General features: G+C 70.8%; 46 protein-coding genes, 1 tRNA gene, 1 rRNA gene and 4 pseudogenes (1 of these 52 running past the window's edge). 35 read left to right on the forward strand and 17 right to left on the reverse strand.

The genetic code is table 11. The features are described 5' to 3' along the window. Window positions 1–178: 178 nt before the first annotated feature. The 3 genes from rrf (at window position 179) to ABTX62_RS09480 (ending at window position 1221) form a co-directional block, all read left to right on the forward strand. A 5S ribosomal RNA gene (rrf, locus tag ABTX62_RS09470) occupies window positions 179–295 on the forward strand. Window positions 296–409: 114 nt separating this feature from the next. Beyond that, window positions 410–1072, forward strand: a complete 663-nt coding sequence (locus tag ABTX62_RS09475; protein ID WP_352115767.1) for a DegT/DnrJ/EryC1/StrS family aminotransferase — start codon at window positions 410–412, stop codon at window positions 1070–1072. Window positions 1073–1145: 73 nt separating this feature from the next. Next, window positions 1146–1221: transfer RNA gene (locus ABTX62_RS09480), tRNA-Thr, on the forward strand. A gap of 128 nt (window positions 1222–1349) precedes the next feature. Here ABTX62_RS09480 and ABTX62_RS09485 read toward each other — a convergent pair. After that, window positions 1350–4100, reverse strand: coding sequence for a SpoIIE family protein phosphatase (locus ABTX62_RS09485; protein ID WP_352115613.1), 2751 nt, complete (start codon window positions 4098–4100; stop codon window positions 1350–1352). Window positions 4101–4478: 378 nt separating this feature from the next. Here ABTX62_RS09485 and ABTX62_RS09490 point away from each other — a divergent pair, with 378 nt between their 5' ends. The 10 genes from ABTX62_RS09490 to ABTX62_RS09535 all read left to right on the forward strand — a co-directional run bounded on the left by ABTX62_RS09490 (window position 4479) and on the right by ABTX62_RS09535 (window position 19573). After that, on the forward strand, window positions 4479–9941 hold the full coding sequence (locus tag ABTX62_RS09490) for a HAMP domain-containing protein (protein WP_352115614.1): 5463 nt from the start codon (window positions 4479–4481) through the stop codon (window positions 9939–9941). 307 nt (window positions 9942–10248) lie between these two features. After that, the gene (locus ABTX62_RS09495; RefSeq protein WP_352115615.1) at window positions 10249–10929 is read left to right on the forward strand and encodes a response regulator; all 681 of its coding nucleotides are present in this window, start codon (window positions 10249–10251) and stop codon (window positions 10927–10929) included. 126 nt (window positions 10930–11055) lie between these two features. Then, complete coding sequence (locus ABTX62_RS09500; RefSeq protein WP_352115616.1) at window positions 11056–13794, forward strand: DNA translocase FtsK; 2739 nt, start codon at window positions 11056–11058, stop codon at window positions 13792–13794. Between the two features lie 261 nt (window positions 13795–14055). Next, window positions 14056–14907, forward strand: coding sequence for a helix-turn-helix domain-containing protein (locus tag ABTX62_RS09505; RefSeq protein WP_352115617.1), 852 nt, complete (start codon window positions 14056–14058; stop codon window positions 14905–14907). A gap of 93 nt (window positions 14908–15000) precedes the next feature. Then, window positions 15001–16491: a 30S ribosomal protein S12 methylthiotransferase RimO gene (gene rimO / locus ABTX62_RS09510; RefSeq protein WP_352115618.1), complete on the forward strand. Its 1491-nt coding sequence runs from the start codon at window positions 15001–15003 to the stop codon at window positions 16489–16491. Beyond that, the gene (gene pgsA, locus ABTX62_RS09515; RefSeq protein WP_352115619.1) at window positions 16488–17393 is read left to right on the forward strand and encodes a CDP-diacylglycerol--glycerol-3-phosphate 3-phosphatidyltransferase; all 906 of its coding nucleotides are present in this window, start codon (window positions 16488–16490) and stop codon (window positions 17391–17393) included. The genes rimO and pgsA overlap by 4 nt, the downstream gene beginning before the upstream one ends. Beyond that, entirely contained in the window at window positions 17390–17935 is a 546-nt protein-coding gene (locus ABTX62_RS09520) for a CinA family protein (RefSeq protein WP_352115620.1), read from the forward strand. Before pgsA ends, ABTX62_RS09520 begins: the two co-directional genes overlap by 4 nt. A gap of 109 nt (window positions 17936–18044) precedes the next feature. Next, window positions 18045–18425: a helix-turn-helix domain-containing protein gene (locus ABTX62_RS09525; RefSeq protein ID WP_003993396.1), complete on the forward strand. Its 381-nt coding sequence runs from the start codon at window positions 18045–18047 to the stop codon at window positions 18423–18425. Between the two features lie 208 nt (window positions 18426–18633). Beyond that, the gene (locus ABTX62_RS09530; RefSeq protein ID WP_283972770.1) at window positions 18634–19104 is read left to right on the forward strand and encodes a Dps family protein; all 471 of its coding nucleotides are present in this window, start codon (window positions 18634–18636) and stop codon (window positions 19102–19104) included. 187 nt (window positions 19105–19291) lie between these two features. Next, window positions 19292–19573 carry a hypothetical protein gene (locus ABTX62_RS09535; RefSeq protein WP_502997927.1) on the forward strand — a complete coding sequence of 94 codons (282 nt, stop codon included), beginning with the start codon at window positions 19292–19294 and terminating at the stop codon, window positions 19571–19573. A gap of 348 nt (window positions 19574–19921) precedes the next feature. On the opposite strand, the gene ABTX62_RS09540 is transcribed toward ABTX62_RS09535, so the two are convergent. Genes ABTX62_RS09540 through ABTX62_RS09550 form a run of 3 tightly spaced genes read right to left on the reverse strand, consistent with a single transcriptional unit; the run spans window position 19922 to window position 26513 of the window. Further along, complete coding sequence (locus ABTX62_RS09540) at window positions 19922–20686, reverse strand: SDR family NAD(P)-dependent oxidoreductase (protein WP_352115621.1); 765 nt, start codon at window positions 20684–20686, stop codon at window positions 19922–19924. A 32-nt stretch (window positions 20687–20718) separates the two neighbouring features. Beyond that, window positions 20719–21549, reverse strand: coding sequence for an Fpg/Nei family DNA glycosylase (locus tag ABTX62_RS09545; protein ID WP_352115622.1), 831 nt, complete (start codon window positions 21547–21549; stop codon window positions 20719–20721). Window positions 21550–21608: 59 nt separating this feature from the next. Beyond that, on the reverse strand, window positions 21609–26513 hold the full coding sequence (locus ABTX62_RS09550; RefSeq protein WP_352115623.1) for an ATP-dependent helicase: 4905 nt from the start codon (window positions 26511–26513) through the stop codon (window positions 21609–21611). A gap of 120 nt (window positions 26514–26633) precedes the next feature. Here ABTX62_RS09550 and ABTX62_RS09555 point away from each other — a divergent pair, with 120 nt between their 5' ends. The 3 genes from ABTX62_RS09555 to ABTX62_RS09565 are packed head-to-tail and all read left to right on the forward strand — an operon-like array spanning window position 26634 to window position 28530. After that, window positions 26634–27464 (forward strand): AraC family transcriptional regulator, encoded by an 831-nt coding sequence (locus ABTX62_RS09555; RefSeq protein ID WP_502997928.1) that lies wholly within the window; start codon window positions 26634–26636, stop codon window positions 27462–27464. 23 nt (window positions 27465–27487) lie between these two features. After that, the gene (locus ABTX62_RS09560) at window positions 27488–28222 is read left to right on the forward strand and encodes an AzlC family ABC transporter permease (RefSeq protein WP_352115624.1); all 735 of its coding nucleotides are present in this window, start codon (window positions 27488–27490) and stop codon (window positions 28220–28222) included. Further along, window positions 28219–28530 (forward strand): AzlD domain-containing protein, encoded by a 312-nt coding sequence (locus ABTX62_RS09565; RefSeq protein ID WP_352115625.1) that lies wholly within the window; start codon window positions 28219–28221, stop codon window positions 28528–28530. Before ABTX62_RS09560 ends, ABTX62_RS09565 begins: the two co-directional genes overlap by 4 nt. An 11-nt stretch (window positions 28531–28541) precedes the next feature. On the opposite strand, the gene ABTX62_RS09570 is transcribed toward ABTX62_RS09565, so the two are convergent. Beyond that, entirely contained in the window at window positions 28542–29486 is a 945-nt protein-coding gene (locus tag ABTX62_RS09570) for a prenyltransferase/squalene oxidase repeat-containing protein (RefSeq protein WP_352115626.1), read from the reverse strand. A gap of 80 nt (window positions 29487–29566) precedes the next feature. Between ABTX62_RS09570 and ABTX62_RS09575 the strand changes: the two genes are divergently transcribed. The 6 genes from ABTX62_RS09575 to ABTX62_RS09600 all read left to right on the forward strand — a co-directional run bounded on the left by ABTX62_RS09575 (window position 29567) and on the right by ABTX62_RS09600 (window position 34127). Further along, on the forward strand, window positions 29567–29761 hold the full coding sequence (locus tag ABTX62_RS09575; protein ID WP_283972776.1) for a DUF3046 domain-containing protein: 195 nt from the start codon (window positions 29567–29569) through the stop codon (window positions 29759–29761). Between the two features lie 147 nt (window positions 29762–29908). Next, entirely contained in the window at window positions 29909–31174 is a 1266-nt protein-coding gene (locus ABTX62_RS09580; RefSeq protein WP_352115627.1) for an AI-2E family transporter, read from the forward strand. 540 nt (window positions 31175–31714) lie between these two features. After that, on the forward strand, window positions 31715–32839 hold the full coding sequence (gene recA / locus ABTX62_RS09585; protein ID WP_352115628.1) for a recombinase RecA: 1125 nt from the start codon (window positions 31715–31717) through the stop codon (window positions 32837–32839). A 3-nt stretch (window positions 32840–32842) separates the two neighbouring features. Further along, window positions 32843–33655, forward strand: a complete 813-nt coding sequence (gene recX / locus ABTX62_RS09590; RefSeq protein WP_352115629.1) for a recombination regulator RecX — start codon at window positions 32843–32845, stop codon at window positions 33653–33655. Window positions 33656–33686: 31 nt separating this feature from the next. Next, a complete protein-coding gene (locus ABTX62_RS09595; RefSeq protein WP_352115630.1) occupies window positions 33687–33824 on the forward strand; it encodes a hypothetical protein in 138 nt (45 codons plus the stop codon). 63 nt (window positions 33825–33887) lie between these two features. Then, window positions 33888–34127: a GNAT family N-acetyltransferase gene (locus tag ABTX62_RS09600; protein WP_352115769.1), complete on the forward strand. Its 240-nt coding sequence runs from the start codon at window positions 33888–33890 to the stop codon at window positions 34125–34127. 99 nt (window positions 34128–34226) lie between these two features. Here the strand turns inward: ABTX62_RS09600 and ABTX62_RS09605 are convergent. The 7 genes and pseudogenes from ABTX62_RS09605 to ABTX62_RS09635 form a co-directional block, all read right to left on the reverse strand. Further along, window positions 34227–34631: pseudogene (locus ABTX62_RS09605) on the reverse strand (rhodanese-like domain-containing protein); the annotation flags it as partial. Further along, window positions 34628–34711 (reverse strand): annotated as a pseudogene (locus tag ABTX62_RS09610) (cysteine dioxygenase); the annotation flags it as partial. The pseudogenes ABTX62_RS09610 and ABTX62_RS09605, both read right to left, overlap by 4 nt. 80 nt (window positions 34712–34791) lie before the next feature. Continuing rightward, window positions 34792–36399 carry an FAD-dependent monooxygenase gene (locus ABTX62_RS09615; protein ID WP_352115770.1) on the reverse strand — a complete coding sequence of 536 codons (1608 nt, stop codon included), beginning with the start codon at window positions 36397–36399 and terminating at the stop codon, window positions 34792–34794. Window positions 36400–36679: 280 nt separating this feature from the next. Continuing rightward, on the reverse strand, window positions 36680–37588 hold the full coding sequence (locus tag ABTX62_RS09620; protein ID WP_352115631.1) for an amino acid ABC transporter permease: 909 nt from the start codon (window positions 37586–37588) through the stop codon (window positions 36680–36682). Next, entirely contained in the window at window positions 37585–38262 is a 678-nt protein-coding gene (locus ABTX62_RS09625) for an amino acid ABC transporter permease (RefSeq protein WP_352115632.1), read from the reverse strand. The genes ABTX62_RS09620 and ABTX62_RS09625 overlap by 4 nt, the downstream gene beginning before the upstream one ends. Window positions 38263–38394: 132 nt before the next feature. After that, complete coding sequence (locus ABTX62_RS09630) at window positions 38395–39240, reverse strand: glutamate ABC transporter substrate-binding protein (RefSeq protein WP_352115633.1); 846 nt, start codon at window positions 39238–39240, stop codon at window positions 38395–38397. Window positions 39241–39315: 75 nt separating this feature from the next. Continuing rightward, a complete protein-coding gene (locus tag ABTX62_RS09635) occupies window positions 39316–40092 on the reverse strand; it encodes an amino acid ABC transporter ATP-binding protein (RefSeq protein ID WP_352115634.1) in 777 nt (258 codons plus the stop codon). 286 nt (window positions 40093–40378) lie between these two features. On the opposite strand from ABTX62_RS09635, the gene ABTX62_RS09640 reads away from it, so the two are divergent. Next, window positions 40379–41065 carry a response regulator transcription factor gene (locus ABTX62_RS09640; protein ID WP_352115635.1) on the forward strand — a complete coding sequence of 229 codons (687 nt, stop codon included), beginning with the start codon at window positions 40379–40381 and terminating at the stop codon, window positions 41063–41065. A gap of 9 nt (window positions 41066–41074) precedes the next feature. After that, window positions 41075–42481, forward strand: a complete 1407-nt coding sequence (locus ABTX62_RS09645; RefSeq protein ID WP_352115636.1) for a sensor histidine kinase — start codon at window positions 41075–41077, stop codon at window positions 42479–42481. Window positions 42482–42511: 30 nt separating this feature from the next. On the opposite strand, the gene ABTX62_RS09650 is transcribed toward ABTX62_RS09645, so the two are convergent. After that, window positions 42512–43513 (reverse strand): TAXI family TRAP transporter solute-binding subunit, encoded by a 1002-nt coding sequence (locus tag ABTX62_RS09650; RefSeq protein ID WP_352115637.1) that lies wholly within the window; start codon window positions 43511–43513, stop codon window positions 42512–42514. Window positions 43514–43610: 97 nt separating this feature from the next. Here ABTX62_RS09650 and ABTX62_RS09655 point away from each other — a divergent pair, with 97 nt between their 5' ends. Then, window positions 43611–44018: a pyrophosphohydrolase domain-containing protein gene (locus ABTX62_RS09655; RefSeq protein ID WP_352115638.1), complete on the forward strand. Its 408-nt coding sequence runs from the start codon at window positions 43611–43613 to the stop codon at window positions 44016–44018. A 58-nt stretch (window positions 44019–44076) separates the two neighbouring features. Here the strand turns inward: ABTX62_RS09655 and ABTX62_RS09660 are convergent, their stop codons facing one another. After that, window positions 44077–45294 carry a cation:proton antiporter gene (locus tag ABTX62_RS09660; protein ID WP_352115639.1) on the reverse strand — a complete coding sequence of 406 codons (1218 nt, stop codon included), beginning with the start codon at window positions 45292–45294 and terminating at the stop codon, window positions 44077–44079. Window positions 45295–45298: 4 nt separating this feature from the next. Beyond that, window positions 45299–45784 (reverse strand): cation:proton antiporter regulatory subunit, encoded by a 486-nt coding sequence (locus ABTX62_RS09665; RefSeq protein ID WP_352115640.1) that lies wholly within the window; start codon window positions 45782–45784, stop codon window positions 45299–45301. Window positions 45785–45951: 167 nt separating this feature from the next. Between ABTX62_RS09665 and ABTX62_RS09670 the strand changes: the two are divergent. The 4 genes and pseudogenes from ABTX62_RS09670 to ABTX62_RS09685 all read left to right on the forward strand — a co-directional run. Beyond that, window positions 45952–46137 (forward strand): annotated as a pseudogene (locus ABTX62_RS09670) (sensor histidine kinase); the annotation flags it as partial. After that, a pseudogene (locus ABTX62_RS09675) lies at window positions 46137–46268 on the forward strand (LuxR C-terminal-related transcriptional regulator); the annotation flags it as partial. The pseudogenes ABTX62_RS09670 and ABTX62_RS09675, both read left to right, overlap by 1 nt. Window positions 46269–46331: 63 nt before the next feature. Further along, window positions 46332–47846 carry a tRNA (N6-isopentenyl adenosine(37)-C2)-methylthiotransferase MiaB gene (gene miaB / locus ABTX62_RS09680; RefSeq protein ID WP_352115641.1) on the forward strand — a complete coding sequence of 505 codons (1515 nt, stop codon included), beginning with the start codon at window positions 46332–46334 and terminating at the stop codon, window positions 47844–47846. A 58-nt stretch (window positions 47847–47904) separates the two neighbouring features. Beyond that, window positions 47905–48621 carry a class III extradiol dioxygenase subunit B-like domain-containing protein gene (locus ABTX62_RS09685; protein ID WP_352115642.1) on the forward strand — a complete coding sequence of 239 codons (717 nt, stop codon included), beginning with the start codon at window positions 47905–47907 and terminating at the stop codon, window positions 48619–48621. A 287-nt stretch (window positions 48622–48908) separates the two neighbouring features. Here ABTX62_RS09685 and ABTX62_RS09690 read toward each other — a convergent pair whose 3' ends face one another. Continuing rightward, entirely contained in the window at window positions 48909–49229 is a 321-nt protein-coding gene (locus tag ABTX62_RS09690; protein WP_352115643.1) for an antitoxin, read from the reverse strand. Between the two features lie 26 nt (window positions 49230–49255). Next, complete coding sequence (locus ABTX62_RS09695) at window positions 49256–49522, reverse strand: hypothetical protein (protein WP_352115644.1); 267 nt, start codon at window positions 49520–49522, stop codon at window positions 49256–49258. Between the two features lie 182 nt (window positions 49523–49704). Between ABTX62_RS09695 and miaA the strand changes: the two genes are divergently transcribed. The 6 genes from miaA to hflX form a co-directional block, all read left to right on the forward strand. Continuing rightward, window positions 49705–50643 (forward strand): tRNA (adenosine(37)-N6)-dimethylallyltransferase MiaA, encoded by a 939-nt coding sequence (miaA, locus tag ABTX62_RS09700; protein ID WP_352115645.1) that lies wholly within the window; start codon window positions 49705–49707, stop codon window positions 50641–50643. A 108-nt stretch (window positions 50644–50751) separates the two neighbouring features. Continuing rightward, the gene (locus tag ABTX62_RS09705) at window positions 50752–51264 is read left to right on the forward strand and encodes a hypothetical protein (RefSeq protein WP_352115771.1); all 513 of its coding nucleotides are present in this window, start codon (window positions 50752–50754) and stop codon (window positions 51262–51264) included. A 112-nt stretch (window positions 51265–51376) separates the two neighbouring features. Continuing rightward, on the forward strand, window positions 51377–52249 hold the full coding sequence (dapF, locus tag ABTX62_RS09710; RefSeq protein WP_352115646.1) for a diaminopimelate epimerase: 873 nt from the start codon (window positions 51377–51379) through the stop codon (window positions 52247–52249). A gap of 297 nt (window positions 52250–52546) precedes the next feature. After that, window positions 52547–54727 carry a RelA/SpoT family protein gene (locus ABTX62_RS09715; RefSeq protein WP_352115647.1) on the forward strand — a complete coding sequence of 727 codons (2181 nt, stop codon included), beginning with the start codon at window positions 52547–52549 and terminating at the stop codon, window positions 54725–54727. A gap of 282 nt (window positions 54728–55009) precedes the next feature. Then, the gene (locus tag ABTX62_RS09720) at window positions 55010–56536 is read left to right on the forward strand and encodes a M1 family metallopeptidase (protein WP_352115648.1); all 1527 of its coding nucleotides are present in this window, start codon (window positions 55010–55012) and stop codon (window positions 56534–56536) included. A gap of 164 nt (window positions 56537–56700) precedes the next feature. Next, window positions 56701–57671: the 5' portion of a GTPase HflX gene (gene hflX / locus ABTX62_RS09725; protein WP_352115649.1), read on the forward strand. It continues 523 nt past the right edge of the window; 971 of the gene's 1494 nt are visible here — the first part of the coding sequence; the start codon lies at window positions 56701–56703; the stop codon falls past the right edge of the window.

Below are 57671 nucleotides of genomic sequence, written 5' to 3' on the forward strand. Positions count from 1 at the left end.
GTTGATAGGCCGGATATGGAAGCACGGTAACGTGTGGAGTTGACCGGTACTAATAGGCCGAGGGCTTGTCCTCAGTTGCTCGCGTCCACTGTGTTAGTTCTGAGGCAACGAACAGTTGTCGGCTTTGAGCTGAACACACAATTGAAGAGTGTGCTTGTTCGCTCGAAACCATTAGGGTTTCGGTGGTTATAGCGTAGGGGAAACGCCCGGTTACATTCCGAACCCGGAAGCTAAGCCTTACAGCGCCGATGGTACTGCAGGGGGGACCCTGTGGGAGAGTAGGACGCCGCCGAACAATCATTGAAAGGGTTGGACCTGGAACTTCGGTTTCGGGTCCAACCCTTTTTTGTTGCCCGTCACTTGAAGTTCACGTTGCGCTACCAGCATGCACAGCATGGGTACTGCTGCACTGCTCAGGGCCGCCGGCGTCGGACTCGGTGACGAGGTCGTCGTGCCGGCCTTCGGGAACGTCGAAGTGGCCGAGGCCGTGACCATGGCCGGGGCGCTCCCGGTGTTCGCCGACATCGACCCCGCCACCTACTGCCTCGACGCCACCTCCGTGGAAGCGGTCGTCACCTCGCGCACCGCCGCCGTGGTGGCCGTCCACCGCTTCGGTCGGCTCGCCGACATCGCGCGGCTGCACGCCGTGGGTCAGCGACATGGACTGTTGGTGCTGGAACAAGGGGAGTCCGAGGCGCCGTACGACGAGATAGCCCAGCGCAGGGAGCGGGCGGCCTGTCTCGATGCCAAGTTGCGGGGTGTGCGGACCCCCGACGACGGTGACGGGCACACCTATCAGCAGTACGTCGTGCGGATTCCGGGCAACGGACGGCCGGACCGGGACGCCTTCGCACGGGCCTTGCGCGCCAAGGGAATTGCCTGCCGGGTGCCGGTGAAGACGCCCGTGCACCGGCTGCCCGAATTCCGCCGGTGTGTTTCCCTTCCGGAGACCGAGCGGGCCTCCGACGAGACGCTCGCGCTGCCCGTGGACGCGTCACTGACGAAGCGGGACATGCAGCGGATCGCGTCCGCCTGTAATGCCCTCGGAGGGCTTCTCCAGCCGGCCTTCTGACGCGGTTGGGAGCACGGGCCTGTTCAGGGTATGATCTATTCCGTTGCCGCGGGGGAGACCTCACAGGCAACTGGCCCCTATAGCTCAGTCGGTAGAGCGTCTCCATGGTAAGGAGAAGGTCAACGGTTCGATTCCGTTTGGGGGCTCCACCAGAAAAGGCCTCACTCCCACGGGTGGGGCCTTTCGCGTTCCGTTGGGGCCCCGCGTCCGGATCAGGCCACAGCCGCGGGATGGAGAAGCCCCGCCCATTCCCTGCAACCTGATCCGAACGATAGGACTAGTCCTGGTGGAGGCCCGGGACACGCATCGCCAGGATCGCCATGTCGTCCGAAGGCGCGTCCGACGCGAAGCGTTCCACCGCGCGCATGATGCGAGCCGCGACCGCGCCGGCCGTCAGGCCCGTGCAGGTCGTGAGGACGTCGGCCAGGCCGTCGTCGCCCAGCATGCGGGCGCCCTCTCGGCGTTCGGTGACGCCGTCCGTGACGCACAGGAGGACATCGCCCGGGTCGAGGGTGACGGTCTGCTCGTAGAGCTCCAGGTCCTCGATGACGCCGAGCAGCGGCTGGGGTTCCGCGGCCGGTTCGACCGTGCCGTCCTGGCGCAGGCGCAGCGGGAGCGGGTGGCCGGCGCAGACCACCTTCAACTCCGCGCTGCCGTCCTCCTGCGGACGCATCTCCCCGTACAGGAGGGTGAGGAAGCGGCTGCGGGCGCCTTCGTCGAGGATCGCGGAGTTGAGACGCTCCAGGACCATCGGGCCGCTGAGGCCCTCGCGGGCCAGGAGGCGCAGGGCGTGGCGGGCCAGGCCGGTGACGGCCGCCGCGTTCGGGCCTGTGCCGCACACGTCGCCGATGGCGAAGCCGTAGGCGCCGTCGCGGATGGGGAAGAGGTCGTAGAAGTCTCCGCCGACCTCGTTGCCCTCGCCGGCCGCGCGGTAGATGACCTCCACCTCGACGCCGTCGATCAGCGGCAGCTCCGGGGGCAGGAGGCTGCGCTGCAGGGACTGGCTGATCGCCGTGCGCTCCGAGTAGAGGCGGGCGTTGTCCAGGGCCAGGGCGGCCCGGCGGGAGAGGTCCTCGGCGAGTTCCAGGATCTCCTGGCGGAAGTGCTCGTCGGTCGGCTTGCCCAGGGTGAGCATGCCGATGACGCGGTTGCGGGCGACCAGCGGGAGGACCACGGTCTCGCCGCCGACGGCCGAGGCGGTGGCGAGGGTCGGGCCGATGCCGGGGGTGACCTGGCGGTTCGGCCCACCGCTGAGGCCGAGGCTGCGCATGGAACTGCGCAGGGCCGCCTGATGGGCCATCGCGGCGGGGGCCGTCCAGACGCGGGCGCCGGGGGTGGGGACCGGGTCGGGTGGGGGAACCTTCGACAGCAGGTACTTGATGCCGTCGATGAGTTCCTCGTCCTCGTGCAGGACGTAGGAGAGGTAGGGCTCGGAGGCCTGGTCGGCGATGGTGTAGACGGCGCACCAGGTGGCGAGTGTCGGGACCGTCATCTGGGCCATCAGGGCCAGGGTCTGGTCGCGGTCCAGGGTGCCGGCCAGCAGGTCGGAGGCCTCGACGAGGAAGCTGAGGGAGCCGCGGCGCAGGCGTTCCAGTTCGCCCAGGCGGGCCGATTCGACGGCGAGGGCGATGCGGTCGGCGGCGAACTGGAGGCGCAGGGCCTCTTCGTTGGTGTATCTGGCGGGGGCTTCGGCGGCGACGCCGAGGGAGCCGGTAAGGCGGCCCTCGACCTTCAGCGGGACCGTGACGACCGAGCGCATGCCCGTGCCGTTCAGCAGTGGCACGGCGCCGGGGACGGCGGCCAGGTCGTCGTGGACGGCGGGCATCCGGGCCGAGCCGTAGCGGCCGGGGCCGGCTTCCACAGGGACCCGGGCGAAGCGCTGGCGGGCGGAGGGGAGGCCGGTCGAGGCGCGGACCTCCAGTTCCGTCTCGTCGTCGGTGGCGAGAAGGAGGAACGCGGAGTCGCCGTCGAGCATGTCGCGGGCGCGTTCCACCGTGCGCTGGAGGAGGCCGTCGAGGTCGTCCGGGGCGGGCGAGCCGATGAAGACCTCGAAGGGATCGGTGCTCTGGCCCTCGGAGCCGGTCGTGCTGTCGGCGGGCACCCGCTGGGGAGTCTGCAGAACTGCCCGTTCGTGGTCCCGTACCAGGAGGCACACGGTTGACGGTTCGCCGCCGGTGTCGCGGACGCGCAGGTGGGAGGCGTACACCGGGGTGACGCGGCCGGTGGCCGCGCGGATGCCGTAGCTGCCTTCCCAGCGGGACAGGCGGAGGGCTTCCACGATGCCGGTGCTGGTGCCCGGGGTATGCGGCCAGGCGGCGAGGTCGGTCAGGGGCTTGCCGGTGACCTGCTCGGCCGGATAGCCGAAGAGTTCCTCGGCGTCCTCGTTCCAGGCGGTGATGGCGCCGGTGCGGTCGATCTGGATGACGGCCACCCGGACCCGGCCGTCGGCGAGGGGGAGGAGGTCGACGGGGAGGGCCGGGCCGGCCGTGCGGGTGCCCACCGCGCGTGCGGGAAGATCCAGCTGGAACCAGACGGTCTTGTGGGTGGGGGTGTATTCGACGCCCCAGCGGCCGGCGAGGGCCGCGCACAGCTGCAGGCCGCGGCCGCCCTCGCGGTCCGGGCTGCCCATGTTGACGGCCGCTCCCTGGAGGGGGATCTCGCGTTCGGGGTAGTGGTCGGCCACCTCGATGCGTGCGCCGTCGTCGCTGCGCAGGCAGAGCACGTCGGCCGAGGTGCCGGCGTGGACCACGGCGTTGGTGACGAGTTCGCTGGTGAGAACGACGGCGTCGTCGACGATGTCGGCGAAGCCCCAGCCCTGGAGGGTGTCGCGAACGAAGGAGCGGGCGCTCGCGACAGATCGCCCGACGGGCTCGAAACTGGCGGCCGCGCGCGCGGTGATCACAGAACTCCTCGACCGGTTCTCGACGTGCTGGGCTGCGGGGCCGACCGGCTCGCGCCGCTGTTGCGGCAGGCTGCCCGTCGGCCGGGGGTCCGGGGGCTGTCCCCCCGGGATCAGTCCGGTGGTCATGTGTGCGGCCGCCCCTCCGATGCCCGCTCGTCTTCGTGCCACCGCCCAGGCCGGACGGACCGGCGCGGCTGGACAGCCGGATGCAAGGTTACTTACCTTCGCGGTCCATGCGGATGCCGGTCTGCAGTGTTTCCATCCGGAGGGTGTGCGGACGGTGTGCGAAGCTGCCGAACTGTTATGGCCTGGTTCGGCCGGGGTGAAACACTGGGCAAGCTTGTGGTGAAGGTCAGGGCAGGCTGTGTGCCCGATGCCGCCCGTGGGCAGCAGCCCCCTGGAAACGGGCTGGTATGCAGGGCGGAGAATACGCAGTAGTAACCGGTACGCCGAGCGTGGTACCGGAACACAGCAGTGACGGTCGACCCCTGCGGGAGGGACACAGTGGAGTCTGGCGCAGCGACGCGTGGCAAGAAGGCGCGCGCGAAAGGCGGACAGTCCCCGATCAATCAGGGCAGGGTGCGCAGCGGTACGACCGAGGTGGACACAGCGTCCCTGAACCGCCTGATGGCGGCCCTGGTGTCGATGCGGGACGGGAACTTCCGCAAGCGGCTCACGGTGTCCGGGGACGGCGTGATGGCCGAGATCGCGGCGGTGTTCAACGAGGTGGCCGACCGCAATCTGCATCTGACGGGTGAGCTGTCGCGGGTGCGGCGGATGGTGGGCCGCGAGGGCAAGCTCACCGAGCGGCTGGAGACGGGTGCCTGCGAGGGCTCCTGGGCGACGGCGATCGACAACTCGAACGCCCTGGTGGACGACCTGGTGCGGCCGGTGTCCGAGGTCGGCCGGGTGCTGTCCGCGGTGGCGGAGGGTGATCTGTCGCCGCGGATGGAGCTGCGGACGCAGGTGCCGGACGGGAACAGCCAGCCGCTGCGCGGCGAGTTCCTGAAGGTCGGGCGGACCGTCAACAACCTGGTCGACCAGCTGTCGACGTTCACCGACGAGGTCACGCGAGTGGCCAGCGAGGTGGGCACCGAGGGCAAGCTGGGCGGTCAGGCCCGCGTGCGGGGCATGTCGGGTTCCTGGCGGGACCTGACGGACTCCGTCAACACGATGGCGTACCGGCTGACGGCCCAGGTGAGGGACATCGCGCTGGTGACGACGGCGGTCGCCAAGGGTGATCTGTCGCGCAAGGTCACGGTGCAGGTGGCCGGCGAGATGCTGGAGCTGAAGAACACCGTCAACACGATGGTGGACCAGCTCTCGGCGTTCTCGTCCGAGGTGACCCGGGTGGCCCGTGAGGTGGGCACCGAGGGTGCGCTGGGCGGTCAGGCGCAGGTGCCCGGGGTCGACGGGGTGTGGAAGGAACTCACCGATTCGGTGAACACCATGGCCGGGAACCTCACGGCCCAGGTGCGCGGGATCGCGGAGGTGACGACCGCGGTCGCCAACGGTGATCTGTCGCGCAAGGTGACCGTGCCGGCGCGGGGTGAGGTCGCGCAGCTCGCGGACACGATCAACCAGATGACCGAGACGCTGCGGATCTTCGCGGACGAGGTCACGCGGGTGGCCAACGAGGTCGGTGCCGAGGGGCGGCTGGGCGGTCAGGCGAATGTGCCGGGTGCGGCGGGGACGTGGAAGGACCTCACCGATTCGGTGAACACGGTCTTCCGTAACCTGACCACTCAGGTGAGGGACATCGCCGCGGTCACGACGGCGGTGGCCAACGGCGATCTGTCGCAGAAGGTCACGGTCGACGTGGCCGGCGAGATGCTGGAGCTGAAGAACACCGTCAACACGATGGTGGATCAACTGTCCGCGTTCGGTGCCGAAGTGACGCGTGTGGCGCGGGAGATCGGTGTCGAGGGCGAGCTGGGCGGCCAGGCGCAGGTGCCGGGTGCGGCGGGGACGTGGAAGGACCTGACGGACTCCGTCAATACGGCGTTCCGCAACCTCACCGGTCAGGTGAGGAACATCGCCCAGGTGACGACGGCGGTGGCCAACGGCGACCTCTCGCAGAAGGTCACCGTCGATGTCTCCGGCGAGATGCTCAAGCTGAAGAACACCGTGAACACGATGGTGGACCAGCTGTCGAGCTTCGCCGACCAGGTGACGCGGATGGCCCGGGACGTGGGCACGGAGGGCCGCCTCGGCGGTCAGGCGCGTGTCGACGGCGTGTCGGGCACCTGGAAGGAGCTCACCGACTCCGTCAACTCGATGGCCGGGAACCTCACTTCCCAGGTACGCAACATCGCGCAGGTCACGACGGCGGTGGCCCGGGGCGACCTGTCGCAGAAGATCGACGTGGACGCGCGCGGCGAGATCCTGGAGCTGAAGAACACCATCAACACGATGGTCGACCAGCTCTCGGCCTTCGCCGACCAGGTGACCCGGGTCGCGCGCGAGGTGGGCACGGACGGCCGGCTGGGCGGTCAGGCGCAGGTGCCGGGCGTGGCCGGCGTGTGGCGTGACCTGACGGACTCCGTCAACGGCATGGCGTCCAACCTGACCGGCCAGGTGCGCAACATCGCCCAGGTGGCCACCGCCGTGGCCCGGGGTGACCTGTCCCAGAAGATCACCGTGGACGCGCGCGGGGAGATCCTGGAGCTGAAGAACACGCTGAACACGATGGTGGACCAGCTGTCGTCGTTCGCCGAAGAGGTCACGCGTGTGGCCCGTGAGGTGGGTACGGAGGGCATCCTCGGCGGCCAGGCCGAGGTGCAGGGCGTCTCCGGCACCTGGAAGGACCTCACCCAGTCCGTGAACGGCATGGCGAACAACCTGACCATCCAGGTGCGCAACATCGCCGAGGTCACGACGGCGGTGGCCCGGGGTGATCTGTCGAAGAAGATCACCGTGGACGCCAAGGGCGAGATCCTCGAACTGGTCACGACCGTCAACACGATGGTGGACCAGCTGTCCTCCTTCGCCGAGCAGGTGACCCGGGTGGCCCGTGAGGTGGGCACCGAGGGCATCCTGGGCGGCCAGGCGCACGTGCCGGGTGTCACGGGCATCTGGAAGGACCTGAGCGACAACGTCAACCTGATGGCGAAGAACCTCACCACTCAGGTGCGGAACATCTCCCAGGTCTCGGCGGCGGTCGCCAACGGTGACCTGACGCGGCAGGTCACCATCGAGGCGCGCGGTGAGGTCGCGCAGCTCGCCGACACCATCAACACGATGGTGAAGACGCTGAGTTCGTTCGCCGAGCAGGTCACCAAGGTGGCCCGTGAGGTGGGCACGGACGGCATTCTCGGCGGGCAGGCGCACGTGCCGGGTGTGGCCGGTACGTGGAAGGACCTCACCGAGTCGGTGAACCAGATGGCGTCGAACCTGACCGGTCAGGTGCGCAACATCGCCATGGTGACCACGGCCATCGCCAAGGGTGACCTGACGAAGAAGATCGACATCGACGCGCGCGGCGAGATCCTGGAGCTGAAGACGACCATCAACACGATGGTCGACCAGCTGTCGTCCTTCGCGGAGGAGGTCACCCGGGTCGCCCGTGAGGTGGGCACGGAAGGGCAGCTCGGCGGCCAGGCACGCGTGCGTGACGTGGACGGCACCTGGCGTGACCTGACCGAGTCGGTGAACGAGATGGCCGGGAACCTGACCCGGCAGGTGCGTGCCATCGCGCGCGTGGCGACCGCGGTGACCCGCGGCGATCTGAACCTGAAGATCGACGTGGACGCGTCCGGGGAGATCCAGGAGCTCCAGGACTACATCAACAAGATGATCGCCAACCTGCGCGACACCACGATCGCCAACAAGGAGCAGGACTGGCTCAAGGGCAATCTGGCGAGGATCTCGGCGCTGATGCAGGGCCGCCGGGACCTGGAGGACGTGGCCTCGCTGATCATGAGCGAGCTGACGCCGGTCGTCTCCGCGCAGCACGGCGCTTTCTTCCTGGCCATGCCGCTCGTCGACGGTGACGACGTGAACGCCGCGGACGACGACCAGTACGAGCTGCGCATGCTCGGCAGTTACGGCTACTCGATGGGTTCGATGCCGACGTCGTTCGAGCCCGGTGAGGCGCTGATCGGGACGGCCGCCACGGAGAAGCGCACCATCCTGGTGGAGAACGCGCCCAGCGGCTATCTGAAGATCTCCTCGGGGCTCGGTGAGGCGCCGCCCGCGCAGGTGATCGTGCTGCCGGTGCTGTTCGAGGGGAAGGTGCTCGGCGTGATCGAGCTGGCGTCCTTCACGCCGTTCACGCAGATCCAGAAGGACTTCCTGAACCAGATCGCCGAGATGATCGCGACGAGCGTCAACACCATCTCCGTCAACACCAAGACCGAGCTGCTGCTGGCGCAGTCGCAGGAGCTGACCGAGCAACTGCGGGAGCGCTCGGCCGAGTTGGAGCAGCGGCAGAAGGCGCTTCAGGCGTCCAACGCGGAACTGGAGGAGAAGGCCGAGCTGCTGGCCCGGCAGAACCGCGACATCGAGGTGAAGAACACCGAGATCGAGGAGGCGCGGCAGGTCCTGGAGGAGCGCGCCGAGCAGCTCGCGGTGTCGATGCGCTACAAGAGCGAGTTCCTGGCGAACATGTCGCACGAGCTGCGTACGCCGCTCAACTCGCTGCTGATCCTGGCCAAGCTGCTCGCCGACAACGCCGAGGGGAACCTCTCGCCGAAGCAGGTCGAGTTCGCCGAGACGATCCACGGGGCCGGTTCGGACCTGCTCCAGCTCATCAACGACATCCTCGACCTGTCGAAGGTCGAGGCGGGCAAGATGGACGTCTCCCCGACGCGGATCGCGCTGGTCCAGCTCGTGGACTACGTGGAGGCGACCTTCCGGCCGCTGACCGCGGAGAAGGGCCTGGACCTGTCGGTGCGGGTCTCGCCGGAGCTGCCCGCGACGCTGCACACCGACGAGCAGCGGTTGCTGCAGGTGCTGCGCAATCTGTTGTCGAACGCCGTGAAGTTCACCGACTCCGGGTCGGTGGAGCTGGTCATCAGGCCGGCGCGGGACGACGTCCCCCAGAAGATCCGGGAGCAACTGCTGGAGACCGGGTCGCTGACCGATCCGGAGGCCGAGCTGATCGCGTTCTCTGTGACCGACACCGGGATCGGCATCGCGTCCAGCAAGATGCGGGTGATCTTCGAGGCGTTCAAGCAGGCCGACGGCACCACCAGCCGCAAGTACGGCGGTACGGGCCTGGGGTTGTCCATCTCGCGGGAGATCGCGCAGTTGCTCGGTGGTGAGATTCACGCGCAGAGCGAGCCCGGACGTGGCTCGACGTTCACGCTGTATCTGCCGCTGCACCCCAGCGAACTGCCGCCGCAGGGCTACCAGCAGCAGCTGCCCGCCCTGGAGGCCGGTGACCTGGTGGCGTCGTCCGAGCGGTCGGACGCGGAGGCCGAGAGGCCGGCCGAGGTGACCTCGTACCGGGAGACGCAGAACGGGCCGGCCGCCTTGTTCCGGCGGCGCCGCAGGATGCCGGAGCTGCCGCCGCGCCCCGCGCAGCTGGAGCAGTGGACGCCGCCCGAGCAGGAGAGCCCGGCGCCGAAGCCGAACCGCGGCATCCGGTTCGGTGGCCAGAAGGTCCTGATCGTCGATGACGACATCCGCAACGTCTTCGCCCTGACCAGTGTCCTGGAGCAGCACGGCCTGTCCGTGCTGTACGCGGAGAACGGGCGTGAGGGCATCGAGGTCCTGGAGCAGCACGAGGACGTGGCGGTCGTGCTGATGGACATCATGATGCCGGAGATGGACGGGTACGCGACGACCACGGCGATCCGCAGGATGCCGCAGTTCGCCGGGCTGCCGATCATCGCGCTGACCGCGAAGGCGATGAAGGGCGACCGGGAGAAGGCGATCGAGTCGGGCGCTTCCGACTACGTGACGAAGCCGGTCGACCCCGATCACCTGCTGGCGGTGATGGATCAGTGGATGCGAGGGGAATGAGGGGGACGTCGGGCTGTTGCGCGACCATGACGGGAAGGTTCCGTGTTCACGCGGAGTTGCGGACCCGGTGTGCGCATAGTCGTGTAGAAGCACAAGATCTGGGGAACCCTCTGGTCTCGCGCCGCGTTTCTGCTACGTGCACAGTGACATCACGGTGACAGGGTGTGGTGACGGGCGGGGTGCGGCTACGATGACCGGCACAAGGACGGGCGGCGCAAGGGAGTCGTCCCCTGGGGCGGCACCCACCGGTGCTTCCACAGGTCCTGCGGACAGGGGAGGCCCCACGCCGGGGCGAGGAGGGCGGGCCATGGTGCAGAAGGCCAAGATCCTCCTGGTCGATGACCGGCCGGAGAATCTGCTGGCGCTGGAGGCGATCCTCTCCGCGCTCGATCAGACGCTGGTGCGGGCATCGTCCGGGGAGGAAGCGCTCAAAGCGCTGCTCACGGACGACTTCGCGGTCATCCTGCTGGACGTCCAGATGCCGGGCATGGACGGCTTCGAGACGGCGGCGCACATCAAGCGCCGCGAGCGGACCCGGGACATCCCGATCATCTTCCTCACGGCGATCAACCACGGCCCACACCACACCTTCCGGGGTTACGCGGCGGGTGCGGTGGACTACATCTCCAAGCCGTTCGACCCGTGGGTGCTGCGCGCGAAGGTCTCCGTCTTCGTCGAGCTGTACATGAAGAACTGTCAGCTGCGGGAGCAGGCGTCCCTGCTGCGACTGCAGTTGGAGGGCAACGGCAAGGACACGGGCGGCGAGGCCAAGGAGTCGGCCGGGCTGCTCGCGGAGCTCTCCGCGCGGCTGGCCGCCGTCGAGGAGCAGGCCGAAGCACTGACCAAGCAGCTCAACGACGAGTCGACGGACGCCGCCGCGGTGGCCACGGCGGCTCATCTGGAGCGCAAGCTCACGGGGTTGCGGCGGGCGCTGGACGCCCTGGAGCCGGGCACCGGAAGCGCTTCCCCGATGTCCTCGCAGAACTGACGCGCGCGCGGACGGGATTGTTCCCCGTGACCGCGCGTCAGTTTCGTGCCTCTTCCGAAGCGACACGAACGGGTGAAGCCGTGGACACGCGTGTCCCCTGTCGTCTCCCCCGGTAACCTCACACCCATGGCCTCACGTCCCTCCGCAGCCAAGAAGCCGCCGCCCGCGAAGAAGGCGGCCGCGAAGGCTCCGGCGAAGAAGGCCGCTGCCAAGAAGGCTCCCGCGAAGAAGGCGCCCGCCAGGAAGGCCGCGGCCAAGAAGGTCGCGCCCCGACCGGCACCCAGCCCCACGGGCGGCATCTACCGGCTGGTGCGCGCCGTCTGGCTCGGCGTGGCGCACGCTGTCGGCGCCGTGTTCCGCGGCATAGGGCAGGGCGCCAAGAACCTCGACCCGGCCCATCGCAAGGACGGTGTCGCCCTGCTGCTGCTCGGTATCGCGCTCATCGTCGCCGCGGGCACCTGGGCCGACCTCAGGGGCCCCGTGGGCGACCTGGTGGAGATCCTCGTCACCGGTGCCTTCGGCCGCCTCGACCTGCTCGTGCCGATACTCCTCGCCGTCATCGCCGTGCGGTTCATCCGCCACCCGGAGAAGCCCGAGGCCAACGGGCGCATCGTCATCGGCCTGTCCGCGCTCGTCATCGGCGTGCTCGGACAGGTCCACATCGCGTGCGGCTCACCCGCGCGCGGCGACGGCATGCAGGCCATAAGGGACGCCGGCGGCCTCATCGGCTGGGCCATGGCGACGCCGCTGTCGTACGCCATGGGCGACGTGCTCGCGGTGCCGCTGCTGGTGCTGTTGACCGTCTTCGGGCTGCTGGTCGTCACCGCCACCCCGGTCAACGCCATTCCGCAGCGCCTGCGGCTGCTCGGGGTGCGTCTCGGGATCGTCCGCGACCCGGCCGAGGACGAGTTCGTCTTCGCCGAGGACGACGAGCGCTATGAGGAGCAGTGGCGCGAGGCGCTGCCCGCGCGCCCGCGCGGCCGGCGGGCGCAGGCACCCGCGGCGTACGACCCGGACAGTGCCGAGCAGGAGGCGCTCACCCGGCGCCGGGGCCGCCCCCGGCGCTCCGCCGTGCCGCAGCCCGACATGGACCGGCCCAGGGACGCCGTGGACATCGCAGCGGCGGCCGCCGCTGCGCTCGACGGCGCCGTGCTGCACGGCATGCCGCCCTCACCGGTCGTCGCCGACCTCACCCAGGGCGTACGGGCGGGGGACCAGGAGGCGACCACGCCGACCCCCGTCCCGGCCGCCCGCCCCCGGCAGGACGAGCCGCGGCAGTCCGAGCCCGAACCGCAGAAGCCGAAGGCCGGCGTCCGCGACCTGACCAAGGCGCCGCCGGCCGAGCCCCGCGATCTGCCCCCGCGCGCGGAGCAGCTCCAGCTGTCCGGCGACATCACCTACGCCCTGCCGTCGCTCGACCTGCTGGAGCGCGGCGGTCCGGGCAAGGCCCGCAGCGCCGCCAACGACGCCATAGTGGCCGCGCTGACCACGGTCTTCACCGAGTTCAAGGTCGACGCCCGGGTCACCGGCTTCACCCGCGGGCCGACGGTCACGCGCTACGAGGTCGAGCTCGGCCCCGCCGTGAAGGTCGAGCGGATCACCGCGCTGGCGAAGAACATCGCCTACGCCGTCGCCTCCCCGGATGTGCGGATCATCAGCCCGATTCCCGGCAAGTCCGCGGTGGGCATCGAGATCCCGAACACCGACCGGGAGATGGTCAACCTCGGCGACGTACTCCGTCTGGCGGAGTCCGCGGAGGACGACGACCCGATGCTGGTGGCCTTCGGCAAGGACGTCGAGGGCGGCTACGTCATGCACTCGCTGGCGAAGATGCCGCACATGCTGGTCGCCGGCGCCACCGGCTCCGGCAAGTCGTCCTGCATCAACTGCCTGATCACCTCGGTCATGATGCGGGCGACCCCCGAGGACGTCCGGATGATCCTCGTCGACCCCAAGCGGGTCGAGCTGACCGCGTACGAGGGCATCCCGCACCTGATCACGCCGATCATCACCAACCCCAAGCGGGCCGCCGAGGCCCTCCAGTGGGTCGTGCGCGAGATGGACCTGCGCTACGACGACCTGGCCGCCTACGGCTACCGGCACATCGACGACTTCAACAAGGCCGTGCGCGAGGGCAAGGTCAAGCCGCCCGAGGGCAGTGAGCGCGAGCTCCAGCCCTACCCGTACCTGCTGGTCATCGTCGACGAGCTCGCCGACCTGATGATGGTCGCACCGCGGGACGTCGAGGACGCCATCGTGCGCATCACGCAGCTCGCCCGCGCGGCCGGCATCCACCTGGTGCTCGCCACGCAGCGCCCGTCGGTCGACGTCGTCACGGGTCTCATCAAGGCGAACGTGCCCTCGCGGCTGGCCTTCGCCACCTCCTCGCTGGCCGACTCGCGGGTCATCCTCGACCAGCCGGGCGCCGAGAAGCTCATCGGCAAGGGCGACGGGCTGTTCCTGCCCATGGGGGCCAACAAGCCCACCCGCATGCAGGGCGCCTTCGTCACCGAGGAGGAGATCGCGGGCGTCGTGCGGCACTGCAAGGACCAGATGACGCCCGTCTTCCGGGACGACGTCGTCGTGGGCACCAAACAGAAGAAGGAGATCGACGAGGACATCGGCGACGACCTCGACCTGCTGTGCCAGGCGGCCGAGCTGGTCGTCTCCACGCAGTTCGGGTCGACGTCCATGCTCCAGCGCAAGCTGCGCGTCGGCTTCGCCAAGGCCGGCCGGCTGATGGACCTCATGGAGTCCCGGAACATCGTCGGACCGAGCGAGGGTTCGAAGGCTCGTGACGTTCTTGTGAAGCCTGACGAGCTGGATGGAGTGCTCGCCCTGATCCGGGGGGAGTCTGAAGGGTAGGGAAACGGGACACGGTGGTCGCGTCGCGAGGTTACGGCAATTGGGTGTCCTGATCGTGACCCACCCGTAGGGGATCATTGAGCAACCGTTTCCCTTCGGCGTACGTCAAGTTGAGGGAAGCGACAAGCAGCGAGCCCACCATCGGAATGTCGGGCCATTCCGATGGCGTACAAAGTGCCACCGCCCGGTTGCCCCACCCTTTTGCACCCCCCCTAGACTGAACCTCCAGCACAGGCGGCTACACGCTCGAAAGGCGCCCCCGTGTCCATCGGCAACTCCCCTGAAGACGAGCGTCCGTTCGAAGACGAGCGCGTCGAAGCAGACCGCGAGGAAGCCCGCCCCTCCATCGGCCGTGTCCTGCAGCAGGCTCGTATCGCCGCCGGACTGACCGTCGACGACGTCAGTAGCGCCACCCGGGTCCGCATGAACATCGTGCACGCGATCGAGGCGGACGACTTCACCCCCTGCGGTGGAGACGTCTACGCCCGTGGGCACATCAGGGCCCTGGCCAAAGCCGTCCACCTCGATCCCGAACCGCTGCTCGACCAGTACGGCGACGAGCACGGCGGGCGTCCGGCACCGACTCCGGCAGCTCCCCTCTTCGAAGCGGAACGCATTCGTCCGGAGCGGCGGGGCCCCAACTGGACCGCGGCCATGGTCGCCGCGATCGTCGCCGTCATCGGTTTTGTCGGGTTCACGATGTTCCAGGGCGGCGACGACAGCGGCAACAACGAGGCGAACGTGGCCGAGGGCTCGGCGCCCGGCGACTCCGCCTCCCCGACCACCAAGACCAAGAAGCCCGCCGACCCCAAGCCCGAGCCGTCCGACAGCGCCATCGCGGCCGCGCCGCGGGACAAGGTGACGGTCCGGGTGGTCGCCGCCGACGACCGCAGCTGGATCGCCGCCAAGGACCACAACGGCCGGATGATCTTCGACGGCGTTCTCAAGAAGGGCGACACCAAGACCTTCCAGGACAGCTCGATGGTCCAGCTCGTCCTCGGAGACGCCGGCGCGATCGACCTCTTCGTCAACGGCAAGAAGATCGAGGAGAACTTCCAGCGAGGGTCCGTCGAACGCCTGACCTACACAAAGGGCGACCCCGCGGCCGGGTGACCGGCCCGAAAAGTCCAGTTGATGCGGGGTTGGCCGGGAAGCGGCCAACCCCGTCGACGTAGGGCGTCAGCGGGACGAAGTAGTCTTGAGCCCATGCCTGAACGCCGTACCGTCGCACTCGTCACCCTTGGCTGCGCCCGTAACGAGGTGGACTCGGAGGAGCTCGCAGGCCGTTTGGAGGCGGACGGCTGGCAGCTCGTGGAGGACGCCGAGCAAGCGGACGTCGCCGTCGTGAACACCTGCGGCTTCGTCGAGGCCGCCAAGAAGGACTCCGTCGACGCCCTCCTGGAGGCCAACGACCTCAAGGGGCACGGCAGAACCCAGGCCGTCGTGGCGGTGGGCTGCATGGCCGAGCGGTACGGCAAGGAACTCGCCGAGGCCCTCCCCGAGGCCGACGGCGTGCTCGGCTTCGACGACTACTCGGACATCTCGGACCGCCTCCAGACCATCCTCAACGGCGGCATCCACGCCTCGCACACCCCGCGCGACCGGCGCAAGCTGCTGCCGATCAGCCCGGCGGAACGCCAGGAGTCGGCCTCCGACGTCGCGCTGCCCGGGCACGCCCCGGCCGACCTTCCTGAGGGCCTCGCCCCGGCCTCCGGCCCGCGCGCTCCCCTGCGCCGCCGCCTGGACGGTTCCCCGGTCGCCTCTGTGAAGCTCGCCTCCGGTTGCGACCGGCGCTGCTCCTTCTGCGCCATCCCGTCCTTCCGCGGCTCCTTCATCTCCCGCCGCCCCAGCGACGTGCTGAACGAGACCCGCTGGCTGGCCGAGCAGGGCGTGAAGGAGATCATGCTGGTCTCCGAGAACAACACGTCCTACGGCAAGGACCTGGGCGACATCCGCCTGCTGGAGTCGCTGCTCCCCGAGCTCGCCGAGGTCGACGGCATCGAGCGCATCCGCGTCAGCTACCTCCAGCCGGCCGAGATGCGGCCCGGCCTCATCGACGTGCTGACCTCGACCCCGAAGGTCGCGCCCTACTTCGACCTGTCCTTCCAGCACTCCGCGCCCGGCGTGCTGCGCGCGATGCGCCGCTTCGGCGACACCGACCGGTTCCTGGAGCTGCTCGACACCATCCGCGGCAAGGCCCCCGAGGCCGGTGTGCGCTCCAACTTCATCGTCGGCTTCCCCGGCGAGAGCGAGGGCGACCTCGCCGAACTGGAGCGATTCCTGAACGGCGCCCGGCTGGACGCCATCGGCGTCTTCGGCTACTCCGACGAGGAGGGCACCGAGGCGGCGACCTACGACAACAAGCTCGACGAGGATGTCGTAGCCGAGCGGCTGGCCCACATCTCGAGGCTGGCCGAGGAACTCGTCTCGCAGCGTGCCGAGGAGCGCGTCGGCCAGACGGTCCGGGTCCTCGTCGAGTCCGTCGACGGCGAGGACGGCGAGGACGGCGTGTACGGCCGTGCGGAGCACCAGGCGCCCGAGACGGACGGCCAGGTGCTGCTCACGAGCGGCGCGGGGCTGAGCAGCGGCCGTATGGTCGAGGCGAAGGTGGTCGGCACGGAAGGTGTCGACCTGGTGGCCGAGCCGCTGCAGGGCTCGTTCACGTCGCCTGCGTGGAGTGAGGAGGCGGGCAGATGACCGGTGTCCCGGCATCCGCGGCGGGAGGCGCCTCCGGCGCGAGGAGGGCAGCGGCCGGAGCGGGCGCTGCGGCCTCCGCGTCGTCCGTGGCCCCCGTGACCCCCGGGGCGGCGGCCGGGCATTCGGCCGCGCGCTCGGCCGATGGCGGGACGCCCGGTGCGGGGCCCGGTGCCTCGTCCGACGTGGGTCACGGCGAGGCTGCCGCGGCGGCGCCGGGTGCCGATGAAGCGGTTTCCGGTGAAGACGCCGACTTCGACGCCCAGGGGGAAGGGAAGACCCCCCGGGGCGGGAAGATCGCCGCCGCGGCCGTCAACCAGGCCAGCGTCTGGAACATCGCCAACCTCCTGACCATGCTCCGGCTGGTCCTCGTTCCGGCCTTCGTCGCGCTGATGCTCACCGACGGCGGTTACGACCCGGCGTGGCGGTCCCTCGCCTGGGCGGCCTTCGCCGTCGCCATGATCACCGACCTGTTCGACGGTCATCTGGCACGCACGTACAACCTGGTCACGGACTTCGGGAAGATCGCCGACCCCATCGCCGACAAGGCCATCATGGGGGCGGCGCTGATCTGTCTGTCCGCGCTCGGCGATCTGCCCTGGTGGGTGACCGGTGTCATCCTCGGCCGGGAACTCGGCATCACGCTGCTGCGTTTCCTGGTCATCCGGTACGGCGTCATCCCCGCCAGCCGCGGCGGCAAGCTCAAGACCCTCATCCAGGGCGTGGCCGTGGGCATGTACGTGCTGGCACTGACGGGATGGCTGGCCACGCTGAGGTTCTGGGTGATGGCCGCGGCCGTCGTGCTGACCGTGGTGACCGGCCTCGACTATGTGAAACAGGCCATTGTGCTGCGCAGGCAGGGAATCGCCGAGCGCAAGGCCGCGTTGGAGGAGAAGGAAGCGTGAGTTCCACGGCCACCGACGTGGTGCGACTACTCACTGTGAAGGGCGAGACGCTCGCCGTGGCGGAGTCGCTGACCGGTGGCCTCGTTGCGGCGGACCTCACCTCCGTCCCCGGGGCGTCCAAGGTCTTCCGGGGCTCCGTGACCGCCTACGCCACCGATCTGAAGCATGAACTGCTCGGTGTCGACGCCACCCTGCTCGCGGCGCGTGGGGCGGTGGATCCGCAGGTCGCGGCCCTGATGGCAGCGGGCGTACGCAAGGCGCTCGGCGCCGACTGGGGCGTCGCGACCACCGGCGTCGCGGGCCCCGAGCCGCAGGACGGACAGGCCGTCGGCACGGTCTTCGTCGCCGTGGACGGACCGGACGGAGTCGATTCCGGTTCTGCCGGCGGCGGAAAAGTGGAGGCTCTGCGGTTGAACGGCGACCGCGCGGAAATTCGTAGAGAGAGTGTACGGAGCGTACTCGCACTGCTCCTGAAGGAGCTTGCGGGCGAACAGACTGGGAATGAGCGGGCACAGGATACGGAACGGAACGGGGGGTTTTGATGTTTGCAGCCCTGAGTGAACACGACATCGCTCCCCGCACGGCCGCGGCGCAAGGCGGTACGGTGGGGCGTAATGGATGCGGCTACGCGGTCCGAGGAGGGAGCCACCGATGATTCTGCTCCGTCGCCTGCTGGGTGACGTGCTGCGTCGGCAGCGCCAGCGCCAGGGCCGTACTCTGCGCGAAGTCTCCTCGTCCGCCCGAGTCTCACTCGGCTATCTCTCCGAGGTGGAGCGGGGGCAGAAGGAGGCTTCCTCCGAGCTGCTCTCCGCCATCTGCGACGCGCTGGACGTACGGATGTCCGAGCTCATGCGGGAAGTGAGCGACGAGCTCGCCCTCGCCGAGCTGGCCCAGTCTGCTGCGGCCACCCCCAGCGAGCCTGTTCCCACGCCGGTTCGCCCGATGCTGGGCTCCGTCTCGGTGACCGGTGTGCCACCGGAACGGGTGACCATCAAGGCGCCTGCCGAAGCGGTGGACGTCGTCGCCGCGTGAGGCTCTGCGCTCACACGGCATGACCAAGGCCCCGGCCGGGCCTCTCCGGAAGATCCGGAGGGGTGCCGCCCGGGGTTTTCGCTTGTTCGGGGCCGCCCACGGGTCTCGTGCCGCTTCTGCGGGCCGTGTCCGGTGTGTGTGCGTTTGCCGGTGGGGCGTGCGGCGGTCATCGTTGAGGTGATGGCGGGGGCAGTCCTCGGAGGTGCGGATGTACGTCGTGAAGAGCCCGTTGTCGGACGCGAACCTGAAGACCGTGTCCGAGGCGCTGCAAGGCGCCCTCGTCGATCTGGTGGACCTCGCCCTGGTGGCGAAGCAGATCCACTGGAACGTGGTGGGGCCGCGCTTCCGTTCCGTGCATCTCCAGCTCGACGAGGTCGTCGACACCGCACGGAAATACTCCGACACCGTCGCCGAGCGTTCCGCGGCCCTCGGAATCTCACCGGACGGGCGGGCCGCGACGGTTGCCGTCGGCAGCGGGATCGGGGTGACCCCCGAAGGGTGGGTCGATGACACGACTGCCGTGAGCGCGCTCGTCGAGGCGCTCGGTGCGGTCATCACGCGGATGCGGGAGAGGGTCGAGACGACCGGTGAGCCGGATCCCGTAAGCCAGGACATCTTCATCGGGATCACGGCGGACCTGGAGAAGCATCACTGGATGTTCCAGGCCGAGAACGGGTGACGGAGAGCGCGGGAGCGAGTGACGGGCCGGGCGGGCGAGAGGTCACCGCTCGGCCCGCAGGAGTGCGCGACCTGGGCGGTGTGCGTGTGCGCGGCCCGAGCCGGAGGGACCGTGCGCCCGTGTGCCCGTCGTGCGCCCTGTCCGCGGTCCCGGGCCGCTCCATAGCGTCGGGCTGGGGGTGGCGGCCGTGGCGGGCATAGCACACTGGGGGAGCCGGCACTGGGGGGTCCGCGGAGCCGTGCTAGGGCTCGGGGCGCTGTGGTGGTGGGCCGTGCTGCGGCTGCTGGCCACGCCCGAGGCGGGGGCGCTGGAGGCGGCGGTCGCGGCCGGGGGATGGGGGCTGAGCGTCCTGCCCGTACATTGCGTGCCCAAGGGGAGGGCGCGGGGGGTTGTAGGGGCAGGACGCTGGCGGAAGGTCTGGGGGGTGGGCAAGGCGGTGAGCCGGGGGATGGTGGAGCGGCGGGGGTGAGCGTTGGGGGACTGTTGGGGTGACTGTGTGTTTGGGGCGTGGTGTGGTCGCTCGTGCGGGGGTGCTGCGGCTGTGGGGGCGGTTGTCCCGGGGGCATAGTGAAAGGACCCCTTAGGACCGGGGTGACGGCTGGGGCGGGGCGCCTGGGTGCAGGGTGCGGCGGTGTGCCTGGGTCCGTGGGGCGTTGTGTGGTCGGTGATGTGGTCGCTCGTGCGGGGGTGCTGCGGGGCTGTGGGGGCGGAGTTCCTGGGTGCATGGGGGGCTGTGGGGGTGCCAGTCCGGGGAGATCGGGGGCGGCGGCCAGTAGGGGGCCGGGCGGGCGCTGGGGGGAGACGGGCCGGGCCCGTGTCACCACGGCATGGCCACTCCTCCGTTCGGGCGGAGGATCTGGCCCGTCGTGAAGGCTGACGCGTCGCAGACCAGGTGGAGGACCGCGTGGGCGATGTCCTCGGGCTCACCGACCCGGCGCAGGGGGGACATGCGGGCCATGGCGGACTCGGTGTGCGTCTGGGACTCAACGTCGTGGCGGTCGGTCATGGGTGTACGGATCCAGCCCGGGGCGACCGCGTTGACGCGGATGCCGTACCGGCCGACCTCTGTCGCCAGGGTCTTCGTCAGCTGGACCACCGCCGCCTTGGCCGCCCCGTAGCAGAGCAGCCCGGGTCCGCCCGTGTCGACGGCGCCCGAGGCCATGGTGACGATGCTGCCCCGGGTGCCGCGGGCGATCATCAGACGGGCCGCCTCCTGGCAGGCGTACAGCACCCCCTTGAAATTGACGTTCAGCACCCGGTCGAGATCCTCGTCACGGGTTTCCAGCACCGGGCTCCGGTGCATGATCCCGGCGATCGCGGCCAGGGCGTCCAGGCGTTCGCAGGAGGTGAGGGCCTGCCTCAGCAGGGTCCGATCGGTGACGTCGAGGCTGTGGGTACGGGCTGTGCCGCCCCTGTCCTCGATCAGGATCGCGGTCTCGCGCAGACCCTCGGTGTCACGGTCCGCGCAGTGCACGGTCGCGCCCGCCTCGGCCAGCAGGAGCGCCGAGGCGCGGCCGATGCCGCTCGCCGCGCCGGTGACGAACGCGGTGCGGCCGGTGAGGTCGTACGCCGTGACAGGCATACGGGGACCGTACGAGCGTTTCTGACGGATCGTCAATTGATGTGACTGCGCCGCCGGCCGGGAGAAGCGGCCGGGGCGGGGCCCGGCTGACAGGTGGGGCACCAGTAGGTGGGGCGCTCGCGGGCGCCGTCGCCCTGCTCGGCGACGCGGATCGAGGTGCGGCATCGCAGGCACGGGCGGGGTGCCCGGCCGTAGACGAAGAGGTCCTGGCCACGGCGGCCCGTCGTGCTGCGGATCGGGCGGTCGCGGTTGGCCTCCAGCAGCTTCTTGGCGAGCCCCGGCAGCTTGGCGGCGCGCTCGGGGGGCAGGGCACCCGCGGGGAGCCAAGGCGTGACGCCCAGCAGGAAGCAGAGTTCGCTCTTGTAGACATTGCCGATACCGGCGAGGTTGCGCTGGTCGAGCAGGGCCTCGCCGAGCTCCCGGGCGGGATCCTGGAGGACGTTGGCGAGGGCCCGGTCGGGGTCCCAGTCGGGACCCAGGAGGTCGGGCCCCAGATGGCCGACCACGCGGTGTTCGTCGGTGGTGCGCAGGATTTCCAGGACGGGGAGGCGGTAGCCCACAGCCGTGCGGTCGGTGGTGCCGAGGATCGCGCGGATCTGATGGCCGGGGCCGCCGGTCCAGCGTTGGCCGTTCCCGTACACCTTCCAGGTTCCGTCCATCCGCAGGTGGGAGTGGAGCGTCAGGCCGCCTTCGATGCGGGTGAGGAGGTGCTTGCCGCGCGGGGTGACGTCCCGGACCGCGCGGCCGGTGAGGTCGGCCGTGGCGAAGCGGGGCACCCTGAGGTCGCTGCGGGTCAGCACCTTGCCCGCGAGGGCGTCGTGCAACCGCCTCGCGGCCTGCCAGACCGTGTCACCTTCGGGCATGGGTCAAGGGTGGCACGGCGGACGTGTGAGCGGCCGGAGCGGCTGTGGGCGGGTGACCGTCAGGCACGCAGACGCAGTCCTCGGGGCGTCGCGATGAAACCGGCTCCTTCCAGGAGGGTGCCGATGGGGGAGGTCAGGGCCTGGGCGCCGTTGACGCGCTCCACCGTGACCGTGCCGAGAGAACCCGCGCGGGCAGCGGCGGCGAGGGCCTCCGCGGCGCTGCGCAGGCGTGAATCGTCGACGGGGTCGCCGTGCGGATCGGTCGCCCAGGCCAGCAGGGTCTTGCCGCCGCGTTCCATGTAGAGCGTCAGTTCACCGTCGACGAGCACCACCAGGGAGCCCGCCTTGCGGCCCGGCTTGTGCCCGGCGCCGGTCGGAGGCTCGGGCCAGGCCAGGGCGGCGCCGTACGCGTTCGCCGGGTCGGCGGCGGCGAGGACGACGGCCCCGGAGGCGCCGTCGGAGCGGCCCCGGCGGCCCGGGAACCCCTGGTCGTACGCCGCCCGCCCGCCGTTCTGCCACGGCGGGGCGTAGTCGCGGGGCGAGACCCACTCGCCCCGCGACGGTTCGGGAACCTCGTAAGGGGAGCCCAGGTCGGGGAAGCCGTCGGGGCCGGGGGCGTCGGTGTGGTCGTGGGAGGGGACGGAGTCGTCCGGTCCGGCGAAGTCATGGGTGGGGAACGGGTCGGGTGCGGAGCCGGGGGGCGGACCGGGCAGGGCCTCACCGCGATCGCGGGCGTTGGACACCGCGCGCAGACGGTCCACCGCGCCGTCCATCGCGAACTGCGCCGCGCCCAGGCCCTCCACCACGTAGCCGCGACGGGCCTGGCCGCTCTCCTCGAAGACGGACAGGACGCGGTACGTCGCCGAGAAGCCGCCCTCGACGCCCTCCGCCGAGACCGCGCCCCGGGTGACCACGCCGTGCCGGTCGAGAAGCGTGCGGGCGAGGGCGTGGGCCCGCACGGTGGGGTCCGGCTCGTGGGCCGGGAGCAGGGACCAGCGGCCGGCGACCGTCGGCGGGCCGGAGCGGGAGGCGGTGCGGGCCGCCGCCGTCAGGGAGCCGTAGCGGCCGCGCGGGACGGTGCGCTTGGCGCGGTGGGCCGTGGACCCGGCGGTGCGGCCCGAACCGAGCAGCGAGCGCATGGGGGTGAGCGTGTCGTTCGTCAGACGGCCCGACCAGGCCAGGTCCCACAGGGCGTCGGCCAGCTGCGGGTCGGTGGCTTCCGGGTGGGTGGTGGCGCGGACCTGATCGGCGATCTGGCGGAAGAACAGGCCGTAGCCGCCGGAGAGGGTGTCCAGGACCGACTGGTGCAGGGCGGTCAGCTCCAAGGGGTGCGGGGGCGGCAGCAGCAGGGGGGCCGCGTCGGCCAGGTAGAGGCAGACCCAGCCGTCCTTGCCGGGGAGGGAGCCCGCCCCGGCCCAGACGACCTCCCCGGCGGCGGTCAGCTCGTCCAGCATCGCCGGGGTGTAGTTCACGACCCGGGAGGGCAGGACCAGCTTCTCCAGCGCGGAGGCGGGCACCGACGCGCCCTGCATCTGCTCGATGGCGCGGACCAGCCCGTCGATGCCGCGCAGGGAGTGCCCCTTGCCGATGTGCTGCCACTGCGGAAGGAACTGGGCGAGCGCGGCGGGTGGCACCGGCTCCAGTTCGTGCCGCAGAGCGGCCAGGGAGCGGCGGCGCAGGCGGCGCAGTACGGCAGCGTCGCACCACTCCTGACCGATGCCGGCCGGGTGGAACTCGCCCTGGACGACCCGGCCCGCCGCGGCGAGTCGCTGGAGGGCGCCCTCGGTGACGGCGACACCCAGGCCGAAGCGGGCGGCAGCCGTGGCCGAGGTGAACGGGCCGTGGGTGCGGGCGAAGCGGGCGAGGAGGTCTCCGAGGGGGTCCTTGACCGGCTCCGTGAACGCTTCCGGGACGCCGACCGGCAGGGCGGTGCCCAGAGCGTCGCGCAGGCGGCCCGCGTCCTCGATCGCCGCCCAGTGGTCCCTGCCCGCGATCCGGACCCGGATGGCCCGGCGGGTGCCGGCCAGCTCCTTGGCCCACTGCGGTTCGGCGCCCCGCTCGGTCAGTTCCGCGTCCGTGAGCGGGCCGAGGAGACGGAGGAGGTCCGCGACGCCCTCGGCGTCCTTGACACGCCGGTCCTCGGTGCGCCACTGAAGCTCCTGCTCCAGCTCGGCCAGCACCTCGGCGTCGAGCAGCTCGCGCAGCTCCGCCTGCCCCAGCAGCTCGGCCAGCAGCCGCGAGTCCAGGGACAGGGCGGCGGCGCGACGCTCGGCCAGCGGGGAGTCGCCCTCGTACAGGAACTGGGCGACGTAGCCGAAGAGGAGGGAGCGCGCGAAGGGGGACGGCTCGGCGGTGGTGACCTCGACCAGGCGGACCCTGCGGGACTCCAGGTCGCCCATCAGCTCCACGAGCCCCGGCACGTCGAAGACGTCCTGGAGGCACTCGCGGACCGCCTCCAGGACGATCGGGAACGAGCCGAACTCGCTGGCGACCTGCAACAGCTGGGAGGCGCGCTGCCGCTGCTGCCACAGCGGGGTGCGCTTGCCCGGGGTGCGGCGCGGCAGCAGCAGCGCGCGGGCGGCGCACTCGCGGAAACGGGAGGCGAACAGGGCCGAGGTGCCCACCTGGTCGGTGACGACCTGGTCGACCTCGCCCTTGTCGAAGACGACATCGGCGGCACCCACGGGTGCCTGCTCGGAGTCGTACTCCCGGCCCGCCTTCACCGGCTCCTGGTCCAGCAGGTCCAGGCCCATCAGGTCGGCGTCCGGCAGGCGCAGCACGATGCCGTCGTCGGCATGCATGACCTGCGCGTCCATGCCGTACCGCTCGGAGAGCTTGGCGCCGAGAGCGAGTGCCCAGGGGGCGTGCACCTGGGCCCCGAAGGGGGAGTGCACGACCACCCGCCAGTCGCCGAGCTCGTCGCGGAAGCGCTCCACGACGATCGTCCGGTCGTCCGGGATGTGGCCGCAGGCCTCGCGCTGCTCGTCCAGGTACGACAGCACGTTGTCCGCCGCCCACGCGTCCAGGCCGGCGGCGAGGAGGCGCAGGCGGGCGTCGTCCTTGGACAGCGAGCCGACCTCGCGCAGGAACGCGCCCACCGCCCGGCCCAGTTCCAGCGGGCGGCCCAGCTGGTCGCCCTTCCAGAAGGGCAGCCGGCCCGGCACGCCCGGGGCCGGGGAGACGAGCACGCGGTCGCGGGTGATGTCCTCGATGCGCCAGGAGCTGGTGCCGAGCGTGAAGACGTCGCCGACGCGGGACTCGTAGACCATCTCCTCGTCGAGTTCGCCGACCCGGCCGCCGCCCTTCTTGGGGTCCGCCCCCGCGAGGAAGACGCCGAAGAGACCGCGGTCGGGGATCGTGCCCCCGGAGGTGACGGCGAGCCGCTGTGCGCCGGGGCGGCCGGTGATCTCACCGGTGACCCGGTCCCACACCACGCGCGGACGCAGCTCCGCGAACGCGTCGGACGGATAGCGGCCCGCCAGCATGTCGAGGACGGCGGTGAAGGCCGACTCGGGCAGCGAGGCGAACGGGGCGGCCCGGCGGACGGCCGCGAGGAGGTCGTCGAACTGCCAGGTGTCCAGGGCCGTCATGGCGACCACCTGCTGGGCCAGCACGTCCAAGGGGTTGGCGGGCACCTTCAGCGACTCGATGGAACCGGTGCGCATGCGCTCGGTGACCACCGCCGCCTGCACCAGGTCGCCTCGGTACTTCGGGAAGACCACACCGGTGGAGACCGCGCCCACCTGGTGCCCCGCCCGGCCCACACGCTGCAGGCCGGAGGCGACGGACGGCGGCGACTCCACCTGCACGACCAGGTCCACCGCGCCCATGTCGATGCCCAGTTCGAGACTGGACGTGGCCACGACCGCGGGCAGGCGCCCCGCCTTGAGGTCCTCCTCGACCAGGGCACGCTGCTCCTTGGACACCGACCCGTGATGGGCACGGGCGATGACCTGGGGGGCGCCCTGGGCCGCTCCCGAGCCGCCCATGAGTTCGGCGGGGGAGTGGTGCTCGTCGAGTGTCTCGCCCGTGGCCCGTTCGTACGCGATCTCGTTCAGGCGGTTGCAGAGGCGCTCCGCGAGACGGCGGGAGTTCGCGAAGACGATCGTGGAGCGGTGGGACTGGACGAGGTCGGCGATCCGCTCCTCCACATGCGGCCAGATCGACGGGCGCTCGGCGCCCTCCTGGCCGTCCGCCGCCGGGGAGCCGCCCAGCTCGCCCAGGTCCTCGACCGGGACGACCACCGACAGGTCGAACTCCTTGCCCGATGCAGGCTGGACGATCTCCACCCTGCGGCGCGGCGAGAGGAAGCGGGCCACCTCGTCCACCGGCCTGACCGTGGCGGACAGGCCGATACGGCGGGCGGGCTTCGGGAGGAGGTCGTCCAGGCGCTCCAGGGACAGCGCGAGATGGGCGCCGCGCTTGGTGCCGGCGACCGCGTGCACCTCGTCGAGGATCACCGTCTCCACACCCGCCAGCGCGTCGCGCGTGGCCGACGTGAGCATCAGGAACAGCGACTCAGGGGTCGTGATCAGGATGTCCGGCGGGCGGGTCGACAGAGCGCGGCGCTCGGCCGCGGGGGTGTCGCCCGAGCGGATGCCCACCTTGACCTCGGGCTCGGGCAGGCCGAGGCGCACGGACTCCTGACGGATACCGGTCAGCGGGCTGCGCAGGTTGCGCTCGACGTCCACCGCCAGGGCCTTCAGGGGGGAGACGTACAGGACGCGGCAGCGCTTCTTGGGGTCGGCGGGGGGAGGAGCCGAGGCCAGCTGGTCCAGGGCTGCCAGGAAGGCCGCCAGGGTCTTGCCGGAGCCGGTGGGGGCGACGACCAGCACATCCGAGCCCTCGTGGATGGCCTGCCACGCACCGGCCTGGGCAGAGGTGGGCGCGGAGAAGGCACCCGTGAACCAGGCGCGGGTCGCGGGGGAGAAGCCGTCCAGGGCTCGGTGCGCATTGCTGGGCATGCGTCCATCGTGCACCTCGGCACTGACATCGGGGCTTCGCCGCCTCGCGGCCTGCCCCGTCGCCGTGGGATGCGGGCCGGGGCCGGGCCGCGGAGTGCCACCGCCGCGGACCATGGTCGGATGAACGAGCGCGCACGGCATTGGCAGTACGACGAGCTGCCCGGGGTCGACCTGCTGCGGGCCCGGTACGTGCGCAAGACGTTCGTGCGGCACACGCACGAGAACTTCGTGATCGCCGCCATCGCCGACGGGGTGGAGGTGTTCCACCACGGTGGGGGCGATCAGTACGCGGGCGCCGGCGCTCTCGCACTGGTGAACCCCGATACGCCGCACACCGGACGGGCCGGGGTGCCCGAAGGGTGGCGGTACGGGGCCGTGTACCCACCGGTCGACGTGGTGGCGGAGATCGCCGCCGAGACGACGGCGCTGCGGGGGACGCCGGGCTTCGTCAGCCCGGTGGTGGACGATCCGTACGCCGTCGCTCTGGTGCACCGGGTGCTGCGGGCCGCCGACGAGGGCGACGCGCTGGCCGCGGACACACTGCTGCGGGTCGCCGTCACCAGATTGCTGCGGCTGAACGGCGGGCCCTTGCCGCGGCGGGAGGTGCGGACGGCGGGAGCCCGTGTCGCGGCACGCGCGCGTGCCGTGCTGGAGGAGCGGATGGTCCGGCCGCCGACACTGGAACGGCTGGCGGCCGGTCTCGGTACCAGCCCGTTCGCCCTGTTGCGGGCCTTTCGGGACCTCTACGGGATGCCGCCGCACGCCTGGCTCACCAACGCGCGGGTAGGGCGGGCGCGACGGCTGCTGGACACGGGGACGGCACCCTCCGAGGTCGCCGTGGCCGTCGGGTTCACCGACCAACCGCATCTCAACCGGCACTTCAGCCGGATCGTCGGCGTGCCTCCGGGGGCGTACCAGCGGGAGCGCAAGAACGTACAAGACCCGAGGTAGCCGCTGCCCGTAGCGTGCGGGGTGTGGCAGATCGGACAGTTCTCGAAGATATGGACCTCGGTGGGAAGGCGGACCGGGCGGTCGTACGCGACGCCCTGGGTGTCGGGGTGGCCGTGGGGCTCTCCGGGTTCGCCTTCGGAGTGACATCGGCAGGCAGCGGCCTCACGCTGCTGCAGACGTGCGCGCTCAGTCTCCTGGTGTTCACCGGGGCCTCCCAGTTCGCCCTCGTAGGGGCCCTCGCGGCGGGAGGCAGCCCGTTCACCGCCGCCGCCGGGGCCTTCTTCCTGGGCGTGCGCAACGCCTTCTACGGTCTGCGTCTGTCGCAGTTGCTCGCCCTCCCGCGCGCGGTGCGGCCGTTCGCCGCCCAGTGGGTGATCGACGAGACGGCCGCCGTCGCGCTGGCCCAGCCCACTCGGCGCGCCGCACGGCTCGGGTTCGTCGTGACCGGGCTGAGCCTCTACATCCTGTGGAACCTCACCACGCTGCTCGGGGCCCTGGGCGCCGAGGCCATCGGGGACACCGACGCGTGGGGACTGGACGCCGCCGGACCCGCGGTCTTCCTGGCCCTGCTCGCACCGATGCTCAAGAGCCGCACCGAGCGGGCGGTCGCCGGTCTCGCGGTGCTGCTGGGGCTCGGGCTGCTGCCCGTGCTGCCGGCGGGAGTGCCGGTGCTGCTGGCCGCGCTGGCGGCGCCGGTCGTGCTGTGGGCGGAAGGCCGCCGCAAGGGGCAGCGCGAGGGACAGGGAGACGCGCGGTGAACGTCTGGATCGCGATCGGGACGACCGTCCTGGGGTGCTACGCCGTCAAGCTGGCGGGACTCCTGGTGCCCGCGGGGGCTCTGGAGCGTCCCCTCGTCAAGCGTCTCGCCGCGCTGCTGCCCGTCGCGCTGCTGGCGGCCCTCACCGCCCAGCAGACCTTCGCCGACGTGCGGACACCGGTGCTGGACGCACGGGCCGCCGGCCTGGCGGCCGCGGCCGTGGCGCTGCTGCTCAGGGCTCCGTTCCTGCTCGTCGTCGCCGCGGCCGTGGTGGTGACCGCGGGGGTGCGGGCCATGGGGGCGGGATGAGCGCGGGCTGATCAGTCGACGGTGCGACCGTACGCCCGGAGCACGCGCAGGGCGTCGATCGTCACCACCGGGCGGGCCTCCAGGGCGGGCGCCGGGGCCCAGCGGCGCCACCGGACGGGCCAGCCGCCGTCCTCCTGCTGCTGGGACGCGAGGTGGTCCAAGGAGCGGGTCATCTCGTCGTCCGTGAACCATGCGCGCGCGAGCGAGCGCGGTGTCCGCGCGTAGTCGTACGGGAAGTGGTGCTCGCCCGGCGCGTAGCCGTGGGAGACCGGATACGCGTCCAGACGGTCGGGATCCAGGGCCGCGAGGCGGTGTTCGCGGACCAGGCGGCCGAGCCGGTCGGCCGCCGCCTGCGCGCGCGGGCGGTCCGGGGCGGCGTCCAGGAAGGCCACGGCGGCCTCGATCTCGTACGGGTGCGACTTCTCCAGCGACTCGACCGCCTGCCAGCAGAAGTCCGTGGCCCGGAACAGCCAGGCGTGCCACACCTCGTTGCGGTGCAGCAGCCCCACCACCGGCCCGGTCGCCAGGAGGTCGCTGGGTGGGTCGTCCAGCACCGTCACGAAGGGAGCCGTGGGGTAGCCGTGCTGGCTGGGGTGGATCGCCGGGAGGGCCCCGTCCGCCGTGGAGACCGACGTCAGGTAGCGGCAGATGTGCTCCACCCGCTGGCCGGCGCAGCGCCCGACCGCGTCCAGGACGCGCAGGGCGTGCGCGGTGTGCAGCGGCTGGCTGACCGGGCCGCGCAGATCGGGCTCCAGCGCGTGGCCGTAACCGCCGTCCTCATTGCGGTAGGCGTCGAGGGCGGTCTCCACCGGGTCGGCGGAGCCACCCCGGAAGTCGTGGGCGAAGCGGTGCTGATCGAGCACACGTGCGGTGAGCCAGACGAAGCGCTCCGCGCGCGTGACGGGGCTGTGCCGCGGGGGCGTCGGGGGGAGTGTGGAAGCTCCGGTTTCGGCCATGGGTCAGACGGTAGGGCGCGAAGAGGCGCCGGCAGGCGGTCCCGGCTCAGGCCCACCCCCAGGGGCGGGATACTGGAGTCATGCGGTTGACGGTCTTCTGGCAGCGGATGGCGGAGCACTTCGGTCCTGGCTACGCCGAAACCTTCGCGCGCGACCACGTGATGTCGGAACTGGGCGGACGCACGGTGCACGGGGCGCTGGAGGCCGGCTGGGACGCCAAGGAGGTCTGGCAGGTGGTCTGCACGGTGATGGACGTGCCCCGGGAGAGGCGCTGACCCCAGCCGATGCGCGCCGGAGATCGCCGACCGGCCGGTCCCTGACCCCTCCGGACAGAGGCGGACCGGCTTCGGCGGGGTCAGGGGCCCGTCACGAAGATCGCAGGCGGGCAGACGGCTGTCGGTGGCGTGGGCGAGACTTGGACCGTGGCACCCACTGACGAGTCCGGGCAGGCAGCCCGGCAGCCCCCAGCCTCCGGTACGACACCGCCCGCCCGGCTCCCCGTCGGTGAGGCCGGGACGATCGGCCGCATGCCGCGCTGGCTGCCCCGCGCCATGGTGCTGGCCCTCGCCCTCGTCGCCGCGTTCCAGCTGGGCAGCTGGGCCTTCCACCAGCTCACCGGCCTGCTGATCAACGTCCTCATCGCGTTCTTCCTGGCGCTCGCGATAGAGCCCGCGGTGAGCTGGATGGCCTCACGCGGCATGCGCAGGGGGCTGGCCACGTTCATCGTCTTCACCGGCGTGATGATCGTGTCGGCCGGCTTCGTCACGGTGCTCGGCTCCGTTCTCGCGGACCAGATCATCAAGCTGATCGAGGGCTTCCCCGCCTACCTCGACTCCGTCATCAACTGGATCAACACCCACTTCAAGACCGATCTGAAGCGCGTCGACATCCAAGAGGGCCTGCTCCGCTCCGACTGGCTGCGCAACTACGTCCAGAACAGCGCCACCGGCGTCCTGGACGTGTCCGCCCAGGTGATCGGGGGCCTCTTCCAACTGCTGACGGTCGCCCTGTTCTCGTTCTACTTCGCCGCGGACGGTCCGCGACTGCGCCGCGGCATCTGCTCGGTTCTGCCCCCCGCCCGCCAGGCCGAGGTGCTGCGCGCGTGGGAGATCGCCGTGAACAAGACCGGCGGCTACATCTACTCCCGCGGCCTGATGGCGCTGATCTCCGGCGCGGCACACTTCGTCCTGCTGCAGACCCTGGACGTGCCCTACGCGCCCGTGCTCGCGGTGTGGGTGGGCCTGGTGTCGCAGTTCATCCCCACCATCGGCACCTATCTCGCGGGCGCCCTGCCCATGCTGATCGCGTTCACCGTGGATCCCTGGTATGCGCTGTGGGTCCTGGTCTTCGTCGTCATCTACCAGCAGTTCGAGAACTACGTGCTGCAGCCCAAGCTGACCTCCAAGACCGTCGACATCCACCCTGCCGTGGCCTTCGGCTCGGTCGTCGCCGGCACCGCCCTGCTCGGCGCCGTCGGCGCGCTGATCGCCATCCCGGCCATCGCCACGCTCCAGGCCTTCCTGGGGGCGTATGTGAAGCGCTACGACGTCACGGACGACCCCCGGGTGCACGGCCACCGCCGCAGGGGAGAGGGACCTGCCCTGCTCCCGCGCGCGCGAGGGCTGTGGGCATGGCGGCCGGGGACGGAGCGGCCCGGACACGGGGGCTCCGGGGGGAGCTCCCCCTGAGCGGCCCGGGCCGACGGCTTCCTGCGCGGCGGCTGAGCCCCCCGCTCGTCGGGTGGGACGAGTCCCCTCCGGCGGCGTCGGTCGTCCAGCAGATCGCGCACCGTCACAGCCGCGCGCGGGTGATCCCGGCCCGACCACCGGCCTTCCGGGAACCCCTGAGGGAATCGTGCGGCGGTGGTTTCCTTGCCCGCCGCCGTGATCAGGCACATCCGTCCGTCCCCTTATGAGCACGCGCGCCTGCTGTGCGGGGCACGCGGCACTTCGGCGCGTGCGCATCCCGGTATGGGTGCCCGTCGTCACTCGCGCACACCTCGGCACGGAACCCGGGACGGGGGTGCGCGTGGTGCGCTTGACAGGGAAATCGAACATCCATTCTGATGGAGGCGCCGGCAAGGCTCAACAAGGGGCGTTTCGACGTACTTTGAGTAGAGATGTGCCCGAGTTATCCACAGGCCGGACGTGCGTCGGGACGCATTGTCAGTGGCAGGCGTTAGCGTCTTTGACGTGAAGCGATCGACTCAAGCAAATCGGGTGGAACCCATGGCAGGAACCGACCGCGAGAAGGCCCTGGAAGCCGCTCTCGCACAGATTGAACGGCAATTCGGCAAGGGCGCGGTCATGCGCATGGGCGACCGGACCAACGAGCCCATCGAGGTCATCTCGACCGGCTCCACCGCCCTGGACGTGGCCCTCGGCGTGGGCGGCCTGCCCCGCGGGCGCGTCGTGGAGATCTACGGACCGGAATCCTCCGGTAAGACCACGCTGACCCTGCACGCCGTGGCGAACGCGCAGAAGGCCGGCGGGCAGGTCGCCTTCGTCGACGCGGAGCACGCACTCGACCCCGAGTACGCGAAGAAGCTCGGCGTCGACATCGACAACCTCATCCTCTCCCAGCCGGACAACGGCGAGCAGGCCCTGGAGATCGTGGACATGCTGGTCCGCTCCGGTGCCCTCGACCTCATCGTCATCGACTCCGTCGCCGCGCTCGTCCCGCGCGCGGAGATCGAGGGCGAGATGGGCGACAGCCACGTCGGTCTGCAGGCCCGCCTGATGAGCCAGGCCCTGCGGAAGATCACCAGCGCGCTCAACCAGTCCAAGACCACCGCGATCTTCATCAACCAGCTCCGCGAGAAGATCGGCGTGATGTTCGGCTCCCCGGAGACCACGACCGGTGGCCGGGCGCTGAAGTTCTACGCCTCGGTGCGCATCGACATCCGCCGCATCGAGACCCTGAAGGACGGCACGGACGCGGTCGGTAACCGCACCCGCTGCAAGGTCGTCAAGAACAAGGTCGCACCGCCCTTCAAGCAGGCCGAGTTCGACATCCTCTACGGCCACGGCATCAGCCGTGAGGGCGGCTTGATCGACATGGGCGTGGAGCACGGCTTCGTCCGCAAGGCCGGCGCCTGGTACACGTACGAGGGCGACCAGCTCGGCCAGGGCAAGGAGAACGCGCGCAACTTCCTGAAGGACAACCCCGACCTGGCCAACGAGATCGAGAAGAAGATCAAGGAGAAGCTGGGCGTCGGTGTGCGTCCTGAGGAACCGGCCGCCGAGCCGGGCACGGACGCCGCGGTCTCCGCACCGGCCGACGCGACGCCGGCTGTCCCGGCCCCCGCACCGGCCAAGACTGCCAAGTCCAAGGCCGCCGCAGCCAAGAGCTGACCCGTGACACGGCGAACCGAATGGGCGGAGTACGAGTACGCCGCCTTCGGTGCCCCCCGGGGGAGGGGCACCGAAGGCGACACGAACTCAGCCCTGGACGGGGAGGGCGGCCCCGGGCAGACGCCTCCCGAGGGCGACCGGCAGTACGGCGACGACACCGGGCCGCGCGGGGGCGGCTCACCCGGAGGCGGCTCGCGTGACGGCGGGCCGAGGGGCGGTCGTGGCCGTCGTCGGCGTGGCTTCGGTGAGGCGGCGACCGATGCCGAGGACGGAGGTGCCCTCTCCTCGTCGAGGGCCGAGCAGGAGGCACCTCCAGGGGACCCGGTCGAGCGGGCGCGGGCGATCTGCCTGCGTCTGCTCACCGGGACCCCGCGCACCCGCAAGCAACTCGCCGACGCCCTGCGCAAACGGCAGATCCCCGACGACGCCGCGGAGTACGTGCTGTCGCGGTTCGAAGAGGCAGGCCTGATCAATGACAGTGCCTTCGCGGACGCCTGGGTGGAGTCCCGCCACCACGGCCGAGGACTGGCCCGGCGTGCGCTCGCCCGGGAGCTGCGGACCAAGGGCGTCGACTCCACGCTGATCGACGAGGCCGTCTCCCAGCTCGACTCGGAGCAGGAAGAGGCGACCGCGCGAGAGCTCGTCGCGCGCAAGCTCCGCTCCACCCGCGGACTCGACCGCGACAAACGCCTCCGCCGCCTCGCGGGCATGCTCGCCCGCAAGGGCTACCCCGAGGGCATGGCCCTGCGGGTCGTCCGCCAGGCGATGGAGGAGGAGGGCGAGGACACGGAGTTCCTTGAGGGGCAGGGGTTGTGAGGGCGACCTGTGGCCGTCCTGGGCTCGGCGCATGAAGATCAGTGTGCGGGCGGCGGCCGAGGCGGACGTGTCAGCGTTGCTGGCTCTCTACGGCGAACTGAATCCGGACGACCCGCCCTTGCCCCAGGCGGCCGCGGATGCCATCTGGGCAGCCATATCGAGTCAGTAGGGACGCACGATCCTGGTGGCTGATGCAGACGACACCGTGGCCGGGACGGCGGATTGCATCGTCATGCCGAACCTCACGCGCGGTGGCAGGGCCATCCTGTTCGTGGAGAACGTCGTGGTGGCCGGTGCCTTCCAGCGGCGTGGTGTCGGCCGACGGCTGATGGAGGCTGCGGTTCGGCTGGGTGAGTCAGCGGACTGCTACAAGGTCCAACTGCTCGCGGCGGATGACGAGTACGTCCACACCTTCTACAAGGTGTGCGGATTCGCAGCCCTCGCAGAAGGTTTCCGTCGCTATCTCCCGTAGAAGGCTCAGTCCTCGAACCGGAGGCTGCCTTCCGCTGGCACAGGCCCCCCGGCGCGGCAAGCGGCTGACAAGCCCACTCCGCCTCACACCACCGGAAAACCCCGCCTCCCGCCAAGCCTGGAAGCCCCCGGCCAGGTCCGTGGCCCTGTGCAGGCCCAGTTGGTGCAAGGACTGGACGGCCCGGCTGGACGCGCAGCCCTCGTTGCAGAGCACGACGATGCGCAGAGCATGACTTGTCGCCTCGGGGAGGCGGTGGCTGCCCTGGGGATCGAGGCGCCATTCCAGTTCGTTGCGCTCGACGACCACGGCGCCGGGGATGAGGCCGTCCCGTTCGCGCAGGGCGGCGTAGCGGATGTCGACCAGCAGTGCGTCGCCGGCCCGGGCCGCCTCGTACGCCTCCTGCGGTTCGATCCGTTCGTAGCCAGCCCGCACGCGCTCCAGCAACTCGTCGATGCCGACAGGCGGCTGCGGGTCGCGGCTCGTCGGTCCGGGTGTGGCGCTCACTGCCAGTCCTCCGGTCGCTCGACCTGCTCGAGTCGCAGGATCGGGCCGCTGCGGCTGTAGCGGCGGATCTGCGGCAGGGGCCATGACCGCCCGGGCGGGTCAGCTCACTGTCACCATGCGCACACACCGTGACAGTGAGCACATCCTTCCGTGCTGGGCGTCAGCGTGAGCCGGCCGAAGCACCGGCCTCTGCCTGCGCTTTCACCGGTCCACCCACCGTGGCCTCCGCCGCCGCGTACAGGTCGGCCGGGCGCACCCCACTCAGCGCGGTGACGAGGTGCCCGTCGGGGCGCACCAGAAGCACCGTGTGCGCGGCGGCGCCCGGATAACTCTCGGCGACGAGCAGCTCCGCCGGATGGGGCAGTGCCGTGACCGCCGCCGCGAGCTGCGGCATGATGCCGGCGCCCACCCAATGCTTGCGCTCCCAGACGCCCGTGCCCGGCGCGATCAGCACCACGAGCAGCGCGCCCCGGCCGAGCCGGTCCCGGAGCCGCACGAAGGTGCCGTCCTCCGCGGTGACCCGTACGTCGGTGACCGGTGTTCCGAGGGGGGTGTCGACCGGCACCTCGCCTTCGAGGCGCCGGGGCGCGAGCGGCGAGTCGGCGTACGCCCCCGGCGCGCCGAGCTGGCCCTGCCCCAGGTGACCCTCTGTGAGCAGGGCGTCGTGGCCGCGGGACGAGCCGGGGACGACCGCGCGCAGGCCTCCGCCGCCGCGCAGCAAGGGCAGTGCCTGGTCGGCGGCGCGGAGCCGGGCGGCGACGACCGCCCGCCGTTCCGTCTGGTAGCTGTCGAGGAGGGCCTCGTGCGGCCCGTGGTGCCAGGCCAGGGCCAGTTTCCAGGCGAGGTTGTCGGCGTCCCGCAGCCCCTCGTCCAGCCCGTGCGTACCGAGCGCGCCGAGCAGATGGGCGGCGTCCCCGGCGAGGAACACCCGGTCGGCGCGCCAGCGACGGGCCAGCCGGTGGTGGACGGTGTGCACACCGGTGTCCAGCAGCTCGTACGGCGGCGTGGTGCCGCCCGCCCAGCCGGCCAGGGTCTCCCGGATGCGGGTGAGCAGCAGTTCGGGTGTGACCAGGTCCTTGCCGGACGGCAGGAGCCAGTCCAGGCGCCAGACACCGTCCGGAAGCGGGCGGGCGGTGACCTCGCCGGCCGAGGGACCCGACATGCGCCAGGGCGGCTGGCGGTGCAGCAGCGCCTCGTCGTACCAGGGCAGTTCCGTGCGGAGCGCCGCGACGGCGTGACGTTCCACCGCCGTACGGCCCGGAAAGCGGATGTCCTGCAGCTTGCGCACGGTCGAACGGGGGCCGTCGCAGCCGACCAGGTAACTGCCGCGCCACCACGTCGCCTTGGGACCGCGGGTATGTGCCGTGACACCCGAGGGCTCCTGTTCGAGGCCGTCGAGGCGGCTCTCGACCGCGACTTTGACGAGCCGTTCGCCCGAGAGGGCCGCGCGCAGCGCGTTGGTGACGACGTGCTGGGCGATGTGCAGGGGGGCGGGCTCGCTGCCGTCGAAGACGATCTCGCGCATCACCTGCTTGCGTCGCATCGACCGCCATCCGGCCCAGTGCGCACCGGCTCGGGCCAGGGGCACGCCGGTCAGCCGCTCCATCAGGGCGGCGGTGTCCTCGCGCAGGACGACGGTACGCGCCGCACGGGGTTCGTCCTTGCCCGGACCCTCGTCGAGAACGACGCAGGGCACCTCCTGACGCGCCAGAGCCAGGGCGAGCGTGAGCCCGACAGGCCCCGCTCCGACGATGATCACCGGGTCCACGGCGTGGCGCCCCCTGCCCGCGGTGGTGTCCTGAGAGACGTAGGTGAACACGAAGGTGGAGCAGGGTGCACGATCACAGAACGTATGCAACCTATTGCGGGTGCTTGCGTCAAGTGACCAGGCGCTGGTGGCGATCATGGCATCGCATCAAAGGTAGCCGGGCGACACGCTCGTCACGTGAAGGGGTGTCAGGCGCGGCCGGAGCCGAATGGCTCAGGGCTCGGCACGGCTATGGCCCACCGTTCCCCGGTGGGCCACAGCCGTGCAGGTTGTCGGGCCGTCAGATACTGCCCCCGGCACCTGTGCGGTAGGTGCCGCCCACTTCGGCCGCGTTCACGTCGTCGACCTTGTCGGCACCGAGCACAGCACCCGTGCTGCGCTTGCTGCGGCGCAGCTTGCCCTCCAGCCAGGAGGCGAAGGACGTGAGGATGAAGTTCAGCACGATGAAGATGACCGCCACCACGATGAAGCTGGGGATGACGTTCGCGTAGTTGGCCGCGAGGGTGCTCCGTGTGTTGAGCAACTCGGTGAACCCGAGCATCACGCCGCCCAGCGCGGTGTCCTTCACGATGACGACCAACTGGCTGACGATCGTCGGCAGCATGGCCGTGACGGCTTGCGGCAGCAGGATGCTGGTCATCGTCTGGCTCTTGCGCAAGCCGATCGCCATCGCCGCCTCCGACTGCCCCTTCGGCAGGGAGAGGATGCCCGCGCGGACGACCTCGGCGAGGACCGACGCGTTGTAGAGCACCAGACCGGTGACGACCGCGTACAAGGGCCGCTCATCGCTGGGAATGCCGGTGGAGCGGACGTAGAACTCGTTGGCGAACAGCATCAGCAGCAGCACCGGGATGGCCCGGAAGAACTCGACCACCGCGCCGGCCGGGATGCGCACCCAGCGGTGGTCGGACATGCGCGCGATGCCGAGGACGGCGCCCAGCGGGAGGGCGATGACCATGGAGAGGGCCGCAGCCTTCAGGGTATCGGCCAGGCCCGGCAGCAGATACGTCGTCCACGCTTGGGACGTCGTGAACGGCTTCCACAGGGACCACTCCAGCTGGCCCTTGTCGTCCATCGTCTGCCAGATCCACCACAGGAGCAGGGCGAGCAGGACGAAGAAGACCACAGAGAGGAGCACGTTGCGCCGCTTGGCCCGCGGGCCGGGGGCGTCGTAGAGGACGGACGTCATCGCTTCACCGCCAGTCGCTTGCTCAGCCAGCCGAGGAACAGGCCGGTGGGCAGGGTCAGTACCACGAACCCGAAGGCGAAGATCGCGCCGATGAGCAGCGTCTGAGCCTCGTTCTCAATCATGTCCTTCATGAGGAGGGCGGCCTCCGCCACACCGATCGTGGCCGCCACGGTCGTGTTCTTGGTCAGCGCGATCAGCACGTTCGCCAACGGCCCGATGACCGAGCGGAATGCCTGCGGCAACACGATGAGCCGCAGGACCTGGCTGAAACTCAGCCCGATGGCTCGGGCCGCCTCCGCTTGACCGACGGGCACGGTATTGATGCCCGAGCGGATCGCCTCACAGACGAAGGCGGCGGTGTAGGCGACCAGGCCGAGCACCGCCAGGCGGAATGCCTTGGCCTCGAAGTCGTCGGGGACGCCCATCGTTACGCCGAAGATGTTGGCGAGGCCGAGCGAGGTGAAGACGATGATGACGGTGAGAGGGATGTTCCGGACGATGTTCACATAGGCGGTGCCGAACCCGCGCATCAGCGGAACAGGGCTGACCCGCATGGCCGCCAGCAGGGTGCCCCATATCAGAGACCCGATGGCCGAGAGGACGGTGAGCTGCACCGTGACCCAGAAGGCACCCAACAGGGTCGGGTTGTCATAGTCAGATAGAAAGTCGAACACGATCTCCCGCGCTTCCGGGTGTGTGGCATGGGCAGCGGACGTGCCGCGCCGCCGCCGGAGAAGCGATGGGCGGCGGCGCGCCTGCGGATCCCCGTTGTGATCGCGGGGGTGCTGCGTCGGTGGAGTCCCGCGTTACTGGACGATCTGGCCGATCTTCGGGGCAGGCTCGTTCTTGTAGTTCGCCGGCCCGAAGTTGTCCTCGACGGCCTTGTCCCAGGCGCCGTCGCTGACCATCTTCTCCAGCGCGTCGTTGATCTTGTTCAGGGTCTCGGTGTCACCCTTCTTCACACCGATGCCGTAGTTCTCGTTGCTCAGCTTGAGCCCGGTGAGCTTGAACTGCCCCTTGTACTGGTCCTGCGCCGCGAAGCCGGCGAGGATCGAGTCGTCCGTGGTCACGGCGTCAAGGGCGCCGCTCTGCAGACCCGCGATGCATTCCGAGTAGCCGCCGAGACGCTGGAGCTGGGCCTTCGGTGCGATCTCGTCCTTGACGTTCTGGGCCGAGGTGGAACCGGCCACCGAGCACAGCTTCTTGCCGTTGAGGTCGGTGCCCTCCTTGATGTCCGAGTCCGCCTTCACCAGCAGGTCCTGGTGGGCCAGCAGGTACGGACCGGCGAAGTCGACCTTCTCCTTGCGCTCGTCGGTGATCGAGTACGTGGCCGCGATCATCTTCACGTCACCGCGGGACAGCGCGTTCTCACGGTCGGCGCTCTTGGTCTCGACCCACTCGATCTGGTCGGGCTTGTAACCCAGTTCCTTGGCCACGTACGTCGCCACGTCCACGTCGAAGCCGGAGAAGGAACCGTCGGGCTCCTTCAGGCCCAGACCGGGCTGGTCGTACTTGATGCCGATCTTGATCTTGTCGCCGCCTCCGGAGCCGGAGCCGTTGGAGTCACCGCCGTCGTCGCCACCACAGGCGGTGGCGGTCAGGGCGAGAACGAGAGCGGTGGCAGCCGCAGCGGAGACCTTGCGGAGCTTCATGGTGAACATCCTTTGCCGTGAAGAGAAAGACCGTCGTTTCGGGTGAGGCGGCTCGTCGCAGGCGCGACGCGCGCCTCAGTGATGCAGGATCTTCGACAGGAAGTCCTTCGCGCGATCGCTGCGCGGATTGCTGAAGAACTGGTCGGGCGCAGCTTCCTCGACGATTCGGCCGTCCGCCATGAAGACCACGCGGTTTGCAGCCGATCGTGCGAAACCCATCTCATGGGTGACGACGATCATGGTCATACCGTCGCGGGCGAGCTGCTGCATGACCTCCAGTACCTCGTTGATCATCTCGGGGTCGAGCGCGGAGGTCGGCTCGTCGAAGAGCATGACCTTCGGCTCCATGGCCAGCGCCCGTGCGATGGCGACGCGCTGCTGCTGGCCGCCGGAGAGCTGAGCCGGGTACTTCTCGGCCTGCGCGGCCACGCCGACCCGGTCGAGCAGGGCCCGGGCCCGCTCCTCGGCCGTCTTCTTGTCCTTCTTGCGGACCTTGATCTGGCCGAGCATCACGTTCTCGAGCACGGTCTTGTGCGCGAAGAGGTTGAAGGACTGGAAGACCATCCCGACATCGGCGCGCAGCTTCGCGAGTGCCTTGCCCTCGGCGGGCAGCGGCTTGCCGTCGATCGTGATCGAGCCGGAGTCGGTCGTCTCCAGGCGGTTGATGGTGCGGCACAGGGTGGACTTGCCGGACCCGGAGGGCCCGATGACCACGACGACTTCGCCGCGGGCGATCGTCAGGTCGATGTCCTGGAGTACGTGCAACGCGCCGAAGTGCTTGTTGACGCTCTTCAGGACGACCAGTTCTCCGGTCGCGGCCACATCTTCCTTGGCCACCGATACTTCGGTCATCGCTCTCAGGCTCCGTCCTCCTCGGTTTCGGAGGACAGTAGTGACCCGGTACGAACTGCGTCATTACATCTGAGGTGAATCTGAGGATCACGATCCGATAGCAATCGGCCACATGTCGTAGCACCAGGGAGCGGCGCTCATACCAGCCGGGTAACGGAAGCGGTCCGCAACCGGAACCCTCTTGACGCCGTCCTCATCCATCAGCGTGACTGCACACGGTGCACGCGCGCGTGCACGTTTTTGTACACACCCAGATCGTACGGCCAGTGAACCGAAAGGGGACCGGATGAGACTGCTGCTCGTCGAGGACGACAACCACGTCGCCGCCGCCCTGTCGGCGGTTCTGGCGCGGCACGGGTTCGACGTCACGCACGCGCGCAGCGGTGAGGAGGCCCTCCAGGCACTCGTCCCCGAGGGCGACTGCTTCGGCGTCGTCCTCCTCGACCTCGGCCTGCCCGACCAGGACGGATACGAGGTCTGCGGCAAGATCCGCAAGCGCACCAGCACCCCGGTGATCATGGTCACCGCCCGCTCCGACGTGCGCTCCCGCATCCACGGTCTCAACCTCGGCGCCGACGACTACGTGGTGAAGCCCTACGACACCGGGGAACTGCTCGCCCGCATCCACGCGGTCAGCCGGCGCACCTCCCACGAGGACACCTCCAGCGGCATCGAGACCCGGCTGCGGCTCGGCCCGGTGCGCATCGAGCTGCCCACCCGCCAGGTCAGTGTGGACGGGGCGGTGGTCCAGCTGACCCGCAAGGAGTTCGACCTGCTGGCCCTGCTGGCGCAGCGGCCCGGGGTGGTCTTCCGCCGGGAGCAGATCATCAGCGAGGTGTGGCGGACCAGCTGGGAGGGGACCGGGCGCACCCTGGAGGTGCATGTCGCGTCCCTGCGCGCCAAGCTGCGGATGCCGGCCCTCATCGAGACCGTACGCGGAGTCGGCTACCGGCTCGTCGCGCCTGCCGGTTAGCGGGGCCGGGTGCGCACTCGTCTGCTCCCGCTGCTCATCATTCTGATGGCGGCCGTGCTGCTCGCCCTCGGCATCCCGCTCGCCGTCAGCCTCGCCGGCGCGCAGCAGCAGAAGGTCGTCGTCGACCGGATCGACGACACGGCACGCTTCGCGGCCCTCGCGCAGTTCGTCACCGACTCGCCCGACGGGACCACCAGCGCGTTCGAGAACGAGCGGCTTGCCACCCTCAGCAGCGAGCTGCGCAGCTACTACGAGGTCTACGGCATCCGCTCCGGTGTCTTCTACCGCACCGGCGTGGCCATGGCCCACGCCCCGGCCGACTGGTCCCTGCCCGGCGAGGGCGAGGTCCGGGACGCCTTCGCCGAGGCGAAGCTCAGCCGCCGCAGCCACGATCCGAAGCAGGTGTGGCCCTGGCAGCGCCGCAACCTCGTGGTGGCCTCGCCGGTCATCCGGGACGGGGACGTCGTCGCGGTCGTCGTCACCGACTCGCCCACCGGACGGATGCGCTCGCGCACGCTGCACGGCTGGCTGGTCATCGGCGCGGGTGAGTTCGCAGCGATGCTGCTGGCCGTCGGTGCCGCCCTGCGGCTGACCGGCTGGGTGCTCAAGCCCGTACGGGTCCTGGACGCCACCACCCACGACATCGCCACCGGGCGGCTCAAGTCCCGGGTCGCGGCCGCCGGCGGGCCGCCGGAACTCCAGCGTCTGGCACGGTCGTTCAACGAGATGGCCGACAACGTCGAGGGCGTGCTGGAGCAGCAGCGCGCCTTCGTCGCCGACGCCTCGCATCAGCTGCGCAACCCCCTCGCGGCGCTGCTGCTGCGCATCGAGCTGCTCTCCTTCGAACTGCCCGAGGGCAACAAGGAGATCGCCTCGGTCCAGACCGAGGGCAAGCGTCTCGCGCAGGTCCTGGACGACCTGCTCGACCTGGCGCTGGCCGAGCACACCGAGGCGGATCTGAAGGTCACCGACATCGGCGAGCTCGCGGCCGAACGTCTCGCGGCCTGGGCCCCGACCGCCGAGGCCAAGGGCGTGCGCCTGGTGGGGGACTGCCCGCCCACGACCGCGTGGGCCGACCCGGTCGCCCTGTCCAGCGCGCTGGACGCGGTCATCGACAACGCGGTGAAGTTCACGCCCGAGGGCGAGACCGTCGAGGTGAGCGTGGCCTCCCGGGGCGACACCTCCACCGTCGTCGTCACCGACCACGGCCCCGGCCTCACCGATGAGGAGCTGGCCCGCGTCGGCGACCGCTTCTGGCGCAGCGGCCGGCACCAGAACATCAAGGGCTCCGGCCTCGGGCTGTCCATCTCGCGGGCGCTGCTCGCGGCGGGCGGCGGTTCGATCGCGTACGACCGTCACGAGCCGCACGGGCTGAAGGTGACGGTGGCGGTGCCACGGTCGGCGGCTACGGCCTGACGCAGGGCGAGGAGCGGGAGGGGCCGGGCGCTACGGCTTGACCGACTGGTAGTAGCGCTGGGCGCCGGCATGCAGGTGCAGCGGGTCGGTGTAGATCGCCGTGCGCACGTCGACCAGCTGGGCGGAGTGCACCTTCTCCCCGATGAGGTCCCGGCTGTCCAGCACCGTACGGGTCAGCCACTCGGTGAGCCGGGGATCCATGTCGCTGCGGGTGACCAGCAGGTTGGACACCGCGAGGGTCGGCACCGGCTCGCCGCGCTGGATGCGGGGATAGGCCGACTCCGGCATCTTCGTGGCGCGGTAGTAGCGCGTGGCGCCGCCCTGGTCGTGCAGCTTGGCCACGAGCGTGGCGTCGATCGGCACGAACCGGAAGGCCGATGCCGACTTGTCGGCCAGGCGGCTGAGGCCGTCCGTGGGCAGCCCGCCCGACCAGAAGAACGCGTCGAGGCCGTGCCCCAGGCGCTTGGGTCCGGTGTCGATCCCGTCCGAGGACGGCTCGATGTCCTTCTCCGGGTCGATGCCGGCCGCCTTGAGCACACCGTTGGCTATCAGCCGTACCCCGGAGTCGGGCAGCCCTATGGCCACGCGCTTGCCCTGCAGGTCGGCGACGGAACGGATGTCCGAGTCGGGTGGTACGACGAGCTGGACGTAGTCGTCGTACAGGCGGGCCACACCGCGCAGCCGGTCGGCCCCCCGGCTGTTGTCGAACTTGTACGTGGCGACCGCGTCGGCAGCGGCGATCGCGAAGTCGCTCCTGCCGGTCGCCACGTCGGCGATGTTCTCCTGCGAGCCGGCGCTGGTCAGCAGCCGCACCCTCAGGTCGGGCATGTCCTTGTCGATCTCCTTGCGCAGGAGTTTGCCGTACTCGTGGTACACCCCCGCGCGGGTGCCCGTGCTGAACCTGATCGTCCCGCTCGGCGGCTCCTCGGCCCAGGGACGCAGCCACCACAGGAGCAGGCCGAGGATCACGAGGGCGGCGGTGCCGCCCTGCAAGGCACGGCGCCTGCCGATGTCGGGGAGCGTTCTGGACATGCGGGCGATCCTGCCAGCCGGTGTGCCCGCTGACCAGGGCAGGGGGTCACAGGGCCAGGGCGGGGGACTGTCAGTGGGCGCCACTACAGTCGGCCCCATGAGTTCTTCGCCCGCCGATCTGGTCCGTGAGTTCCACCGCGCCTTCGGCCTGGACGCCCGCAGTACGCCGACGGAGGTCTCGCCGGAACTCGCGGCGCACCGCGGTGAACTCCTCGCCGAGGAGGCCGCGGAGGTCGCCGAGGTGTCGGTGCACGGCCCGCTCGACCGGCTCGCCCACGAGCTGGCCGACGTGGTCTACGTCGCGTACGGCACCGCCCTCGTGCACGGCATCGACCTGGACGCGGTGCTCGCCGAGATCCACCGCTCCAACATGACGAAGATCGGCCCCGACGGCTCGGTGTCCCGCCGGGAGGACGGCAAGGTCCTCAAGGGCGAGCACTACGAGGCTCCGGACGTGCCGGGAGTGCTGCGCAAGCAGGGGTGGGTGCCGGGCGCGGGCGCCTGACCGGCGGGTACGCCCCGGGCCGGTCACGCGGATGTGGGCCGCCCGGCCGCCTCCCTCCTCAGTCCACGACCGGTGCCTCCGCCTCTGCAGTCCGGGGCAGGGGCTGCGGGTGGCGGGGCTCGCGGCGCCGTGCCCACCAGGTCGCCACCGGCTCGGTGTAGCGCGCCGTGAGCGGCCCGACGACCACCAGGATCAGGACGTAGGCCGTGGCCAGGGGGCCGAGGGACGGCTCGATGCCGGCCGACACCGCCAGGCCGGCGATGACGATCGAGAACTCGCCACGCGCCACCAGCGCGCCGCCCGCCCGCCAGCGCCCCTTGACGGAGATCCCGGCCCGCCGGGCCGCCCAGTACCCGGTGGCGATCTTCGTCAGCGCGGTGAGGAGGGCCAGTCCGAGGGCCGGCAGCAGGACGGGCGGGATGCTCGTCGGGTCGGTGTGCAGCCCGAAGAAGACGAAGAAGATCGCCGCGAACAGGTCACGCAGGGGGCTCAGCAGGGTGTGCGCGCCCTCGGCGACCTCCCCCGAGAGGGCGATGCCCACCAGGAAGGCACCCACCGCGGCCGACACCTGGAGCTGCTGCGCGACACCCGCGACCAGGATGGTCAGGCCCAGCACGACCAGCAGCAGCTTCTCCGGGTCGTCGCTGGAGACGAACCGTGAGATGACCCTGCCGTAGCGCACCGCCAGGAACAGTACGAGCCCGGCCGCGCCCAGTGCGATCGCCAGGGTCACGCTCCCGGCCATCAGTCCGACACCCGCCACCAGCGCCGTGACGATGGGCAGATACACCGCCATCGCCAGGTCCTCCAGCACCAGCACGCTGAGGATCACCGGCGTCTCCCGGTTGCCGACCCGGCCCAGGTCGCCCAGCACCTTGGCGATCACGCCGGACGACGAGATCCAGGTGACACCGGCCAGCACGACGGCGGCCACCGGGCCCCAGCCGAGCAGCAGCGCCACCGCCGCCCCGGGCAGCGCGTTGAGCGCGAAGTCGACCAGCCCGGACGGGTAGTGGGTCTTGAGGTTGGAGACCAGATCGCTCGCCGTGTACTCCAGGCCCAGCATCAGCAGCAGCAGGATGACGCCGATCTCCGCGCCCGTGGCGACGAAATCCTCGCTCGCGCCCAGCGGCAGCAGACCGCCCTCGCCGAATGCCAGACCGGCCAGGAGGTACAGGGGTATGGGGGAGATCCGGAACCGGCCGGCGAACCGGCCGAGCAGGCCGAGGCCGAGAATGATGGAACCGAACTCGATGAGCAGGACCGCGGAGTGCAACAGCTCACTCCCGCCCGAGTATGGTCGCGGCCGCGTCGACGCCCTCACGGGTGCCGATGACGATCAGCGTGTCACCGCCGGCCAGCCGGAAGTTGGGCGCGGGCGACGGGATGGCCTCGGCCCGGCGCAGCACGGCCACCACCGACGCGCCCGTCTCCGTCCGCATCCGCATGTCGCCCAGCACCCGCCCGTTCCAGTGCGAGGTCGCGGCCACCTCGATCCGCTCGGCGACCAGACCCAGGTCCGTGGTGTACAGCAGGCTCGGGCTGTGGTGGGACGGCGTCAGCGCGTCGATCAGCGAACCCGCCTCCGAGCTGGTGAGCCGCAGGGAGTGCGCGCACGAGTCGGGGTCGTCGGAGCGGTAGACGTTCACCGTGCGGGTGCCGTCGCGGTGCGCGACCACCGACAGATGGCGGTGCTCCCGGGTCTCCAGGTCGTACTGGACCCCGATACCCGGCAGCGGCGTCGCCCTCAGGCGCGGAGCTGACACGTTGCTTCCCCTTGTTCGTCTCGTTTGTCGTGCTTCGGCGGTCTGATGAACGGTGCCGATCATCGGACGGGTCACGTCCGCATGCTCCCATCCGGCCGTACGGTGACGACACGGGTGTCGTGACGGATATACGCGGCGGCCGGTCGCCGGAGAGGCCGGCGGGGGCGGTGCACCGCGCGACGGCGGGAAGGGCCGGCTCCCGCAGCGTGTCGTTGTTCTGGCGGATCTTCTCGCTCAACGCGGTCGGTCCGGTCGTGGCCACGGCGTTGCTTCTCGGCCCGGTCACGGTGTCCACCCCCGTCCTCGTGGGCGAGGCACTCGTCCTGCTCGGCGGCCTGGTGCTGCCGCTCGCATCGGCGAACTGCTCTTCATCAGCGCCAGGACCGTCCAACGCCATCGCGCCAACCTCCTCCGGAGACTCGGCATGCGCGACTGCCCGGAGCAGACCCGGTACGCGATGAGGGCAGGACTCATCGAGCCCTGAGGTGGACGCGGGGTTGTCCACAGGCGGCCGAGTCACTTTCGCCGACCGCCTACCCTTGTCCCCATGAGCAGCATCGACCGGAGCCTGTCAGTGGGCGGCACGCGCACATACGAGGTACGCACCTACGGGTGCCAGATGAACGTCCACGACTCCGAGCGATTGTCCGGACTGCTGGAGGACGCGGGCTACGTCCGTGCCCCGGAGGGCGCCGACGGGGCGGACGTCGTCGTCTTCAACACCTGCGCCGTGCGTGAGAACGCCGACAACAAGCTGTACGGCAACCTCGGCCACCTCGCCCCGAAGAAGGCGAGCCGCCCCGGCATGCAGATCGCGGTCGGCGGCTGCCTCGCGCAGAAGGACCGCGACACCATCGTGAAGCGGGCGCCCTGGGTGGACGTCGTCTTCGGCACGCACAACATCGGCAAGCTGCCCGTCCTGCTGGAACGCGCACGCGTGCAGGACGAGGCGCAGGTCGAGATCGCCGAGTCGCTGGAGGCGTTCCCCTCGACGCTCCCCACCCGCCGCGAGAGCGCCTACGCGGCCTGGGTCTCCATCTCCGTCGGCTGCAACAACACCTGCACCTTCTGCATCGTCCCGGCCCTGCGCGGCAAGGAGAAGGACCGTCGCCCCGGCGACATCCTCGCCGAGATCGAGGCCCTGGTCGCCGAGGGTGTCTCCGAGATCACGCTGCTCGGGCAGAACGTCAACGCGTACGGCTCCGACATCGGCGACCGCGAGGCCTTCAGCAAGCTGCTGCGCGCCTGCGGGAGGATCGACGGCCTCGAGCGCGTCCGCTTCACCTCTCCACACCCGCGGGACTTCACCGACGACGTCATCGCCGCCATGGCCGAGACGCCGAACGTGATGCCGCAGCTGCACATGCCGCTCCAGTCCGGCTCCGACCCGGTCCTGAAGGCGATGCGCCGCTCCTACCGACAGGAGCGCTTCCTGGGGATCATCGAGAAGGTCCGCGCCGCCATCCCGCACGCAGCGATCAGCACGGACATCATCGTGGGCTTCCCGGGCGAGACCGAGGAGGACTTCGAGCAGACGCTGCACGTGGTGCGCGAGGCCCGCTTCGCCCAGGCCTTCACCTTCCAGTACTCCAAGCGCCCCGGCACCCCGGCCGCCGAGATGGACGGCCAGATCCCCAAGAAGGTCGTGCAGGAGCGCTACGAGCGGCTCGTCGCCCTCCAGGAGGAGATCTCCTGGGAGGAGAACAAGAAGCAGGTCGGCCGCACCCTGGAGCTGATGGTCGCCGAGGGCGAGGGCCGCAAGGACGACACCACTCACCGCCTGTCCGGCCGCGCCCCCGACAACCGTCTGGTCCACTTCACCAAGCCGGGCCAGGAGGTCCGCCCCGGCGACGTGGTCACCGTCGAGATCACCTACGCCGCCCCGCACCACCTCCTCGCCGAGGGTGCCGTGCTGGACGTACGTCGCACCCGCGCGGGCGACGCCTGGGAGAAGCGCAACGCCGCCGAGAAGGCCAAGCCCGTCGGGGTGATGCTGGGCCTGCCCAAGATCGGCGCCCCAGAGCCGCTGCAAGCCGTGACGAGTGGGTGCGGCTGCGACTGAGCCGGGTCGCCGCCGCCCTGTGCGGTGGCAGCGGTTCCTGAGAGCTACCCTGCCGATCATGCTTGTCGCCGCCGCTGTCTGCCCCTGCCCGCCCCTCCTGATCCCCGAGGTCGCCGCGGGCGCCGCCCCGGAACTGGATACCGCGCGGGCAGCCTGCACGGACGCGCTGGACGTGCTCGCCGCCGCCCGGCCGGGCCGGCTGGTGGTCGTCGGCCCGGTGGCGGACCGTGCCGGGCCGGAGACGTACCCGGAGGGGACCCGGGGATCGTTCCGGGGCTTCGGTGTCGACCTGGACGTACGACTGGGAGCGGCGGAGGGCGCCGACCCGGGACCGCGGCTGCCGTACGCGCTGGCGGTGGCCGCCTGGCTGCTGGAGCGGTCCGGGTGGTCCCACGCGCCGGTCGAGGGGCTGGCGGTGGGGGAGACGTACCCGCCCGCGTCGTGCCTGCGGACCGGCAGGGACATCGCAGCCCGGGACGATCGAGTGGCCCTGCTGGTGATGGGTGACGCCAGCGCGTGCCGGACGCTCAAGGCCCCGGGCTATCTGGACGAACGGGCAGCGCCCTTCGACGCGGAGGTCGCGCGGGCACTCGGCTCGGCGGACCTGCCCGCACTCACCTCGCTGGACAGCGGCGCGGCGCACGAACTGAAGGCGTCCGGCCGGCCCCCCTGGCAGGTGCTGGCGGGCGCGGCCGAGGGCACCGGCCTCGGCGGATCGCTGCTGTACGAGGACGCACCCTACGGCGTGGGCTACGTCGTCGCCGCCTGGTCATAGGCGGGACTCAGAGCGCGCGGGGGCCGGGGCGCGGGGGCCGGGAAGGGGGGCGTGCCGTCCGCCGACTCCCTGCCGGTGAGGAGCCCGCCGGCGAAGGGCGCCGGACACGGCGGACGGCAGGGAGCCCTTTGAACTCCGCGGCCGTCCGCCGATGCGCCTCTCCGCGGGCCGATGCGCGCCCCGGGACCTGCCGTGCCGACGCGCGCGCCCGGGGGCCTGCTGTGCCGATGCGCGCGCCCGGAATGTGCTGCGCCGATGCGCGCCCGGAGCCTTCTGTGCCGATGCGCTCAGGACGTGGGCGGTGGTGCCTCCGGCGGCGGGGTGCCGCCCGCGGTCGGCGGTGGAGTCGTGCTGCTTGCGCCGGACGGCGTCGTGCCGCCCGTGCGCGGTGCCCCGTCCTCCTTGTGCGTGAGCCGCTCCATGGCGCCCTTGGCCCGGCCCGTGCCCGACTGGATCCGGTCGCTGTATTTGCCCTTGGTCCTCTTGTCGACGGCCTGTGCGGCCTTGTCGAGCCCGTGGTGGATCTTGCCCTCGTGCCGCTGCGCGAGGTCCGAGACCTTGCCCTTGGCCGGGCCCAGCTTGGCTTTCACGTTGTCCAGGAGGCCCATGACTCACCTTCTCTCGCGCGGGACGGTCAGGTGCGGGCGCCCTCGCCCGCCTCGTTGTCGGCCGCCTTGTCGGTGGACTGCTGCTTGGGGATGTCGACGCCCTCGCCCTCGGTGGCCTGAGCGGGGGCCTCGGCAGCCGGCCCGGCCGCTTCCGCCGTTCCGTCGCCGTTCTTCGGCTCCGCGGTCTCGGCCGCCTCCGTCTCGGTCTCGGCCGTCTTGTCTGTCCGAGCCTCGGCCGCAGGCGTCTCCGCCGTGGCCTTCGACCGCCGGAGAAGTCGTGCAAAAACGCCCATATCCACTCCATACGTTACTCGTGCGGGCGAAATCCCGCGTTGCCCGGTGCGTCGGTTTGCGCGGCCCGGGCCACCGCCTCCGCGATCCGGCGGCAGAAACCTCGCAACGGGCAACGACCCCGCGGCCGTGGCGTCACGTAACTCGTTCGAGAGCAGGGTGGGAGGTTTGCGAGACTGGGTCGGTGAGCAGTGCACCCCCCGCCCCCCGTGTCATCGCCGTCGTCGGTCCGACCGCGGCCGGAAAGTCCGATCTGGGCGTCTTCCTGGCCCAGCGTCTCGGCGGCGAAGTCGTCAACGCCGACTCCATGCAGCTCTACCGAGGGATGGACATCGGTACCGCCAAGCTGACGCCCGAAGAGCGCGGCGGCGTCCCCCACCACCTCCTGGACATCTGGGACGTGACCGTCACGGCGTCCGTGGCCGAGTACCAGCGCCTGGCCAGGGAACGAATCGAGGCCCTGCTCGCCGAGGGCCGCTGGCCGATCCTGGTCGGCGGCTCCGGACTGTACGTGCGCGGGGCCGTCGACAACCTGGAGTTCCCTGGTACCGATCCCGAGGTCCGCGCCCGGCTGGAGGAGGAACTCGCGCTGCGCGGCTCCGGCGCGCTGCACGCCCGCCTGGCCGCCGCCGACCCCGAGGCCGCTCGGGCGATCCTGCCCAGCAACGGCCGCCGGGTCGTGCGCGCCCTGGAGGTGATCGAGATCACCGGCAGGCCCTTCACGGCCAACCTCCCCGGCCACGACTCGGTGTACGACACCCTCCAGATCGGCGTCGACGTGGCCCGCCCCGAGCTCGACGAGCGCATCGCGCGCCGGGTCGACCGGATGTGGGACGCCGGCTTGGTGGACGAGGTGCGCGCACTCCAGGCGCAGGGGTTGCGCGAAGGGCGTACGGCCTCGCGCGCGCTCGGCTACCAGCAGGTGCTCGCGGCGCTCGCCGGGGAGTGCACCCTGGAGGAAGCACGGACCGAGACCGTCCGTGCCACCAAGCGCTTCGCGCGCCGCCAGGATTCATGGTTCAGGCGCGACCCGCGGGTGCACTGGTTGAGTGGGGCGGCTACCGATCTGACGGAACTTCCACAGCTCGCGCTGTCCTTGGTCGAACGACCGGTTACAGCCTGATCACGTCATGGCATCGGGACGCCCAGGCCGTCATCCGGTCCTCCGGCGGCGTGCCATCATCGAGCTTCGATCGACCGAGTTGAGTCCTAGTTGGGAGGGCGCGTGGCGATGGAGGCCGGCCCTCGCGACACCGCACGAAGCACCGACCACATCACCGCCGAGCGGGATGGGGCGGAGGGTACCGACGCGCCCGAGCAGGAGGTGGACCACCTCAGCTCCGACGGGCCCGACGAGACGCAGGGCGTGACGGACGACGGTCCCGAGCCCGGCGAGATGTTCGCCGACGAGGTCGAGGTCGAGCTGCGCCCGCAGCGCCGGCTCCGCGTCTGGCAGCTGGCCCCCATCGTGAGCCTCGCGGCACTCGGCTCCCTGATGTTCGCGTTCCCGCTCGCCTTCGACTTCGGCGACAGCGGTGCCGTCATCGCCATGCTGGGTCTGCTGATCTGCTCCTGCGCGGCCGGCTGGGGCATGATGGCCGCCCGTCGCGTCGGCTGCACCTGGCCGGGGCTGCCCGCCAAGGGCTCCGGCCGCAGACCCGACTGGCGGGTCGCCCTCGCGTACGCCCTCCTCGTGGCCGTGGTGGTGGTCCTCGCCGTGTGGCGCGTGGCGCGGTTGCGCTGATCGCCGTACGGCGCGCCCGGCGAGATGCGGCGGCGCCGAGGGCTCCGGAGATGCGGGAGCACCGCCACCGGAGCGCCGAGGCGTTGTCGTGGGCACCCCTTACGATCGAGGCATGAGCACGCGGATCGCCTTCCTCAAAGGTCATGGCACGGAGAACGACTTCGTGATCGTCCCGGACCCCGAGAACGCCATAGACCTGCCCCCGGCCGCCGTCGCCGCCCTGTGCGACCGGCGCGCGGGCATCGGTGGTGACGGGCTGCTGCACGTCGTGCGGTCCGCGGCGCACCCGGAGGCCGAGAGCATGGCGGCCGAGGCGGAGTGGTTCATGGACTACCGCAACGGCGACGGCTCGATCGCCGAGATGTGCGGAAACGGCGTGCGCGTGTTCGCGCGCTACCTCCAGCGCGCCGGACACGTGACCGAGGGAGACCTCGCGGTCGCCACCCGCGGCGGCCTGAAGACCGTGCACATCGCCAAGGACGGTGACGTGACCGTGGGCATGGGCAAGGCGGTACTGCCCGACGGTGACGTCACGGTGAGTGTGGGCGAGCGCAGCTGGCCCGCGCGGAACGTCAACATGGGCAACCCGCACGCGGTCGCCTTCGTGGACGACCTGACGCACGCCGGCGACCTGCACTCCCCGCCGCCCTTCAGCCCGGCCGCCACCTACCCGGACGGTGTGAACGTCGAGTTCGTGGTCGACCGCGCTCCCGGACACGTCGCGCTGCGCGTGCACGAGCGCGGCTCCGGTGAGACCCGCTCGTGCGGTACGGGCGCGTGCGCGGTCGCCGTGGCCGCCGCCCGGCGTGACGGCGCCGACCCGACGGTCACCGGCACACCTGTGACGTACACCGTGGACGTCCCCGGCGGCACCCTGGTGATCACCGAGCGGCCCGACGGCGAGATCGAGATGACCGGCCCGGCCGTGATCGTGGCCGAGGGTGAGATCGACGCGGACTGGCTGGACGCCGCCAGGTCCGCGTGAGCCGGGGCGGGCCGTCCTGAAACACCCGCGCGCCCTCGGTCGGCCGACTCGAAACAACCGTTGCCAATCGGCCAGTTGGCGGGAATCACTCCGTGTGGGCTGTGAAGTGCAGGGGTACAAACCTCACATTCGTCCCTCGAATGGGTGATCAGTTTCACGCTCGGCGAGAGGCGGTCAGTCCGGCGTGGTGGGCTCGGTAGCATCAAGCACCGGCCCGGACGGGGGACCGAAGCCGCCCCCTGAGCCGTGTCCGCTCTGGGGCACCCCGTCCGCCGGTTGACGCAGCCGGAGGTGCCCATGAGTGCGGAGGCCACGAATTCCGTGACCCCAGGCCCGATGCCGGGCGCGGTGTCAGGACCGCTGACGCCGACAGCCCCCCGCAGAAAGGCCCGCCCCCGGATCGATCTGCGCCGCCTCGGCCGCGCGGCCCTGCTCGGCCCCGCCGCCCGCGGCCGGCTGCCCGACGCCATCGGCCACGTCGTCGAGGCCCACCGCGCCCACCACCCCGACGCGGATCTCGAGCCCTTGCGCCATGCCTACGTCCTTGCCGAGTCCTCGCACCGCGGCCAGATGCGCAAGAGCGGCGAGCCGTACATCACGCACCCGCTCGCCGTGACCTTGATCCTCGCCGAACTCGGCGCCGAAACCACGACGTTGACGGCATCCCTGCTGCACGACACCGTCGAGGACACCGACGTCACACTCGACCAGGTGCGCGACCAGTTCGGCGAGGAGGTCCGCTACCTCGTCGACGGCGTCACCAAACTGGAGAAGGTCGACTACGGCGCCGCCGCCGAGCCCGAGACCTTCCGCAAGATGCTCGTCGCCACCGGCAACGACGTCCGCGTCATGTCGATCAAACTCGCCGACCGGCTGCACAACATGCGCACCCTCGGCGTCATGCGCCCCGAGAAGCAGGAGCGCATCGCCAAGGTGACACGTGACGTGCTCATCCCGCTCGCCGAACGGCTCGGGGTCCAGGCGCTCAAGACCGAGCTGGAAGACCTGGCCTTCGCGATCCTGCATCCCGAGGAGTACGCGCACACCCGGGAGTTGATCGTCCGCAACGCGGCCCGCACGGACGATCCGCTCGCCGAGGTCGCCGACGAGGTACGCGGGGTGCTGCGCGAGGCGGACATCCAGGCCGAGGTCCTCATCAGGCCCCGCCACTTCGTCTCACTGCACCGCGTCTCCCGCAAACGCGGCCGGCTCCGCGGCTCGGACTTCGGCCGGGTCCTGGTGCTGGTGAACGAGGACGCCGACTGTTACGGAGTGCTGGGTGAACTGCACACGTGTATGACCCCGGTGGTCTCGGAGTTCAAGGACTTCATCGCCGTACCGAAGTTCAACCTCTACCAGTCGCTGCACACGGCCGTGGCGCGCGAGGACGGGCAGGTCGTCGAGGTCCTCATCCGCACGCACCAGATGCACAAGGTCGCCGAGGCCGGCGTCGTCGCCCTCGGCAATCCGTACGCACCGGCTCCCGACGACCCGGCCGACGGCGAGCGCGTCGACCCCACCCGCCCGGGCTGGCTCTCCCGGCTCCTCGACTGGCAGGAGGCGGCCCCGGACCCCGACCACTTCTGGTCGACCCTGCGCGAGGACCTCGCCCAGGACCGCGAGATCACCGTCTTCCGGCCGGACGGCGGCACCATCGGCCTGCCCGAGGGGGCGAGCTGTGTGGACGCCGCGTACGCGCAGTACGGCGAGGACGCGCACGCCTGCATCGGCGCACGGGTGAACGGCCGTCTGGCGACGCTGAGCACCGTCCTGAAGGACGGTGACACCGTCCAGCTGCTCATGGGCCAGGACCCGGCGTCGGAGCCCTCCCGGGAGTGGCTGGAGCACGCCCACACGCCCGCGGCCCGGATCGCCATCCAGCGGTGGCTGGCCGCCCATCCGGCGCAGGCCGAGTCCCAGCAGAGCGAGGTGCGGATCGACGAGGACCGGACAGCCCTCCGGCCCGCCGACGTGCCCGAGCCGGTCGCGCCCCTCGAGCAGCCCGCCGACCGCCCCGCCACCGGCCACGTCCTCACCGACCGGCCCGGCGCGAGCGTCCGTCTCGCCCGATGCTGTACACCCGTACCGCCCGACGAGATCACCGGCTTCACCGTGCGCGGGGGCGCGGTCACCGTGCACCGCGTGGAGTGCGCCGTGGTGGCGCGTATGAAGGACGGGGGGCGTGCGGAGGTCGGCGTGGGCTGGGGTGAGGCCGCCGAGTGCCGGGTCACACTGGTCGCCGAATCGTTCGTCCGTCCCCATCTGCTGGCCGATCTCACCGAAGCCATGGCCTCAGAGGGCGCCGAGATCGTCTCGGCGACCGTCGAGCCCCCCACTCAGCAGCAGGTGCGGCACACGTACACCGTCCAGCTCCCGGACGCGGACCATCTGCCCGCCCTGATGCGCGCGATGCGCGATGTGGCCGGGGTGTACGACGTCAGCCGGGCGCAGTCCCCACCGCAACCACAGAACGGCTGACCGGGCCGGGCCGCAGCCGCGGTTCGCAGATGGCCTGCCCTGGGCCGCAGCCGCAGCCGCAGCCGCAGCCGCAGAGCGGTGGACCGGGCCGGGCCGCAGCCGCGGTTCGCAGAAACGGCTGACACCGGCCGGCCCGCAGCCGCGAAGGGCACCCGAGCCCGGCCGCCGGACGGTCCTCCGGACGGCGGGAACCGGCACCCGGCGCAGGTCGCCGTCCCCGGTTCGGGTGGGACGGAAGCGTGCCGCCCCCGCCGCTCGCCCGCGTGCTGGTAGCCGTGAGGCATGCTCCTGACCCCCCACAGCCAGGCCACCACTACCCCCCGCCGTCGCCGGATCGCCGCCGCCCTGCTCACCTCGGCCATCTCCGTCTGCCTCGTCGCCGCCGGCACCCCCGCCGTCCCGCTCGGCGTCGGCGACCGCCTCTTCCCTCACCTCGGGAACCCCGGTTACGACGTGGCGGCGTACGACCTCTCCTTCACCTACCCGGGCAGCAACAGCGAGCCGCTGCGGGCCGTCACCACCATCGACGCCTGGACCACCGCCGACATGGACCGCGTCAACCTGGACTTCGCTCACGGCACGGTCGAGTCGGTGGAGGTCGACGGCGAGCCCGCGCAGTTCCGCACCGCCGGCGAGGATCTGGTGATCACGCCCGAGGGCGCGGTGCCGGACGGCAACTGGATGCGGATCACCGTGCGGCACACCAGTGATCCCGTGCCCGCCGAGGGCCGCGAGGGCGGCTGGGTGCGCACCGCGGACGGCCTGGCCATGGCCAACCAGGCCGATGCCGCGCACCTGGTCTTCCCGTGCAACGACCACCCCTCCGACAAGGCGATGTTCACCATCCGGGTCACCGCACCCGACGGTCACACCGCCGTCGCCAACGGTCTGTCCGCCGGAGTGGAGAAGTCCGGCGGGACGACGACGTGGACGTACCGCAGTCAGCACCCGATGGCCACCGAGCTCACCCAGGTCTCCATCGGCCGCTCCACGGTGCTGCACCGCACCGGCCCGCACGCGCTGCCCGTGCGGGATGTCGTCCCGACCACGCACCGCAAGGCCCTCGAACCCTGGCTGGAGAAGACACCCGGCCAGATCGCCTGGATGGAGAGAAAGGTCGGCCGCTACCCCTTCGAGACGTACGGCCTGCTCATGGCCGACGTCTCCACCGGCTTCGAACTGGAGACCCAGACGCTCTCCCTCTTCGAGCGGGAACTCTTCACCGAGCCGGTCCACCCCCCGTGGTACGTCGAGTCGATCATGGTCCATGAACTGGCCCACCAGTGGTTCGGCAACAGTGTCAGCCCTCGCACCTGGTCCGATCTGTGGCTCAACGAGGGGCACGCCACCTGGTACGAGGCGCTGTACGCCGAGGAGCAGGCCGACAAGCCGATGCGGGACCGGATGAAGGCCGCGTACGGGGCCTCCGACCGCTGGCGCGCCGCCGGCGGGCCGCCCGCCGCACCCAAGGCACCCGACCCCGCCCGCAAGACGAGCATCTTCCGGCCCAACGTCTACGACGGCGCAGCCCTCGTCCTGTACGCCCTGCGCCAGGAGATCGGCCGCCCGGCGTTCGAACGCCTCGAACGCACCTGGGTCACCCGGCACCAGGACGCCACGGCCACGACGGAGGACTTCGTCCGGCTCGCCGCCGAGATCTCCGGGCGCAACCTGGACGGCTTCTTCCAGGACTGGTTGTACGGCGAGAAGACTCCGCCGATGCCGGGGCACCCGGACTGGAAGCCGGAGACGCCGGCGAAACCGCAGGCCCCGGACAGGGCCAGGGCGGCGAGGACGCCGACCCGATAACACGATGACGAGACGCCCCGTGCCGTGCGAACATCTTCAGGTCGGCGCGGTGCGGGTGTGGCCGAGGGCAGGGGCCGAACCCGGCTTCACGGCCGCACGGGGAATCTCCCGGGCCGCCCGTGCGTTGCAGACAATGAACGGCTTCCCATCTACGTAAGGATCCAATGACCTCCTCTTCTTCCTTTTCCCAGGACACCAAGCGCTTCGCGCACAGCCACCCCGAGGGTCTTCGGGCCGATGCCCTGATGGAAGAGGACGTCGCCTGGAGCCACGAGATCGACGGAGAGCGGGACGGCGACCAGTTCGACCGCTCCGACCGCGCGGCCCTGCGGCGTGTGGTGGGCCTCTCCACCGAGCTCGAGGACGTCACCGAGGTCGAGTACCGCCAGCTCCGTCTGGAGCGGGTCGTCCTCGTCGGTGTATGGACCTCGGGAACCGTGCAGGACGCGGAGAACTCCCTCGCGGAGCTCGCCGCCCTCGCGGAGACGGCCGGCGCGATGGTGCTCGACGGTGTCACCCAGCGTCGCGACAAGCCCGACGCGGCCACCTTCATCGGCTCCGGCAAGGCCGAGGAGCTGCGGGACATCGTCGTCGAGACGGGCGCGGACACCGTCATCTGCGACGGTGAGCTCAGCCCGGGCCAGCTCATCCACCTCGAGGACGTCGTCAAGGTCAAGGTCATCGACCGGACGGCCCTCATCCTGGACATCTTCGCCCAGCACGCCAAGTCCCGAGAGGGCAAGGCGCAGGTCGCACTCGCGCAGATGCAGTACATGCTGCCGCGACTGCGCGGCTGGGGTCAGTCGCTGTCCCGGCAGATGGGCGGCGGCAAGGGCGGCGGCCTCGCCACCCGTGGTCCCGGTGAGACCAAGATCGAGACGGACCGGCGCCGCATCCGCGAGAAGATGGCGAAGATGCGCCGGGAGATCGCGGAGATGAAGACCGGCCGCGAGATCAAGCGCCAGGAGCGCAAGCGCCACAAGGTGCCGTCCGTGGCCATCGCGGGCTACACCAACGCCGGCAAGTCCTCGCTGCTCAACCGACTCACGGGCGCGGGCGTGCTGGTGGAGAACGCCCTGTTCGCCACCCTCGACCCGACCGTGCGCCGGGCCGAGACGCCGAGCGGACGGCTGTA

This window comes from Streptomyces sp. NPDC096046, from assembly GCF_040303285.1.
GTDB lineage: Bacteria > Actinomycetota > Actinomycetes > Streptomycetales > Streptomycetaceae > Streptomyces.

Coding starts and splice junctions, on each gene's coding strand:
- ABTX62_RS09485 (WP_352115613.1), bottom strand. CDS start 4,100: ATGACCACCGGACTGATCCCGGGGGGACAGCCCCCGGACCCCCGGCCG.
- ABTX62_RS09495 (WP_352115615.1), top strand. CDS start 10,249: ATGGTGCAGAAGGCCAAGATCCTCCTGGTCGATGACCGGCCGGAGAAT.
- ABTX62_RS09500 (WP_352115616.1), top strand. CDS start 11,056: ATGGCCTCACGTCCCTCCGCAGCCAAGAAGCCGCCGCCCGCGAAGAAG.
- rimO (WP_352115618.1), top strand. CDS start 15,001: ATGCCTGAACGCCGTACCGTCGCACTCGTCACCCTTGGCTGCGCCCGT.
- pgsA (WP_352115619.1), top strand. CDS start 16,488: ATGACCGGTGTCCCGGCATCCGCGGCGGGAGGCGCCTCCGGCGCGAGG.
- ABTX62_RS09525 (WP_003993396.1), top strand. CDS start 18,045: ATGATTCTGCTCCGTCGCCTGCTGGGTGACGTGCTGCGTCGGCAGCGC.
- ABTX62_RS09530 (WP_283972770.1), top strand. CDS start 18,634: ATGTACGTCGTGAAGAGCCCGTTGTCGGACGCGAACCTGAAGACCGTG.
- ABTX62_RS09540 (WP_352115621.1), bottom strand. CDS start 20,686: ATGCCTGTCACGGCGTACGACCTCACCGGCCGCACCGCGTTCGTCACC.
- ABTX62_RS09545 (WP_352115622.1), bottom strand. CDS start 21,549: ATGCCCGAAGGTGACACGGTCTGGCAGGCCGCGAGGCGGTTGCACGAC.
- ABTX62_RS09550 (WP_352115623.1), bottom strand. CDS start 26,513: ATGCCCAGCAATGCGCACCGAGCCCTGGACGGCTTCTCCCCCGCGACC.
- ABTX62_RS09555 (WP_502997928.1), top strand. CDS start 26,634: ATGAACGAGCGCGCACGGCATTGGCAGTACGACGAGCTGCCCGGGGTC.
- ABTX62_RS09570 (WP_352115626.1), bottom strand. CDS start 29,486: ATGGCCGAAACCGGAGCTTCCACACTCCCCCCGACGCCCCCGCGGCAC.
- ABTX62_RS09575 (WP_283972776.1), top strand. CDS start 29,567: ATGCGGTTGACGGTCTTCTGGCAGCGGATGGCGGAGCACTTCGGTCCT.
- recA (WP_352115628.1), top strand. CDS start 31,715: ATGGCAGGAACCGACCGCGAGAAGGCCCTGGAAGCCGCTCTCGCACAG.
- ABTX62_RS09595 (WP_352115630.1), top strand. CDS start 33,687: ATGAAGATCAGTGTGCGGGCGGCGGCCGAGGCGGACGTGTCAGCGTTG.
- ABTX62_RS09600 (WP_352115769.1), top strand. CDS start 33,888: ATGCCGAACCTCACGCGCGGTGGCAGGGCCATCCTGTTCGTGGAGAAC.
- ABTX62_RS09620 (WP_352115631.1), bottom strand. CDS start 37,588: ATGACGTCCGTCCTCTACGACGCCCCCGGCCCGCGGGCCAAGCGGCGC.
- ABTX62_RS09630 (WP_352115633.1), bottom strand. CDS start 39,240: ATGAAGCTCCGCAAGGTCTCCGCTGCGGCTGCCACCGCTCTCGTTCTC.
- ABTX62_RS09635 (WP_352115634.1), bottom strand. CDS start 40,092: ATGACCGAAGTATCGGTGGCCAAGGAAGATGTGGCCGCGACCGGAGAA.
- ABTX62_RS09640 (WP_352115635.1), top strand. CDS start 40,379: ATGAGACTGCTGCTCGTCGAGGACGACAACCACGTCGCCGCCGCCCTG.
- ABTX62_RS09650 (WP_352115637.1), bottom strand. CDS start 43,513: ATGTCCAGAACGCTCCCCGACATCGGCAGGCGCCGTGCCTTGCAGGGC.
- ABTX62_RS09655 (WP_352115638.1), top strand. CDS start 43,611: ATGAGTTCTTCGCCCGCCGATCTGGTCCGTGAGTTCCACCGCGCCTTC.
- miaB (WP_352115641.1), top strand. CDS start 46,332: ATGAGCAGCATCGACCGGAGCCTGTCAGTGGGCGGCACGCGCACATAC.
- ABTX62_RS09685 (WP_352115642.1), top strand. CDS start 47,905: ATGCTTGTCGCCGCCGCTGTCTGCCCCTGCCCGCCCCTCCTGATCCCC.
- ABTX62_RS09690 (WP_352115643.1), bottom strand. CDS start 49,229: ATGGGCCTCCTGGACAACGTGAAAGCCAAGCTGGGCCCGGCCAAGGGC.
- ABTX62_RS09695 (WP_352115644.1), bottom strand. CDS start 49,522: ATGGGCGTTTTTGCACGACTTCTCCGGCGGTCGAAGGCCACGGCGGAG.
- ABTX62_RS09705 (WP_352115771.1), top strand. CDS start 50,752: ATGGAGGCCGGCCCTCGCGACACCGCACGAAGCACCGACCACATCACC.
- dapF (WP_352115646.1), top strand. CDS start 51,377: ATGAGCACGCGGATCGCCTTCCTCAAAGGTCATGGCACGGAGAACGAC.
- ABTX62_RS09715 (WP_352115647.1), top strand. CDS start 52,547: ATGAGTGCGGAGGCCACGAATTCCGTGACCCCAGGCCCGATGCCGGGC.
- ABTX62_RS09720 (WP_352115648.1), top strand. CDS start 55,010: ATGCTCCTGACCCCCCACAGCCAGGCCACCACTACCCCCCGCCGTCGC.